Here is a 50,662-nt window from a genome sequence, read left to right on the forward strand (position 1 = left end):
GCCATTTCGATAGCACTATTGATTGTTTTTGCTTTTTTTAGTGTCATCGGAGAGGAATTTGGTAAAACAATTTCACAACAATCAGAAAAAGATGCTAAAGCTCAATCTATTATAAAAGAATTAACGATAGCAGCAAAACAAATAAACGATGTGGGTCCTAGATTGATTGATGATGATACTCGTCTAGACGGAGTTAGTGTAGGCCCAGGTTTGCGACTTACATATCATTACACATTGTTAAATTATGTCACAAATGATTCTACGTCTAAAATTATTAAATCAAACTTTTTCTCATTAGTTAAAGAAAGAGCTTGTTTAAACAGTGCGTTAAAGCAAACTATGCAGGAAGGAGTCGAATTTGTTTATTCATATTCTGACTCTTCTGGAAGCAGTGTTAAGTATCTGATAATCGACAAGAAAAAATGTGCGCCCTCTTCAATTTAACGTTAATGGGGGTAGTGCAAAATAATTATGCCATATATGGCATAGTAATTCTGGCCACACAATTGAAGGTTATTGAGGGTGAATACAAACTACTAAGCTTCAGATTATATCTATTTCAAACACTCTTTGGGGCATAAACGTGTTATGACCACTAACTCTTCAGTTCATTTATATTGGGTTTGTTAAAGAAAATCACTACTTCAATCTAACCCATTGCCTGCCGCTGGAATGTTCAGGATGAACGGTATGTCGCGAACAAATGGATGTGAAAGAGCGACCTTATATGCAGATACTACAGCGAGACGCTGGCTCTTGATTTAAAAGTAAGCATCCATGTAAGCTCTGCCAAAACAAATAACATCCATGTTAAACGGCCAGTTCGGCATCCATTTATCTCGCTCAGAGCGTTTCACACTGTGAAACTTCGCCTTGTTTGGGTAGCTCGCTGCTGTATCTACACTGGGATTATTACTTCTTCGATTTAGCTTCATTTGTGTATCCAGTAGGCTTGAGAACATCAAGAAAATTGTGTGAGCCCTGACATGGCCTTTCTCGCACATCCATGTGCTTTAAGGCATTTAGTGCATCCTGCATTTAAGATCCTGGCTAGCTTTCGAGGGGAAGGGACGCCCCATCGGAAGCGTTAGCGATTTTTAAAAATGGACGAAGCGGAATACAAAAGGAGTTAAAAGTTGGCTAGATCACCGTTGAAATTTCCCGCTTTTCAGAAAATTTATTAGGTGCAGCGGGGTGTTCCAAGAGGGTATTGCTGTTGATACCCTCTTGGTCTGGTGTGGGCGAAGCGCCACGACGTAAATCCAAACGAAGTTTGGAAATCCAGTGTGAAATCCATATGACTAAAACTGATATTAACTATGCAACAGGACTTTGATTTCTCCAAATGGCTAGTAAGCTTCAAAGCATTAATGATTTATAGATAAAATAAAAATGAACTGGAAAGTTAAAGCCCCCCAAGAATATAACAGATATAGAATCACTAAATGCTACTCAAATGGCTATATGACAAAAGCAGGTGACAAATGCAGGTGACAAATGCCAGTTATAAACACGGACTCCAGAAACCACCTCATCTAATAATGCTGAAAGCTAATTTACGGGTTTTTATCCACTGCTTTTGTTAGAATCCTTTTTTATTTTTAACAGCTGTATTTTTCAGTTGTGATATTGCCACTTTGTTTTGCTGCAAGTGCTGAAGTTTACCTATTTAAAGGCAGGTTATGACCGTTCTTCTAATGACACCACCGATGACTCAATTAAATACGCCTTATCCGGCTACTGCGTATTTAACTGGCTTTTTACGCTCTAGAGGCTATGAGGCGGTGCAACGCGATCCTGCAATTGAATTGTTTTTAGAAATGATGACAGCGCCAGCACTTGAGATTATTCGTCAGCATGTAGAAGAGAACTACCAACACTTTGAAGATGACGAGCTCCCTGATGTCATTTTTAATTTTCTTGCTGAATTTGACCGTTACCACTTAACCGTCGAAACTGCGATTCGGTTCTTACAAGGCAAAGACCCAAGCCTTGCCATGCGGATTAACTCGCGCCGTTTTTTACCTGAAGGCCCTGCATTTGATGCCATTGCACAAATGGAAGCGGTATCAGGTGATGTACTGCAAGCAGCCTTTGGTAACCTAGGCGTACAAGATAAAGCCAAATATTTAGCCACGCTGTTTATCAATGATTTATCGAGCGTAATCACTCAAGGGGTTGACCCATACTTCGAAGTAAGTCGTTATGGTGAGCAACTTGCCGCAGCCAACCCAAGCTTTGATAACCTCTACGATACCTTAATGGGCGAGCCAAGTTTTAGCTCTGAAATCTTGGAGCAATTAGTCGAGCATTACCTTGAAGAAACTCAGCCGAGTGTGATTGCACTCACCGTCCCTTTTCCAGGCAATATGCTCGGCGCTTTGCGTATTGCGCAAACCTGCAAAAGTATCAACCCAGAAATCCCTATCGTTATCGGTGGCGGTTTTATTAATACAGAACTACGAGCGCTGAAAGATCCCCGCGTATTTGAGTTTATTGATTTTATCTGTCTGGATGACGGCGAGCGCCCTTTAATCACCTTGCTGGAATACTTCCAAGGTGAGCGTGAAATTGATGATTTAGTGCGTACTTATTTTCTGGCAGAAGATGAAAGTGGCCAACCTTATGTTCACTTTAATGAAAATACCGAGCTTCACGATATTCCACAAACTGATGTGGGCGCACCAATATACGATGGGCTGCCGTTAGGTGATTACCTGTCGTTATGCGAAATGCTTAACCCAATGCACCGAATTTGGAGTGATGGCCGCTGGAACAAGCTCACCATAGCCCATGGTTGTTATTGGCGTAAATGTAGCTTTTGCGATGTCAGCCTAGATTATATTGACCGATACGATGCTGCAGGCGCCGATGTATTGGTCGATAGAATCGAACAGATCATAGAAGAAACTGGTGAAACAGGTTTTCATTTTGTCGATGAAGCCTTACCGCCAAAAGTGTTATTTTCATTAGCTAAACGATTAATTGAACGTAATGTAGTGATTAGTTGGTGGGGTAACATCCGTTTTGAAAGAACCTTTAGCCAAGCACGCTGCCAGTTACTCGCAGATTCAGGCTGCATAGCTGTCAGCGGTGGCCTTGAAGTCGCATCCGACCGTTTATTAAAACTGATGAAAAAAGGCGTCAGCGTTGAGCGTGTAGCTCACGTGACTAAAGCATTCAGTGACGCTGGTATTTTGGTTCATGCTTACTTGATGTATGGCTTCCCAACTCAAACTGAGCAAGAAACCATTGATTCCCTTGAAATGGTACGTCAAATGATGGAGCAAGGTTGTTTTCAGTCAGCTTACTGGCACCGTTTTGTTGCCACGGTTCACAGCCCGATTGGTATGAACCCTGAACAATTTGGTATTACCCTAGCTGAACGACCAGATATTTTATTCGCAGAAAATGATGTCGACTTTACTGACCCAACCGGCACAGATCATCCCATGCTAGGCGAAGGACTTCGTAAAGCAATCTACAACTACATGCACGGTATTGGATTCGACCAACCAATGAGTTTTTGGTTTGATCAAAAAGTCAGCCCAACTCAAATGAAAAAAGATTTGATACTCACAGCAATCAATAACTTTATTGCCAGTAACGAAGAGTAATTAAGTCTTCAAGATAATAAACAGAGCAATTATTTGCTCTGTTTTTTTATGTCCTGTTTTTACTCAGCTTAAATTGAACTTGATTGCTCCTTGTCGGACTAGAACTGGCACGTCCTACTTTAAAACGACGAGGGATTTTGCTTTTATTCTGAATCATTTCTATAAATTTCAGACACAAAAAAGCCCCAATTTTCGTTGAGGCTTTTTCGCATCATACTTACGTATAGCTCTTTAAAGTAAAGAATGATGGTACCAGAGGCCAAACTTGAACTGGCACGCCCTACCTTAAAACGACGAGGGATTTCATCTTTCTACAATTACTCAATTTTTAGACATAAAAAAGCCCCGACTAATGTCTAGGCTTATTTATGATGGTACCCGAGGCCAGACTTGAACTAGCACGCCCTACTTTAAAACGACGAGGGGTTTTGATTTTAACTCAACAACTCAAATATCAAACTCAAATTACAGATACAAAAAAAACCCAACTTTCGTTGAGGCTTTTTTGCACCATACTTACGTATAGCTCTTTAAAGTAAAGAATGATGGTACCCGAGGCCAGACTTGAACTGGCACGCCCTACTTTAAAACGACGAGGGATTTTATCTTTCTACAATTACTCAATTTTTAGACATAAAAAAGCCCCGACTAATGTCGAGGCTTTTTTATGATGGTACCCGAGGCCAGACTTGAACTAGCACGCCCTACTTTAAAACGACGAGGGGTTTTGCTTTTATTCTTTGAATCATTTCAACAAATTTCAGACACAAAAAAGCCCCAACTTTCGTTGAGGCTTTTTCGCACCATACTTACGTATGTAAATGATGGTACCCGAGGCCAGACTTGAACTGGCACGCCTATTAAGCGAGGGATTTTAAATCCCTTGTGTCTACCGATTCCACCACTCGGGCAAACTCTGGTAACTCGTCGTAACGCGTTACAAAATTTGATATTCAACGAAGCAATCGGTTGCCGCCGCTGATGTGGTGCATACTTTACTGATTTTTCAGATTGAATCAATAAAAAAATGAAACTTATTGTTCGAATGCCCATTTTACAAGCAAATAGCACGAAAACACGGCATTAAAGCACCATTTAACGCCAAGCCTTTAAAACTAATCCTTTAATGCGTCGTTAACTCGACATTTAAGCTCAGGTAATAATTGCTGAGCAAACCATGGATTTTTCGCTAACCAAATATTATTTCTTGGGCTGGGGTGTGGTAAAGGCATTATTGAACGAGGATAGTCTGACCAATTTTTAACGGTTTCAGTTAAAGACTGCTTAGCAGTGTCTAAATGATAGTCTTGAGCATACTTGCCAATAACAATGGTGAGCTTTATTTGATCAAGCTCGGCGAGCAATAACGCACGCCACGTTTTGGCGCATTGTTTAAGCGGAGGTAAGTCACCGCTTTTACCCTTTCCCGGATAACAAAAGCCCATTGGCAGAATAGCCACTTGCTTAGGATCGTAAAACACTGCCTTATCAATCCCTAACCACTCTCTTAAACGTTCGCCACTGGCATCGTCGAAGGGGACACCAGACTGATGTACCGCAAGACCAGGTGCTTGTCCTGCTATTAAAATTTTGGCAGTTGAATGAAGCTGCACAACAGGGTTAACCCCGTGCGCTAATTCAGGCTTACACAACTCACATTGCTTTACCTGTTCAATCAGAAGATTTAATTCCGCTTGGCTCATTCTACTAACTTACCTTTTGATTTTTTATATACCATTATGTAGCAGCTGAAATATTAAACTCTAGTTTGTTCTATCTTCCTGGCTCTTCTGTTCTCAGAAGTTAAATTCTAGCTTAACTTGCTTAACTGCTGACAAATTTCATCAAAACTCGGTCGTAAATCAGATTGATGCTGTAAACATTGCTGAGATAGTTCTGAAAGCACGGTGAATTCAGTCGTGTTGGCTTTATTACCCAATGCAATTTGTTGCTGCAATAAGTCATCCAGCATATTGCCAAACGCTCTAACTTCAATCCATTGCATAAAATTAGCTTGCTGTGGGGATAATTTACTTAAATCAGTCGCTGCGCCAAAGTCACCAAACAGCATATTAGCTTGCGCATCAATCATCGTGTTGTGGGCGTAAATATCTCCATGACTCACTTTATGTTGATGAAGGTGCGATAAAGCCCCCGCCATGCTCAACATCACTTTGACTAAATGCGCCATAGAAATGTCCATATCATCTGCAAAGGTATCTCTGGTGCAGGTGACAAGTGAAGGTGGCAAACCTAAGTTATAAAATCGCGGTGGAATAAGCTCCATCACCAAACCTAAATGATCTGGTTCTGAAATCTGCGCCAGTACTTTAATTAAGTTTGGGTGATGGCCTGCACTTAAGCAGCAATGTAATTCATCTTTAGGGTAACCATCAGAAGTCACTGCGCCTCTAAACATCTTCAGCGCAACGATATTGCTGATACCTGCTTGTGACTCAAACTCCTTATTCCAGTGAGCTTGATAAATTACCCCTGATGCGCCTTGACCTAGTTGGTCACCAAGTTCAAAATCAGCCATGTTCGCTTGACGAAACGAGTCATGACTAACGTGATTATCAGTCACTGGATTACCACTAAATGCCAACCAAGCCAACTTAGGTAAAGATAATAACCAATCTGGTACTTGGGTTAATTCATTGGCTGAAATGCGCAGTAACTCGAGCTCAGTACAGTTCGCCATGCTATTTGGTAAAGCAGTAATTTTGTTACCCGCAAGCGCGCATTTTTTTAATCGGTGCAAATCTCCTATTGAGTCAGGTAACTTGGATATTTGGTTATCGGTTAAAATTAGCCAACGGGTATCAACTGGCAAACTGTTTTCTGCAACTGTGGTAATTTGGTTCGCTTTAAAGCCAATCATTTCAAGTTTAGGACACTTGGCAATCACTGCAGGAAGTTCAGTAAAGCAATTGAATGACAGAAATAAAATTTTCAACTCAGTTAATTGTGCAAACTCATCTGGTAATTGGCTTAAACGATTATTGGATAAATCCAGCACCTCTAAGGTGTCTGCAAACGCTAACACTTCATGCGGGAATTCAACTAATTGTTCAGCAATTTGGATACGTTGTAATTTCTGACTATTTAATTCGCCTGATTTTAATTGCGCCAAAGTGTGCAAATGACCTTCCTAAATATTTATTCGATTAAAATTGCGCACATCATAAGGGATCACTCCCAACAAGTTAAGACTGCAAAGTCAGAGTTCAGTAGAATCAATCAACCCATTGTCATTTCAGTTCAAACTAGCGCAAAATAATAGGACGATATTTGGTTGGTATTATTTAATTAGTTTTATTTGATAAGTAATAGAAGGTTACTCAATGAGTGAATTAACACCTATAAGTTTTTTTGGTCGCTTTGAAAAAGACATTTTATCTGGGGCTAAAACCATTACTTTACGAGATGAATCAGAATCTCACTTCAAAGTCGGTGAAACCTTGTCAGTGTCGACTTTTGAAGATGACCGTTGGTTTTGCAACATTAAGGTATTAGCGGTGACTAAAGTGGCTTTTCATCAATTAACTGAGGAGCATGCTGAACAAGAGAACATGGAGCTTTCATTTCTTAAGTCACTCATTCAGGAGGTTTACCCCGGAGTTGAACAGTTATTCGAAATTAAATATCAGCTGGTTACTTAACTGATATTTTTTAAATAAGTTAATCAATTCAAAAGAAAAATGGGTGAAGTGGTTAGATATTTAAGTTATAACTGACGACTAATGATTAACGGAAAGGATGACCGACATTGCATTACTTAAGCTTATTTTTGTTATGGCCTGTATATTTACTTCAAGCTATTTGGGTCAAAAAAACCACACTTAAGCTGCCTGAACCCAATGGACTTCGGGAAGGCGTCGTAAAACTAAACGACACTGAAAACTCATCTTTCAATTCTGAAGCTAATGATGGTTCGGATGCAAATTCAACGACATTATCTTTATTGATTGTTGGCGATTCAGCGGCTGCAGGTGTTGGGGTAGAAACTCAGCAACAGGCGCTATCAGGCCAATTAGTCACTTCCTTGTCCTCAATGATGTGTCAAACAACACAATCCTCGGCTCTAGGTGATTACAAACTCAAATGGCAATTAATCGCAAAGAGTGGTTATAGCACCCAAAACTGTCTCAACAAATTCAATTATATTCTAACTCAACCCCATCAAATTTCTGCCGATGTGGTGGTTATTTCATTAGGTGTGAATGATGTTTTAAGCCCTATTTCGGCTAAGACTTGGATTAGTCAGCAACAGCAATTGTGCGAGTTACTTTTTACATCATTGGCTTGCCAACAAATAATCATCACCAGCGTACCGCCTATGTCAGCCTTTCCTGCTTTACCACAACCATTCAGATGGTTTCTTGGCGCGAGATCTAATGAATTTAATCATGCATTAACTCAATGGATTAAAAGCTGTGCTTTACCGTGTGAGCAATTAGACATGCGCCAGTCACTCGCTAGCGCGACGATGGCCAAAGATGGATTTCACCCCAGTGAAAGTATTTATCAACACTGGGGGAAGCAAGCTGCGATACTTATCAGTAATAAAATCAATGCTGAAAACTTTAAACATCAACACCTTGCCTAAAACCTTTAAGCTAAACCAGCGTGAGTACTATTTTACCGACAAACTGTTTTTGCTGAAAAATATCTTGAGCTGTTGCGATATCTTCTAGGGCAAAAGTTTTTGCGACCAAAGGCTTAATTTTGCCACTTTCAATGCAAGTAACTAAGTTTTGAAATACCTGCGGCGCTAATACTGTACAACCAAAGAAGCTCAGGTCTTTTAAATATAAGGTTCTTACATCAAGATCGACTAACGCACCACCAATGGCCCCTGAAACCGCATAACGGCCCCCTGGTTTAAGTACCTCGAGTAACTGCGGCCATTGCTTACCTGCCACTAAATCTATCACTACGTTGACACTGTTATTACCTAACACTTCCACTAAATCAACATCTCTAGCTAAGACTTTATCGGCGCCTAAGCTAAGTAAATGCTCATTTTTACTTGGACTAGTGATTGCAATGACTTTTGCCCCACGCGCTTTTACTAGCTGAATTGCTGCAGAGCCCACACCGCCTGAAGCCCCAGTTATTAATACAGTATCTGTTGAGCCAACATTCGCACGAGTAAGCATGTTCTCTGCGGTAGAGTATGAACACGGAAATGAAGCAAGCTCAGCATCTGTTAGCGAGCTATTAATTGCACAGGCATACTGAGAGGCTACTTTGGTGTATTGAGCAAAGCCGCCATCGCATTCGGAGCCGAAATACCAAGGCGAAGTAAGCTGCTGGCCATTATGTTCCCTAAGGCACGGCTCGATCAATACCCGCTCGCCAATTCGATTCTGGCTAACTTTATTACCAACCGCGACGATAACGCCGCATACATCCGCGCCTTGGATACGGGGAAAAACAAATGTATTTCCCGACCAACTAGTGTCATCACTTTCAGCATCACCGCTTTTAACATCAGATTTGGAATACCACCCCGTGCGGGTATTGATATCGGTATTATTTACGCCAGCAGCGAGTACTCGAATTAGCACTTCATTATCTGTTAGTGTCGGCACTGCAATATGTTGGTTTAACTGCAACATTTCAGGTCCACCATGACCAATTAATTGAACCCCTGTCATTGTTGCTGGGATTGCTTGGTTTAGGCTTGGTGCTTCTAAGGACGGCATACTGGTGACTCCATAATGATAGATATGATTTGTTTGGCAGAAAGGATTGATTCTTGTCCTTGTAATGGCCAAGTGGCTGAAGCGCCTTCATGTAGTAGAAATAACGCAGATGCGAGATCAGGCCGGCAACTCACTTGTGCTAAGCGCTGACGCACCTCTTCTTTATGGCCTGCAACGACATTAATGACATCCTGATTATCAGGAAAAGCAGTTATCGCATTCATTGACATGCACCCGTTCGGGGCAAATTGCTGCATCCATTTTTCTAACTGAGTGAAAATATGTAGAACTGACTCCGTTCCATTCGTTAAAGAATCATCAGCCAAAAAAGAAAGGTATCTTTGATGACGGTATTCAAGCGCTGCGACAATCATCGCCTCTTTAGAAGGGTAATGTTTATAAAGGGTACGCAAGCTCACATTACATGCCGTTTTTAACTGCGCCACACTGGGCTCTGCAAACCCATACTGGCTAAAGGCCTTCTCTAAACTTGCAGCAATTTGGACTTTTAAAGGTAGTGGACAATCAGTCGTGTTTGGATCCATTTCCATCAATCTTACCTAGTAGAGTATTCATTCTACCCACAATGGTAGAATGAACACTCTACCCTGTCAATATCTCTAATGGATTTCAAGTAATGCTAGATACATCATTCCGAAATCAATACTTGTCATTTTTATATTAAATCCCAATAACACTAAATTTTTTATTCAAAAATGCTGTTATAGATTAATAAATTAGCTTAAATCCAATTAAAAGAGAGTAAACGAAATATAAGTTTTTACTTAGATACACGCACATTTGAGCTGCGTTTGTTGAAAGAGTAAATATGTTGTGATTTGAGTCATATTTAATTTGTATTATTATACGTCAAATGTATTATTTAGCGTTATATTGGTGCTAAGCCATTACGAACATCGCAGATGATGTTCTAAGCGATAATCCAGATAAAGTCATTCAAAGAAAGTAATACGAAATAATTCATAAAAGCCATAAGTAGGAATGTCGTTACAATGAAAAAATTAACAGTACTACCTTTAACCTTAATCGTATCGGGTTTATTAACAGCATGTGCAGCGACAACCGAACCAAGGGTAAATCCATATCCCGCAGCAACGGGGGAACGTGAAGCGCCAGCAGATTATTCTCAATTTTCTAATATTTTATCTGCGTCAAAGCTGCAAATTTCAACCCCAAATTCAAGACCTGGCAGTAAATATGAATTAGCCACTGACAGCGATTTTAGCGGCATCGTTAACGAACACTTTTATGTAGATAAAGGCTCTAAAGCGCTAGTCATGAACATGGAAGGTTATAAATTACGTAATGAGTTAAGAGTTCTTGAAAACTTCAAATCAGATAGTCCCAATACTTTTTATCATCTTTCTGCTGAACTAAAGCCAATCAACCCGCGTGAATCAGTGAAAGATAGTCCTTCTAAAAATGACGCTATGACATTTTTACAAGTGCACAATAAAGGTACCTTTGATGATGGCAAGCATGGAGTAGGTTACATCCCTCACCCACTATTACGTTTAGTGTATGAAGCTGACCGCAAAGGGGTTAAAGATCATTACTGGGCGATCATTAAAAACAATGCAGTAAACTGCAGTAAAGACAGCGGTAACCGCGACACATCAGATTGTAAAAATGCCTATGTTCGCTTTGATCTCGGTGCATATGACCCAAATGCCCCAACTAAATTCGATATCATTGTTGGTGATTCAAAACTAGTGATTAACAGAGATGGTGAGAATCAAGTAGAGCATGACATCACGTACTGGAAAGAGATGCTCAATTATTTTAAAGCAGGTGTATACAACCAGTTTGAAAATGGCAAAAGTGAAGCTCACTTCTATCAATTAGATTATAAGATTGAACAAAAATAATTTAAGGCTTTTGTAGAACTCCACTTTAATCAATGGGAGTTAGCTAACAAATCAAGAAAATCAGCTAACTCTCACTGAACATATATTTATAAAGCTCAAGTTTCGAGCGCTAAACATATTCAAATTGCAGACACAAAAAGCCACAACTTTCGTTGAGGCTTTTTGCACCATACACTTAATACAATAAGTCGTATGTAAGCTCTTCATGGAAGAATAATGGTACCCGAGGCCAGACTTGAACTGGCACGCCTGATTTTAAAACGACGAGGGATTTTACTTTTCTTAAAATAAAAATTTCAGGCACAAAAAAGCCCCAACTTTCGTTGAGGCTTTTTCGCACCATACACTTAATACAATAAGTCGTATGTAAGCTCTTCATAGAAGAATAATGGTACCCGAGGCCAGACTTGAACTGGCACGCCTATTAAGCGAGGGATTTTAAATCCCTTGTGTCTACCGATTCCACCACTCGGGCAAAAGTGTTGTCTTAACTGCTTAACGTAATTGTTAGCAACTAAACAAAAATTGTGGAGGCGCGACCCGGAGTCGAACCGAGGTCGACGGATTTGCAATCCGCAGCATAGCCATTCTGCCATCGCGCCGTATAGAGAATGATTGGAGCGACATATCGGGTTCGAACCGATGACCTATACCTTGGCAAGGTATCGCTCTACCAACTGAGCTAATGTCGCATTTTTAGCTTAATTAATTCACTTAACAAGGTATCGTCTGATACAAAGCTAACTGAGCTAATCTCGCAATCATTTGCCTATCTTCGCAGATTAGGCCTCGATGTCATCAAGTTGCAACCTTTCGGTTATACGCTGAAGCATCGCTGTCTACGGGGGTGCATTCTACCGATTTCAGTGTCGGTGTCAATTGCTGTTTTCAACAAAAATGACTGAGTGCGCACTAAATAAACTTATTGAACTTTTATTGCACTACTCAGCGGTTAAGTCTTTCCAAGCTGCTGAAATATAACTCATCATCGACCAGAAAGTCAGCACAGCAGCGACATAGAATAGTCCATAAGCGACATTAGTCAAAAATTCATTCGGCTGCCAAATCAAACCAACAATCGCCACCATTTGCGCTGCGGTTTTATATTTACCAATCCAAGACACTGCAACGACACCACGCTTACCAATTTCAGCCATCCACTCTCGCAGCGCTGAAATAACAATTTCACGGCCGATCATGAACAGTGCAGCTAAGGTGAGATAAATATTATCGTTTTGCTGAACCAACAACACCAACGCCGTTGTCACCATAATTTTATCCGCTACCGGATCTAAAAAGGCACCAAAACGAGTCGACTGTTTGAGTTTTCTTGCTGCATAACCATCTAACGCGTCCGTTACCGCCGCTAACCAGAAGATAAATGCGGACGCAAAAGGCGCCCAAGCGTAAGGGAGATAAAAAACTACGACAAAAACCGGCAACAGTAACAACCGGAATAATGTTAGCGCTATAGGTAAATTAAAAGGCATTGAAGAAACCAAATAGTCAGAAACAGCGCCAATCTTGCCTTAATTTTATCCCCCTCGCAATGCATCATGGATTGTTTGTGCCATTTCTAGGCTAATTCCGGGTACTTTTGTTAATTCAGCAACACTAGCGCCCTTCACTTCCTGTATTCCGCCCAAATGTTGTAACAATAGTTTGCGACGCTTTGGCCCAACACCCTGGATCGATTCTAATGTCGAAGTATTGCGAGTTTTCTGACGTTTATTACGGTGGCCAGTAATAGCAAATCTGTGTGATTCATCTCGAATGTGCAATATTAAGTGGAATGCTGGCGAGTCACTGGCAAGCTCAAAAGTTTGTTCTGTACCGCCAAATACAAACGTTTCGAGCCCTGCTTTACGGCCTTCACCTTTAGTTACGCCAATTAACAATGGTGGTCTATCTAAGTTCACGCACTTTTCATCAACAATCTTTTGTGCAATTCGCAACTGGCCAATACCGCCATCAATAAACACAATATCCGGCACTTTGCCGTTGTTATCAATTTTTTCGAATCGACGCTTTAGTGCTTGCTCCATTGCAGCGTAATCATCGCCGCCGGTAATGCCATTAATGTTATAACGGCGATAGTCTGCTTTATGAGGGCCTTCACGGTTAAACACCACGCAAGAAGCTACGGTGCTTTCTCCCATCGTATGACTGATATCAAAACATTCCATACGGGTGATCTGATGGCCAAACTCCAACGCTTCTTCCAATAACTGAAATCGCTGCTCAACGGTATTCTTGTGAGATAAACGCGTATTCACTGCATTCGTTGCATTTGTTATTGCTAATCGTAAGAAGTTAGCGCGCTCCCCTCGTACATGGGTTTTAATTTCAAATTTACGCTCTAACGCCGCTGAAATAGTTTCTTCTAAAACTTTTTTCTCATCAAAATTCTCGCTAATGATGACTTCTTTAGGAATTGTTCTTTGAATATCAGCGTTTAAATAAAACTGACCTATGAAAGACACCAGCACTTCTTCTAAGTCGGTTTCCGGTGGTACTGTCGGATAATAACTACGGCTGCCAAAAATTTTACCGTCGCGAATAAACAATAAATGAAAACACACAATGCCTGATGCGTAATGCACGCCAATCACGTCCATATCACCTTTATGGTTTGATACTTCTTGCTGTTCGGCGACGCGTCTTAATGCAGTAATTTGATCACGATATTGCGCCGCGGACTCATATTCCATTTCATTGGCAGCAGTGTCCATTTTAGCCACCAGCTCGCTGATCACTTGTTGGTCTTTACCTCGTAAAAACAAACTCGCGAGTTTAACTTGGCCTGCATAATCTTCATCTGAGATACGCCCTACACAAGGCGCACTGCAGCGCTCAAGTTGATATTGTAAACAAGGCCGAGAGCGAGACTTATAATACAAATCATCACACTGACGAATAGGAAACAGCTTTTGCATGAGGTTTAGGCTTTCACGCACAGCGCCGCCATTAGGATAAGGCCCAAAGTAATGGCCTTTCTCTCTTTTCGGGCCGCGGTGATATGCCAACCTAGGATGCTTATGGCCACTTAATAAAATATACGGATAGGACTTATCATCACGTAACAATACATTGTACTTAGGCATGTATTGTTTGATGTAATCGTTTTCAAGCAGTAATGCATCGGTTTCGCTATGGGTTAGCGTCACATCAACATTAGCAATACGGGCAACAAGCGCTTGAGTTTTAACGTTAGGCAGATTCGCTCTGAAATACGAAGAAAGACGCTTTTTGAGATCTTTTGCTTTACCGACATAAATCACTTCACCTTTGTCATCGTACATACGATAAACACCTGGAGAAGATGAAACGGTTTTTAAAAATAATTTTGAATTAAAGCTTGAAGGCATCAACTATCCTAAAGTAGGCGTCGATACCTTGGTATGAACACCTAATGTCTAAAAAGAACTGGCATCGAGCATTTTGTAGCGAATAGCTAGGCGGGTCAACTCAACATCTCCACCAATATCTAATTTGGCAAATAAACGATAGCGATAACTGTTGACTGTTTTAGGGCTTAAATTTAGCTTTTCAGATATGTCATTAACCTTTTCACCATTGGTGATCATCAACATGATCTGCAACTCTCGCTCGGATAGACTGCTAAACGGATTTTCATCAGAGTGACTAAACTGACTCAATGCCATTTGCTGAGCTATTTCAGGCGATAAGTAACGTTGTCCTCGCGACACTTGTTGAATGGCACGCAGCACTTCAGGCGACGTCGAGCCCTTGGTTAAATAACCTGACGCACCAGCTTGCATCACTTTAGTAGGAAATGGATCTTCTGTTTGAACCGTGAGTACGATAATTTTCGCTTCCGGTTGATAGCGTAGAATTTTACGGGTGGCTTCTAATCCGCCCATACCTGGCATATTCATGTCCATCAGAATCACATCCGCTTCACTTTGACGAGACCACTGCACTGCAGTTTCGCCGTCAGGAGCTTCACCAACCACTTTTATTCCTCGTTCATCTTCTAATAAACGACGAATGCCAGTTCTCACTAATTCATGATCATCAACTAAATATACTGAAATCAACTTCTATCCACCTTAAAAACAGATTCGTCCTGAATTTTATTCTTATCCGTACATGGGTAATTTAGCTCATTGAGCGACTGACGGAAAGCGAAATAAGCGCTTAAGCTTGTAGGAATAGCTTAGTTAATAAGTTCTTCTCATGAAATTGACTCGTAAATTCAACTCGTACTAAAAATCACATCTGTAATTTTCACTACTTTATGCTAAACAGGCTAATTTTTTTTATATTATCAGCACAAACCTCTAAAATTAACGGCTAACCCCCAAGATAAAAAATAACCTAATTAATTTATCTAAATCTTCATACTAAACGCCAAAAATTACTCAAATGTCTAAAAATTGACAAACCTGAAGTAAAAATTCTCATTATAGAAATATTGCCACTGATTTAATCCCATAAAAAACCGCAACTGAATAGTCAGTTGCGGTTTTCATTTTTTACTCTATAAGCTAAGCAAATTCGCTTTAAAAAACTAATTCAAAGAAGTTTTTAAGCGGTGCGCTTACTCTTCATTTTCAACAAAATCGTCAGAAAAATCAGTTTCCCAGTACTTATAACCTTGAACCGTCGCCTGTGCTGCAGCCCCCATTAGGTTAACTTGGTAGGTTTTTACACCACTGACATCGACAGATTGGTTAGCTGACGCTTGGTCACCGCTTTCTTCATATTTTGCACTGGCTTCAGCCTGCGCTTGACCTTCATAACCAGACTCTTTAAAGCGAGTCATCGCATCGTTATCCATAAAGGCTTGTACAAAGGCCATTTGCTTCCAACCAATACCCGCACCCACACCGCCAGTTGCGAAACGGTAATAAGAATTTTGACCGTTTGAGGTTAGTACACAGACCCCGCCACCGGTTGACAGTGCAAACAAGTAGCTGTTACTACCAGTACAAACTACATAACCCACTGACTGAGCGACCGCAGTTTTTGCGCCGCTATGTTCAGCGTAAATCTCTTGTAACGCTGACTGTGTTTCTTTACGCGCATTGGCTTTTTTAGACTCTGGGTTATCACCTGTCGCACAACCTGTTAATAAAGCAGGCACCATAACAGCAGCTAAAAGTAATTTTTTACTGATAAAAGTCTTAGACATGTAATTTTCCTCTGTCGAAAATAGGTTTAAATTGCCGTTATTGGCAAGTTACACAGATAAATAAGGGCACTCATATAGAGTGAATAATCCGTTCAGAAATAAGCCACGTAGATGACTACTGTGTTACTTAACCGCTTCTGAATAAGCCTTACATCGTTTAGCATTTTTCACTCATTGGCTTAGCGCTTAACTCGATATAGGCTTATTATAATCGAGCGCTAAAACATTTGTTACCATTTCACGCCATATGTGATATTAAACACCCTCACTTAAGCATTTACTCATTGAGTTCAACATAAAACCCATAAAAACATTACTCAACATCTTTAAATTTAGCTTTTATTTCTAAAATTTCATCTAGTTTATCAACAAATAACGGCACTAACTTAGGGTCAAAGTGACTCCCTGCTTCTCGCTTAATAAGCGATATAGCATCGTCTACTGTCCACGCCTTTTTATATGGGCGCTCGCTGGTTAACGCATCAAATACATCTGCGATGGCGACAATACGACCATTTAATGGGATATTCTCACCACTTAACCCATGGGGATAGCCACTGCCATCCCACTTTTCGTGATGAGTCAGCGCGACTTCTTGAGCAATGGTCATTAGTTCTGAATCCTTGTCACCAAGGATTTCAGCGCCGATTACGCAATGCTTTTTCATTTCCTCAAACTCTTCAAACTCGAGCTTTCCGGGTTTCTTTAAAATGGCATCAGATATTCCGATTTTGCCTACATCATGCATAGGGGCTGCATTCATTAGCACTTCAGCAGCAGGTTCATTCATCCCCGCTGCAAGAGCTAGCACGTGAGTGTAGTAACTCATGCGAATGACATGCATCCCTGTTTCATTATCTTTATATTCGGCTGCGCGGCCTAAGCGGCGAATAACATTTAATTGATTTTGAGCAATTTCCGCCGTCTTTTGCTGTACTTTAATCGCAAGTATTCTGTTTTGATCTGTTAATGCTAGTTGAGTATGTACGCGACGTTGTACGATAGGCGGATTAAATGGCTTAGTAATATAATCGGCAGCGCCGAGCTCTAACCCTTTTATTTCATCATCAGCAGAAATTTTAGCGGTCACAAATATCACTGGAATATGGCGAGTTCTTTCATCTTGTTTGAGTTGTTTGCACACTTCAAAACCATCAATGCCCGGCATCATGATATCTAGCAAGATTAAGTCTAAGTTGATACTACGAGCAATTTTAAGTGCTAACTCACCATTTTTAGCAATCTTAATCTGATAATCTGACTTTAATACACCCGCTAACACATCAATGTTTTCAGGGGTATCGTCCACTACTAATATAGTCTGCTTTTCCATCTACACTCCTTGTTCAATCCGTTAATACGTCGTTATTCAGTCCATTAACGATAATTGCTCAATCATCTGTTTAGCGATTTCCATCGCCGTATCTAACTCATAATCATTCAACTGCTTTTCTAGTAATTTATAATTGTGTACTAACGGCTCTACATTTAAACAATCGCCGTGACTGTCGAGATATTCAGTCGCTTCCATATCAAAGCTTTCAAGCATGGTAATTAAAACTTCTAAGGTTTTGATTGCTAATGACTTGTCTAATGATAGTTGAACTTTATCAATTTGCGCCGCAGGAATTGAAGTGGATATTTCTTCACATACTTTAGACAGCTCAAGTTCAATGTCAGCTAACGTGCTCACGTCACTTTCAGACAACCCTTGCTCCAAATGTAAGGCCTGTTCAGCTAACTTAATTGCGCCGATGCTGCCAGCAACACCTTTTAATGTATGTACGAGCCGAGCTGCTAAAGGTTCATCATTTACTGCTATTGCCTTCGAAAATGCGCCAATAAAACCTTTTTGACCAGTAACGAATTTAGCTAATAACTTTTGATATAAACGTACATCACCTTGTGTTCGTATCAAGCCTTGAGCAGTATCAACATGCTTCATTTCTATAATATTTGAGTCTAATTTCTCTGTACCATTTTGCTCAATGAATTCTATTTCAGTCGGATTTACTGGGGTTATCCATTTCGCCATCGTTATGAACATCGCTTCTACATCAATAGGCTTAGGTATATGATCATTCATTCCTGCATCAAGCGCTTTTTCGCGATCTCCAGCCATAGCATTGGCTGTCATCGCAAGAATAGGCAAAGCTTGGTTTTGTGGCATTTCACGTATTTTTCTGGTTGAGGAATAGCCGTCCATCACTGGCATTTGGCAATCCATTAACACGCCATCAAAATCTTGTTCAGCTACCAGTTCAAGGGCTTGTTGACCATTAACCGCGATGGTGGTTTCGATTTGCTTATTGTTAAGTAACTCTTGAATGAGCTCTTGGTTTAAATCGTTATCTTCTGCAATCAATATATTGGCGCCCGCTAAATGCTTTAGAGCCTTCGACAGTTCACTGCCTTCATCAGTATGTCTAGATTGATATTCTTCATCCGACATAACATAAGAAAGCGCTTTAATGAGACTAGATTGAGTTTGTGGCTTTGTTAAAATGCTATCAAAATGCACATCAGCTGCACTGAGTAATAAGTCCTCTTTGCCATACGCTGTAATCATGATGAGTTTAGGTTTAATTTCTGGTGTGAGTTCGCCAATAAATCGAGCGACATCAATCCCACTGACTTCAGGCATCTGCCAATCGACTATAGCGACATCAGTTTGTTCACCACTGTCGAGCCAGGCAATAGCAGCTTTACCGCTATCTAGCACTTTGACCTTCATCCCTACATTAACCAACAAGTTAGATAATATCTCTCTCGCAGCCTGATTATCATCAACTAATAAAACCGACTTACCATCAAGATAAGAAAGGTCTTGCTCCATTGGAGAGCTCGAAGAAATAGGATTTAAGTCAAAAGGAATATTGAGATTAAAAATACTGCCAACACCTGACTCGCTACTTAACGTGATCTCAGCATTCATCAATTCCGCAAGGTTTTTGCAAATAGCTAAGCCTAGACCTGTACCACCATACTTTCGAGTCGTTGATGCATCAGCTTGTGAAAACGCATTAAACAGTCGCGACTGCTGCTCAGGCGTCATACCAATACCTGAGTCGGCTACAGAAAAGATAATATTGGCTTGATTTGGGGTAAGTTCAACTAATTTAGCTGAGATGATAATGTTGCCATGCTCGGTAAACTTAACGGCATTGTTCGCTAAATTGATGAGCACTTGCCCTACTCGCAATGGATCACCTAACAAGTTTTTAGGAATGTTTTCATCAATATCAAATAACAACTCCAAACCTTTATCAGCCACTTTAATGCCAATAAGGTTACTAACATTATTTAATAATTCATCAATGCTTAAATCAATGTTTTCGATGTCTAATTTACCAGCCTCAATTTTAGAAAAATCGAGAATATCGTTAATGATCCCTAATAAAGATTGAGCTGAACCATTGGTCTTTTCAATGTAATTACGCTGCTGACGGCTTAAATCAGTTTCTAGCGCTAAATGTGACATGCCGATAATGGCATTCATTGGAGTGCGAATTTCATGGCTCATATTCGCCAGAAAATCACTTTTGGCTTTGTTGGCGTCATCAGCTTCGGCAATGGCGGCTGCGAGCTCTCTTTCTAACTCTTTTGCTGCATTAACATTAATATGCACGCCACTTATCCGTTCAGGGCTGCCATCTTCGTGATATTGATAAGTTTGCCCAATACTTAAGATCCAGTCGTAACTGCCATCTTTACGGAGCATCCTAAACTCTTGACGAATAATTTGCTCGACATCGCCTTCGGCTACAGGCTGTTTTAAACTAAGAATATCAGTATGATCATCTGGGTGAATCAAGCCGGAAAAAGTTTCAGCTCCCGAAGTCAGTTCTGCCCATTTATCTTCATTTGCACAAATATCAAGCCGCTCATAACCTAACATTTGGCTGTACATACGATTGACGACAACACGATTTTCGTGAGGGTAAAAATCCCACATTCCCATTTGGGCACTTTTAGCGGCAACTTCAAGTTTTTCTTCTGAGTCTAATAAAAGGTTTTCAGCAAGCTTTTGTTCAGTAATATCAAATAAAGTGCCATCGAAAAAACCTTTCCGATTATTTTCAGACGTTTCAAACTTTGCCATAACTTGAACATACCTGAGTTCACCAGAACGATTAAGGATTCGCATATCAACAACCACTTTTTTGTTGTTTAATGCTGCCTGTCTGACTGTTTCAAAGAACATTTCTCCGTCGCCATCAATAGCTAAATGAACAAAGCGCCGCTTAGGGTCTGTGCCAATAAAGTCTGCAACAGGGTAGCCCGTGATATGCTCAAAATTAGGACTAATATAAGAAACGGTAAAATCATTACTGACTAAATCGACGTAATTGCACCGAAATACTGCCCCTTGAATATTTTCGACTAAGGTTTGATACTGTTGCTGATTCTTTTGCATCTCTGCTCGAACAGTCTCCTGCTCATCAATATCAAGCAGTGCTAGTCGAATTTCATTCAAGCTAGTATCGTCATTAAATTCAGTTCTTACAGTAAGAGACACGGCAAGGTTTTGACCTGATTCTGTATTTAAAATAAGCCTAGCATCAGAGGTATCTACACCTTTCAGAGCCGATTTAAAAACTCTCTGACCTTCTCCATCATCGGTATTAAGCACATCTGCCCAGGTTAATTCAGTGAACTCTTTGCGCTCATGACCCGTGATTAATGCGAACTGTTTGTTGTGCTTAGTAAACTTACCATTGACGTCTAAAGTTGCGTAAGCCACTGCTGAGTTTTCGTATAAATCCCATAAACGGTTTTCTCGTTCTTGAATATCTCTAGTTCGAATTGAAATGGTTTTTTCTAACTTCTCATTACTGATTTGTAATCGACGTAAAATATGACGACTAAGCCAGAGGCTTGCTACAGTCAATAACAGGCATGACAACGCAATGACGCTGATGAGAATAATGATGATGGTTTTAAAGTACGAATAATTACTGCTTGCTTCGTCAATAGACATTTCTGTGACGATACCAAAACCGTAGCGCTCATCCCACTTCCAAGCACCTATAACATCCACACCTAAATAGTTTCGATAAGATTCATAACTGCTACCGTTCCGCTTAGCGCTAACTTGCTTGGCTGAGTAAGTCAGACCAAGCTCATTATGATTAACACTTGCAGGGGTCTGTGCAGTTAACTCATGAATTGGGTCAGTGACTTTCAGGTTGAGTACTGACATTTGTCCTTCTTCTAGTAACCCAAAAGAAATTAAATGCTTTTCATAGCGGCTATGGGACAGCATCCGGCCTTGCTCATCAACAAAGTATGATTCACCAGTATCTCCAACTGCACCACTCTTGGTTAATTTCGCAAATTCTAGATAAGGGTCAATTCGAAGTGAAAGCACAGCGGTAATTTCGCCATTATCTTGAGTAATAGGACTGAGTACAAACATGGTTGGGGTATCAGCACGCTCTATTCCATAAGGGTTAGATAAAGCAATATCAGATCGCATCGGAGGTGTGATGACAATTTCACCTTTGACAGCTCTAGCAAATAATTTGGGATGTTCACGTTTAACAATATTAGTGACGCCAAGATTATTGTCACGACTTGAGGCAATATTCTTCCCATCTAACGTGATAATGAAAAAACCTAACGAACCAAACGATTCGCTATACCTTTTATAAGCATCTCTAGACCAGGCTAAATGATCACTTTCAAGGAGTTCTTCCTTATCTGGACCGATTTTTGTTAAATAAATAGCGCGTTGTAGTAACAATGGATTGGTTGCAACAGCGCCCACTCTATCTTCCCAGCCTCTAACCCATGAAGACAAGGCAGCATCGGTGGTCAAAGCGACAGAGTTTAACGCTAAGCCACTTTTTTCTAAATCATGTTTATAAGCAACATTCAAACCTATCGCAGCGATGAGTGAAAGTAGCACTAAAAAACAACACACTATTAAGCCAGTGAAAGTCCGATTAGTGCCACTTTCAAAAAATGTTGAGAGGTCATTATTAGCTTGCTTTCTTAGACGTAAAAACAGCCACAATAGTAAAAACAACAATCCAATTGCTATCGAGGATAAAGTTATATTCATTTCCATCCAATTCCATTACATCAGTTATTACAGTGATAGACCAATCAGCTATTTATATGATTTTCTAACCTATTTTCCAGACCCCTTACTCAACTAGATTAGTCCATCCAAAAACAATAGCTTATAAATCTTGCATAGCATGTGGCAGTGAAATCGAAACGCTTGTTGTGTCATTTTCATCACTGATTTCTAAAGCAACGTTTCCATTTTGTGCTTCTGCAAGTAACTTAGCTGAGTAAGTACCAATACCCGTACCATTATCTTTACCAGCTGAAGTGTATTTGTTCCAAAAAGTGTCGCGGATATGTTCTTCTACAACGCCAAGATTCTGAATAGTGATAATCAATGCAGGCTTATCTAAATCGGTATTTGAAATGCTATCAATTCTCTTCAAAGAAATTGATACGCGCGTCTTATTTGGCGCTGCTTCACAGGCATTTTTAAGCAGATTAAATAACATCGAATAGCTAAGACTTTCGTCACCCAGTGCTAGGTAGTCTTCGTCACCATCCTCTTCACAATCGAGGTAAATCAATAGATGTTTTACTTGGAAAGTTTTCTTTAAAACCGCAATAATTTTTTCCAGTAAATTGAACATGGAAAATGGCTTTGGTATTAAGGTAAATCGACCGGTTTCAATTTTATATAACTCACTAGACATATTGATCATATTCAACAATTGAAAAGACATATCTTCCGCGATGTGAGTATTTTCTAGGTTACTTTTGGAAATGTGAGGATCTTGGCTTATCTGTTCAAGTAACGCCATTAACCCAGCAATAGGTCCTTTTAAATCATGCTGCAATACTTGCTGAACTTCTTGTTTTAACTTTTCCGTAGTCACCATGTTGTCAAAATCAGACTGCAGACGCTTATGCATTTGCACATAAGTCATCAAGTTTCGAACTCTCAGCTTTAATAATTCAGGTTGGATAGGTTTACTAATATAATCGACTGCGCCACTATCTAACCCCTGAAGTTGGTATTTATCTTCAGTTAATGCTGTAACAAATATCACAGGAATATTTGCAGATTGAGGATGCTCTCTTAGACGTTTTAGTACTTCAAAACCATCCATACCTGGCATCATGATATCTAATAGAATTAAATCGGGAGGCGAATCTGATTGGGCTATTTCCAGCGCTTTTTGACCTTGTTTAGCCAGCTTGACTTGATATTCGTCTTTTAATAATCCACCAATTAAAGTGAGATTATCGGTAGTATCATCAACGACCAATACTGAAGAGCGAGGAGCATCTTTATCATCTATCGTATTAGATGAATTGGGAGAACTTAGAGTATCGGCGACTAACGCGGGGTCGTCTTGCTGGAAAGACTGAGCTTTGTTACTAATATGACCACTCAAGCATTGTGCAACACGTTGTTGTAAAGTCACTGTATTAAATGGCTTAATAACAATATCTGTGACGCCGCTTGTGATTGCAGTGCTCACCCTCTCTCTTGCCGCCTCAGCAGTTATCATTAGAAAAGGAATGTGTCGCCACTTTGTCGATTGACGGACTTCATTTAATAGCTCAATGCCCGACATCACAGGCATATTCCAATCAGAAATAATCAGATCAATGGTATAGTTTTGAAGTACTTTTAACGCTTTTGCACCATTTTCTGCCTGATGAACATGACCAATGCCAAAGCGACGCAATTGATCTGAACTGATTTTACGGATGGCGTCCATATCATCAACAATCAAAACACTTTTCTTCGTTAAATCCATGCGACCTCATCCGTTAGAGTCAATGACTCTACTTCGCGAAAAAGTAGAGTTTAATTAGCCTTTTAGCTAATTTTCAGTTTGTGACATTTTTGCCCCAACTAAACTGGCAACAATAATCGCCATATAAAACTGACCACAAATAGCCTCTGCAAAAGCAAAAAATCTCGCGATGGGCATATTGGGAGAAATCTCACCGTAACCCACAGTGGTTAGCGTGATATAGCTGTAGTAAATTGCAGTAGATAAATTATCAGGCCATTTCTGTACTTCGATTCCATTAAAGGCCGCACCGAATATTTCGATTAATAACAAATAGGTGAACGCCCAAATAAGCCCTAAAAGCAAAAATATACAAATAGAGCCAATAATCTGGTTAGTCGAAATTTTGCCAGAAAATAATACTTGTTTCGCTGCGCGTGAGGTTGCTGCAATCAGAAAAGAAAGAATGGTTAATAAGGCAACAATATCCAGATTAAGTAATTCAAATACTGAGCCGATACTGGCAAAAACAAGTGTAGTGAACATCAAGCCAAAGCTTGAACGTATCCAGCGTTTATTTTGACCTAAGCCAATAACCGAAATAGACAAACTCATTACGGTAGTGCCTACCACAATCATTTGCCCAGCATCAAAAAACTGTTCAACTAATGCCGCACTTAACAACACCAATACTAAAGACCCCAGTAAATAACTAAAGTTGTCTTCCTGCGACATCACTTTACCCATCAGACTTTATCCTTCTGTCTTTTCAACTTCAGGTAACACTGAATCGGTATCCACTTCGGCAGTTTCAACAACTAGCCATGCCGAAAATAGTTTGTAGCTTAATGCCAGTACCACGGCGCCGACAAACAACCCAACGATGCCAGACAAAATCATGCCGCCGATTGCACCTAGCAATATCACCAACATAGGAATATCTACGCCACGTCCCATTAGCATAGGCTTTAAGAATGCATCACTGGCACTCACTAAAATGCTCCAAATCATAAAGATAATTGCTGTCGTAGATGATTCCACGCTGAATACATAAGCAATGATAGGTGCCAAGATTAATATTGGCGGTAATTGAATAATGGCTAGAATAAGCACCAGTAGCATCCAAATACCTGTACCGGGTACCCCAGCTAACCCTAAGCCAATACCCGCCAAAATAGACTGAATAAATGCGACGCCAATAACTCCTTGCACCACACTTCGAACGGTAGCAACAGCAAGTGCGGAGAACTCTTCACCATGCTTACCCGCAAGCCTTACTGAGACTTTATGGAACATTTGGTTTGAACCTTCAGCTTTACCCATAAACACGCCAGCAATAATGATTGATATTAAAAACTGCAAGACTGTCATACCAAAGCTACCAAATGCACCAGCTGCTTTGGTTGAAAATGTTTTTATTTCATCGGCATAAGTTCTAACCAACTTCTCTAAATCGGACGAAGCTGAAGACCAAACGTTATACAGTTTATCGCCAACTAAAGGGAGTTCAGCAACCGACTCTTTAGGTGCGGGGATCACTAAAGTGCCATCGTGAACTTCAGCGACAAAATCTTGGGTGCCAGATACTATAGCGCCTGAAAATAATACAGTCGGGACAATTAACAAGGCCAATGAAAGTAAGGTGATCAGCAAGCTCGATTTAACCATAGTCAGTTTAAGCTTACGGCTAATGAGTTTTACGACGGGGTATAAAGCTATTGCAATAATACCACCCCATAAAATGGGCATAATGAAAGGTTGAATGATTTTAAAACACCAAATCACCATCGCGAAAATTAACGCTATTTTAATCGCAGCATCCACTGCTGCATGAGTAAACTCCGCAGAGTTCGAAATAGGTTTATCACTCATATAATGTCTGTCCCTGATTTAATGTCATTCCATTTAAAAATAATATTAACAAACCAAGTTGTCAGTTATGGGTCGCTAACTCTTTTAAACAAAAGTAATTTTGATACGTTTATTAATAAAAATATAGCGCAACTTTGCCAATAAAACACCCGCTACAACATAAAAACATTTCATTAATCAATGAAATATCAATTAAAGAACATTTAAAACTGTTAACCAACGATTTTACAATATAAAACTGAGACTTAAGACAGAGGCAATAGCGTATTTACTGCAAATGTTGTATCAAATTCATTTTGGTTGGTTATTTTGACGAAACACTCGAGGTGAGAAACCAGACATGCGCTTAAATGCTCTGGAGAAATGCGCAACATCAGCATAACCCAAGGAAGCTGATATCTGAGTAACAGCAATATCCTTGTTTAACAAAAGAGTCTTAGCTTGCTGAAAGAAAATTCCTTCTACCATTTGGCTGTAACTCACCCCTTCTTCAGAAAGCCTACGCTGCAATGTACGTACACTTAACCCTAAAAGATCTGCTGCAGCGGTTATAGGTAATCGTCCTGAAGACATATAAGGTAATAATGCAAACTGAAGGCTGGCAATAAAACCTTTAGGGCTTTCTACTATGGTTTTTAATGTGGAATCCCACCCCTCTTTAAGCTTTACAGGACCATCTAAAACCGCATCAGAGATACTTAATGCAGTCACATTACGTGCGTAAAACACTTGTGACTCATTAAGCTTTAACACGTTTAAGTAATGCGCTTCGTTTGAAGACTGCAGGGCAATATCAATTGGTTGCCAATGGGTTTGTGTCACAGCTCGAACTAACTCAACCATCATGGTTAAAGCAAATTGCTCAGAAAGGTCAATTTCAATGGGGTCTTCTTTTTGACGAAAACGAGCAAACCACACCTTTTTTAAGGCCGTTTTCAAATGTACTTGGGTTTGTTTAGACTCAAGGTTTACCACATGAGTAAAGTCAATCAATGCTTGTCTTACTGAGCCTTTTAAGGAGATTTTAGCTAAGTGTTGAGGAATGAATATTGATCTAGCGACTTGATATAACCACTCAGAAAAGCGTTGCCTACCCAGCTTTTCAGCCATTAACTTTAATAAATTTAATACCGCTTGTTCTGAAACGTAATCATACTCATTTGTCAGCAGACTCTCGGGTAAACCTGCTTGCTCAATAAGCGGATAAACATTGTTCTCAAAGTCTTTAAGTCTAGCGACAAACGGAGCTATGTATTCGGCACGCAAAAGTGGAATAAAAGCGCTTTGTTCTTTTTCAAAAACTTGTGATGGCATTTATTTCACCTCAAACTAACGGTCAACGAATCAAAAAACTAAATAGCCAAATCATTACATGGCAGTTCTTTTCTGTAAAAACTTCCAATTACGTGTCTCAAGAAAGAACGATGCTACTACCATGTATACTCCCACAAGAAATAATTGCGCAATTCGAATATAAAAATTGGTAGCCACATCAGCATCAGTTGAAGATGCTGTCGAGCCGACAACCACCAATAGCGCTGAAAATATTCCCGCAAAGATAGGCGCTTTTTCAGGGTTAGCATAAATTTTTTGGCTAAATAATAATGCACAGATCATTGCTAAACCCACGTAAAAAGTGAGCTCAGGGACAATCACTAATAAATTGTAAAAAACCACCGCCATTGCACCACCGATGCCATTAGTGATCAGCAAAAACAAGCTCACTTTTACACTCTTACTTCCCGCAGATTGTAACGACAAAATGGCGATAAAAATCATCGTCAATAGCGCACCAGTAATCTCAAATAAGTAGAAAAAAGTAATCACAGGAAAGGCAATAATCAATGCACGAACAGACTCATAAAGGCGCTCATCAGAGGTCAACCCTGCTGCGACATGGGTTTCTCGGTTAGGAGATAGATCAGGCAATAAAATATGCAATAAGGTAAAAATGACGACAGCTACAACACCTGAGAAGCTTAATCCCACCCCAACAAAAATAGCAGCACCCGGATGAAGTATGCCTAAATAGGGTAATACTAAGGTTGCTACAATCAAAATAGTGGCAAAGAAATTCCATTTAGGATTTGAAAAAAGGTAGTAAGCCCAGAGCATCAGCAGCGCAAGAAGTGGCAACAACACCATCGGATATTGCACAGGGCCAAAGCTTACCAGCCATGCAATTGCAATCGTCGCCACCATTGATAACAGCAACTCATAAACAGTTTGAATAGTCGGCTCGGTTCTATCGACTAAAAACTTAGCCACGAACACCGGAACAATAAACGCTAATTGCCAAGCAAATATCGCTGAAACTGCCACGGCCAGCCCGATACCTAGAGTAAAACGAATAACCCGACGGGTATAAATCGCTTCCTCAAGTTCGGGGGCTATGGCAACAGTTTGCTTATCTGACATAAGAGAACCAGCTTACTAAGCGAATCCAGAACTTACCAAATAAGTTCATAACTGAGCTCTCTTTGGTATAAACCATTACGTCAGCTTGGCCGCCTACTCGGCGCAAACCTTTCGCTTCATCTTCATCAAATACAATGGTCACAGGGAAACGTTGAGACTGCCTTAACCATCCTGTTTGACCAGTTGTTTGTGCAAGTTTGCCTGTTTGCTCGTTTTGGCCCCAGTCAACACCATAGTCGATGTAAGCGACTTTACCGGTAAATACCTTGCCAGGAGCATAATCCAACGCAAACTCCACTTTATCGCCAGGCTTCATGTTACCAATGCTGTTCTCTCTAAAGTTTGCTTCAATCCACACATCTTCAGACGAAATAAACGTCATAACAGGTTGCCCTGCATTAGCGTAAAACCCCTCTTTTAAACGAAAATTAGAGGCTACACCGTCAGTTGGTGCTTTAATTTCAGTTCTCGCCAAATTAAGCTCTGCTTGTTCAAGTGCTAATAATGCAGATTTAACGGCAGTGTTATTTTCACCTTCTGAGCCTAAGCGCTCTTCTGCTTTGGCTAAGTCAGCATTTGCCGCCGCAACACCGGCTTCTGCACTGGCTAATTCTGCGCGGGCATTATCCGCATCAGCCTGCGACATCACATTTTGCTCAACCATTGTAAAAATACGTTTTGATTGCACTTTAGCGTTGGTGTAGTTAGCTTCAGCATTAGCAACTTTAGCTTTTGCAGCGGTCACATTAGCTGTTAATGCTCCCATATTCTGCCCTGCTTGAGTCACATTTTGCTGTGCAGTAAACAGTGCTATTTCATAATCTTTTGGATTAATCCGTGCCAGTACTTCACCTTCTCTAATTAATGTATTTGCAGAGGCAGTAATCTCAATCACTTCACCAGAAACCTGAGGAGTAATTGGCACCACAAAACCACGTATACGACCTAAATCTGTAGAAGGAATATATCTGTCAGCAATAAGGTGAAAAACAAATAAAAAACACACCACGATTAAAATGATATTGGTGACTTTACGAATTTTTTGATTCTTTGCTTTATCTGCTGGGGTATCAGCAGTAGAAGCTTGTTCGACTTGGGCTTGAGCCTCTTCAGTTTGAGCAACAACCTCAGTTGAAGAAACTTCTTTATTCTTATCAGTCATAACCTTCCCTTGAATCGACGCTATATTTGAGCTGCTAAATTGAGTTGTTAACCCATTAGAATGTTAACAGTTAATTAGAGACTTGTTAGTGTAATTGCAGTATAGAATTAATTCGATATAGAACTCAAATATAACTATTAAATTAGTTAGTTATATTGGCTATCGGCGCTGAGTAGCTAAATTGACTAGAGAATAAGTGAGTTACATGAATCTTGGAGCGAAAGCTTGATAGAAATAGATGACATTTAACTCACTTCTTTGCGATGACTTTGAAAGGCTTTAGAAATACTATATGCAATGACCTTTGCAAAAAAATAAACAGCATCGTTTTAAACCTTCAATTCAATTCAATTCAATTCAATTCAATTCAATTCAATTCAATTAACAGAAAACTCCTTTAGCGCTGTCATGGCAAGTGCGGCTTTATCGGCCGGCACAAAGATATGGTCATGATAATATGCAGCAATAACATTGGCACTGATACCGTAATCTGTTAGTTTTTGAGCGATAGCCGCAGTTAATCCCACCGCCTCTAAACTAGAGTGAACCGTTAACGTAATTTGCTTAAAACGTCCCTCAAACGTTAAGTAGGATTGAATAGCTGCCTCTGAAGATAACACTAATGTTAACCCTTCTTGCTCCTGAAATAGGCACAAGGGATCTAAATGGGCATATTCAGCAATTCGCCCTTTTACATGGCAAAATACAAACTCACCAGTATGTAACTCTGGCGACATATTAGCTAATAATTGATTTAAATTTGTTATGCCTGTCATTTTCAATCCTTGGGGCTTTATTTCATACTTTATTTAACGCTTTAATTATTACTTTACTTAACTCATTTATTTAATCTTTTATTGAGAGTAGTGCCTAATCACAGACACCTTGCCATCGTCTATTTCAAGCACTTCAAACGCTGAGTTATCATGAAGAGTTAGTTGACCATTATCAGGGTGAGTCCCTTTTGCCACAGTATGGAACTCAATCATTATCACATTATGACCGTAGGCTTGATTAGTGAGTTTGGCTGAATACTCATCGTGTGATGCTAAGTAATAGCTCATTCCTTTACGAAGCGCAGCTTTACCGTCAGGCTGACGGCTATCGTCATCGCTCCAAGGTAAATGCTGGTAACCCACATCATCAGTTAAAAAAGATAAATAATGTTCTAAATCTTCTTTGGTCGCATCAGGTTTCTGTGAACCTTTCCATGCTTCAAAGTACTGCTGAGTAAAGCCTTCATAATCAAACTCAACTTTTGTAGGTTTATCTTCAGCAAGTGCTTTAAACGGTGCTAAAGCAAGGATTAATAGCGCCAACCACACCAGCAGTGATACGCGCAATGTCGAGATATTGCTTACAAAATTCCATTTCATCATGTTTCCCTTAATACTATTTACCGTTTAACCGTTACATCTAGTTTCACTAATTTAAGCTTGTAACTTACTGAATAAAATACTGAACTGCAACGGTTGTAAACCACCTAACTAAATTAAGAGAGTTATACTAAGAGAATTAAATATAGAGATAAGTCACAAGGGTATGATGGGGTAATCAAATCGTTTTTTGGTATTCAAATAACCAAAAAGCTTCGTTAATATCAGGTTGAATTTCGCCTACTTTTTTATAGCCGAGCTTTTGATAAAAGTGATGATTACGAAAAGCTTTATAGGGAGTAACAAGCGACCAATTAACGATTTGGGAATAGCGTTTTTCAAGTAGATTTATCGTTTCAGAACCTATTTTCTTATCCTGAAACTCAGGTGCAATAAAGAAGTACTTCACCTCAATTTCAGTCAGGCTTTTCAGCACCACTAAAATGCCACCCGCATTTTGACTTCCATATTTAATAATATAATAGTGACCAGACTCAATACTTTGCTGATGCCAAGGCGTGGATTCAATATGAGGAGGAAAACTTCCATACTGCTCAAAATCAGCTTGAAAGGCTTTAACGGCAAGCGACTTTAACAGCGCAGCTTGTTCAGTTTTGGCTAAAACTAATCGGGTTAGTATCATAATTAGCTTTTATTACTCGCATTACTAGTTGTAGTGATAACTCATCAAAACGCCAACAGATTAAAAGATAATCGCAAAAAGATTAAATGCTAAATAAGTTACGTTTACAAGTGAATTTCTAACTCTTTCTTAGACAGGAATGAGATTGTAACGCCCTAATAATGAGCAAATTAGCTTGTTATAAGCGCTTATTATCCACCACTAGTTCCAGAGTCACCACCTGTTGAATCATGACCAATATCAGAGTCAGCAATCCACATTTGATCTTTGGTGGCAGAATTAGACCAAAAAAACACTTTAGTTCGGTAAGTAACTAAAAGATAAAACAATGCTGTAAGAATTGGAACAATTATAAAGATAACTGAAAACTTAAAACGCTCTTTGCCATTATGCTTCTTATTTTTGTATACAGCTATTATCCCTATGAGCGAAAAGATAGGCCAGAGAACTAAAAAGGCAATTTGCTCAAGAGTCATGTTTAGGCCTTATAATGCCTCGTTAAGAAGCAAATAATATGTTGGCTAAAATTAGCGACGAAGGGGCAAAAGCCAACTGTTTTTTGCCCTTTAAAACGACTTGTTAGATGCTATGTTACGTATGAACCTAGCAACGGGCTTTTCAAAATATTTAAATGATACAAATGCTACTGAAACAGTTAGAACGAAAGATAATAATAATTTCAATTCAACACTTAAATTGAGCTTGTTTACAAAAATAATAATTGGCATGTGAAGCAAATATAATGAATAAGATACTTTTCCCAAGAAGTCACCGAATCTGTTAGCTAATAGTACATTGTTATCAGGAACTAAAAATACAATACAAAAAAATACGGAACTCATTACAAGTAATACTTCATAGCTTAACCACATTCTTGTCTTAGCATCAGACGTAACAGATGAGAGCTCTGGATACATAGCAGGTATTAAGAGTAACACGAAAATAAAGTAATGTTTTTTAAGGTATTTCGGCACCTCAAAAGACTTATAATGCATTCCAAAAATAACCCCAATAAAAAAATAAGGTAAACTTCTTAACGTATTAAATAAGTTGTAACGAACTCCGTTTATGTCTCCATATACTCGTGGAAAGTTTGCTAAAAATAGCAGGAGCATAACCGCTAATATTGAAAGGTAAATATAGCCTCTCCTATTCTTTGAAAATGACCAAAAAATCAGGAATACGAAGTAAAATTGTATTTCAGGGGGGATTGACCAAAGTACACTGTCACCATATAAAAATAGTAGATGACTAATCAGTGCATTCGTATCTGGAATGTAATAAAGACTATCATTGCCGATTAAGGACAAAACATAAGAGCTAAGTACAATAACCAAGAATAATGGAACGACTCTTGCGATTCGAGCTAATAAGTAGCGCTTGATATTAACGTTGCTGAATTTTTGGGTCAGGTATAAGTGAGACATTAAAAAACCACTCAGCAAGAAAAACAGCATTACACCGTATGCTCCAGAGCCTCCGCCTAACATTCCATTAAGCCAATTTGTAATATCGCTAAAATGAGTAATAAACACAATTAATGCAGCCAACCCACGCAATGTGTTTAATTTTCTAATCTCCAACTAAAACCCCGGACTTGAATAATGCAGACATCTAACGCCTAGCTCACCCGCCCATGCGGAGTGGCTGCATTTGTGTGATTATGAAGCGCAGCGGAATACACAAATTCAGCCACGCAGTATGGGTCAGGTGCAGCTACTTGTTAGCTACGATTACCAGAATTTCCACCAAGGCTTTTGAACACCAGCGTGAGATACGGTAAGGTACTGTGATTCACTTTTATTTCCTGAAATAGAAACAGCAGTAATTTTAACCTTAACTTTAAAGGCCTCTTGTTCTTCACTGCTTCCATCGAGCCAAATAAAGGTGAATTCACTTTTATCTTTTACATATTTGGAAGGCGTTACAGGATTGCCGATAAACAGCCTATCTTCGAAATCACCCTCCACAATTTCAAAGATGTAACCTTGAACTTGTTTTGGCAGGTTAGTTAGCCGAAAGGTGATTATTCCTGCATCGGAGGTCGATGCATAATTGCCATCATCAGTGCCTCTTCTGATAGAGTCGACGACAAAGTTTGGTTTTACTGCCTTAATCTCTACTTCGTACGTGGGTTCAAAGTCGTCAAGTAGTGGGATAAACGACCCCGCAAAAGATAAGCATGGAAAGAGTATAAGGATGAATAATAGGTTTTTCATTCGATCTTCCAGTTTAGGTGCAGCTAACGCCCTGCTAATAAGTGAACCATAGCTGGCGGGCGACTTGCGCAGCAAATGGCATGACAGCTATGGTGAATCTGGATTTAGCAGCTTGTTAAGAGGCAATTTATACCTCAAATTCTCAGGTTTTTTGGCATGTTTCCATAAAATAGTATCGAGATAATCTGGTTCGAACCAGTCATCCCAAAACTCAAGAGCATAGTACGCATTAAGAAACTGGTTCATAATTCCTGAACCGTGCATTTCTGCACCGATCCACCCATTATCTCTGCAATCTTCATGTGGAAATGAAATAGTAGATATAACTGGCTTCCTATTTCCTAGCACTTTCCAAATACGTTTAGTAAGAAGATCCTTAGTTGTAAATTGGCAAGCTATTAACTTCGTATCATTTAGCTCAAAAACTTCATCCATTGAAGGATAATGCTGAAACCTAACCTTAAAAAAAGCACATGTAATTGAGTTAAGAACTTCCGCCTCACGCCCAACAACTTGGCCAATAGAAAATGTCCCATCACTTAACTCAACACTAAAGATATTTCCTATATCCCAAGTTTTCTTAGCCACTTCCCTTTGCCTCTTAACAGCGTATTAGCGAGAATTCCGATAAACACCCTTGGGCATCTTACCGTTCTCCAATCACTTCCAGCTTTATTTGTTAATATTTTTAATAACTTAACAGTAAGATTTCTGTGAGGCAATAATCATTTTTACGGTGAAAACGAGAATGTAGATAATCGAGAATTTTTTGGGGGCGTTATGTAAACTTTCTCACAAATAAAATACTGACCTTTCAATAATATAAGTCTATTCGTTTGGTAAAACCAAGAATTTTGCTTTTACATAACGAGAAGCAAATACTGTCAATTGTTGCATTTTAATTATAACTGTATAAATACACAGCTATACGTGATATTTAATTAAAGAGAATGCTGACTTTAGATGACTAGTTAAACAGGTGCAGTGGCTAACAAGCTTCGGGGCATAAACGTGTTATAACCACTAACTTTTCACTTCATTTATATTGGGTTTGTTAAAGAAGATCACTACATTGCCTGCCGCTGGGATGTACAGGACGAACGAAATGTCGCGATCACATGGTCAATGATGTTCCATACATCATAAAGACATTTACCATATCCCTATGGTTCAGATGTGAAAGAGCGACCTTAATGTGCAGATACAACTGCGAGACGCTGGCTCTTGATTTAAAAGTAAGCATCCATGTAAGCTCTGCCAAAACATCTATGTTTTGGAAGCTCGCTGCTGCATCTACACTGGGATTATTACTTCTTCGATTTAGCTTCATTTGTGTATCCAGTAGGCTTGAGAACATCAAGAGAATCACGTGAATCCTGACATGGCCTTTCTCGCACATCCATGTGCTTTAAGGCATTTAGTGCATCCTGCACTTAAGATTCTGGCTAGTTTTCGAGGGGAAGGGACTCCCCCGTCGGAAGCGTTAGTGATTTTTGAAGATGTTCGAAGCGGAATACAAACGAAGTTTAAATCTGGATGATTCTCCGTTGGAAATTTTGCTGTTTAAATTTCGCCGGAGCGGCAAGGGATATCGAAAAGGGAAATGCTGTTGTTTCCCTTTCGTCTGGTGTGGGCGAAGCGCCACGACGTTAATCCAAACGAAGTTTGGAAATCCTGTGTGAAATCCATATGTCTAAAACTGATATTAATTAAGTACCACGACGTCGAGTTTTCAAAATAGTAAACATGGAATGGCGCATAAACGAGTTATGAACCCTACATTGACGCGCCACAAACCTTTTAACTCTCTGGCTGAACTAACTCGAATTCCAGAAAGCAAAAAGCCCGCTAATAAATTAGCGGGCTTTTCTAAATATGACGGAGAGATAGGGGCTTGAACCCTAAATGGATTGTGCTACAAACCTTTTAAATATCTTTCCAAATATCTCAAGTTTTAAAAAGCAAAAAGCTCGTTACTTTGCAGTAGCGGGCTTTTCTAAATATGGTTGATAGATAGGGATTTGAATCCTACATTGATGCGCTACAAACCTGTTAACTATCTAGTCAAACTCACTCAAATTCCAGAAAGCAAAAAGCCCGTTACTTTGCAGTAACGGGCTTTTCTAAATATGACTGAGAGATAGAGATTCGAACCCTAAATGGATTGTGCTACAAACCTTTTAAATATCTTTCCAAATATCTCAAATTTTAAAAAGCAAAAAGCCCGCTAATAAATTAGCGGGCTTTTCTAAATATGGCGGAGAGATAGGGATTTGAACCCTAGATGGGCTACAAACCCATGCCGGTTTTCAAGACCGGTGCATTCGACCACTCTGCCATCTCTCCGAACGAGCGAGATAATAGCGATCTCACTCGCTGGTGTAAAGTACAAATTGAAATAAATTATCTATTTGGCTATTTGAGCAGCAATCTAGGCTTTAACGCTTAAAATAAGCACTATTTATCCATTTTAACCGGGGTTAAACCTTTTGCCCTATCATCGACAGCATCATCTAATTCAAAGCCAGCTTGTTTCCAAGTCTCTGCTTCTTCTGGGTTAAACTTCTCTTTTGACCAAGCCGATGCAGAATCCACACTAAAACTTGCTTTACTCCATTGCTGAGATTGTTCAGCATTAAAACCACTCTTACTCCATGTTTGTGCTTTTGCAGCATCAAACCCTATTGCTTTCCAGTCTGCTATTTCCCTTTCAGACATTCCCTTCCATGTCGGCGCCGATGCACAGCCATATAAAAGACAAGCTACTACCATGACGATTAACTTTTTCATTTAATACTCCCTTAACAGTAAGTGTATGTAACTGGCTAAAAAATCATCAAATTAAATATAGTTAGCGATATTCACAGTTTCAAGGAAGCCCTTGATTATATTTATGACCATTTGAGCATATCCATCATTGAGAATGCTTGATTAAGACTGGTCAGCTCTATCTGAGCCTTTAACAAAAGCAAAATTTTAACGCTGGAGCCAAACGATATATCAATAAACGGCGCGCTTTAAGCTGCAAACAATAAACCGCTAGCAAAAAAGATAAGCAATAAAAAAGGCCGCCAATGGCGACCTTAATCGGTAAACACAATTCATAGCACACGGCTATAGCAGTTTAACCTCGTTGACGTGTCGACTTTGGACGCGCAACAGCTGTTTTATGCTTACGTACAGCACGGCGAATTTTAGCGCCTTTAACTTGTGCGCGAGCAACACTGTGCTTATCGGTGCCAAGTAATGTACGTGTTTCTGGCTCTAAACCGGCTAACTGACGCAAGTAGTTAACTTGTTCCATATCAAGCTCAGTCCAGCCACCACGCGGTAATGCTTTAGGTAATTCAACCATACCGTAGCGAACACGAATAAGACGGCTTACTTGTACTTCTTGTGATTCCCATAAGCGACGAACCTCACGGTTACGTCCTTCTTTAAGCGTGACATGCCACCACTTATTTAGACCTTCACCACCAGCAGGTTTTATAGTATCAAAACTTGCAGGGCCATCTTCAAGGGTTACGCCTTTACGCAAACGCTGAACAGCGGCCTCTGGCACTTCACCGAAAGTACGTACCGCATATTCGCGGTCGACTTCATTTGAAGGGTGCATTAAACGGTTAGCAAGCTCACCGTCTGATGTGAATAATAATAGACCCGAAGTATTGATATCCAAACGTCCAACCGCTACCCAACGTGAATCACGTATTTTTGGTAAACGTTCGAACACAGTGGTTCTGCCTTCTGGATCTTTACGACTACAAATTTCACCTTCTGGCTTATGGTAAGCCAATACGCGACAAATGATGTCTTCTTCAGTTTTGATAACGATGGCACGGCCATCGATGCGTATTTTGGCATCCGCTTCAACGCGATCACCTAAACTGGCAATTTCTCCGTCTACACTAATACGGCCTGCAGCAATCCATGCCTCCATCTCACGACGGGAGCCATGGCCTGCACGGGCCAAGACTTTCTGCAATTTTTCGCTCATCTAGTTCGACTCTTCTGTTTGTTGTGGTGCCAATGATACTTTCTCAAATAGCACCTGCAATGACTCTTCATCACTAAGCGAAGGCAAATCCGCTAAGGTTTTCAAGCCAAAATAGGATAAAAACTCTGTGGTCGTAGCATAGAGTGCTGGTCGCCCTGGCACTTCTTTATGACCGACGGTTTTTACCCAATGTCTATCAGCTAAACTCTTTATTATGTGGCTGCTGACGGCCACACCTCTTACATGTTCAATATCACCGCGCGTTACTGGTTGCTGATAAGCAATCACCGCTAAGGTTTCTAACGTCGCCCGTGAATATTTAGGGGATTTTTCTTGCCACAAAGGTTGTAAAAATTCACTTAACAACTCTTGGGTTTGAAAGCGATAACCACTAGCCACTTCAACCAGTTGTACCCCACGCTCTTGATAATCTTGTTGTAACTCATCTAAGCAAGCTTTAATCCTTGCTCGAGACACATCAAACTTCACTAAAACAGTGTCTTTAATCATTTTGATACTGAGTGGTTTTCCCATTACAAATAAACTGGCTTCGATTAATTGTTTTAATTGAATATCGTTTATTTGCATTATGTCCTTTCTCATATCTTGTGCCGTATCGATTAAAACGCTTTCACGTAAATCGGTGCTAACGGCTCATTTTGAACCAAATCAACTAATAGCTCTTTGACTAGTTCCATCAAAGCTAAAAAGCTCACTACCACACCTGCTTTGCCCTCACTAACATCAAATAAATCAGTAAAAGGGATAAAATGCTCAGTCGACAGTTTTGCTAAAATCTGACTCATTCGCTCGCGGGTTGATAACAACTCACGCTTCACATGATGATGTTCGTTCGCATCAATTCGTTTTAATACCTCAGAAAACGCCTGAGCAATATCAACTAATGATACTTCAGGAGGCATAATAACCGGCTTAATGTTTGGTGCGGCTTTAGCTTGTGCTAAATATACATCGCGCTCCAATCGTGGCAGCCCATCTAAATCGGCTGCAGCCTGCTTTATCACTTCATAGGCTTTTAACTGGCGAATTAACACCACGCGAGGATCTTCTTCCTCTTCATCTGCAGTCACTATTTTAGGTAACAACAGTCGAGATTTAATTTCTGCAAGTGTCGCTGCCATGACTAAATAATCAGCAGCAAGCTCAATTCGCGCTTCAGTTAAAATATCAATATAGACTAAATACTGAGTGGTAATTTTTTCAATTGGCAAGTCAACAACATCCAGTTTTTGCTTGCGAATTAAATATAATAATAAATCTAACGGCCCTTCAAATGTCTCTAAAAACACTTCAAGCGCTTCTGGCGGAATAAACAAATCGGTCGGCATTGCATCAACGGCTTCACCGCGAACTATCGCTAGGGGTAAACTTTTTTGGATACCCTGCATTGGTTTATTCCTTAATTTAATGACTTAATATCAGTTGGTTAAAACAAGTAGCAACACATAACAAATGGTAAACTGATTTGCCTTACACTTTGATTAATACGTCAAAACTATAGCTAGAAATTACCGAACGCGCGATTATACGCACTATTGCTTAGGGTTGAAACAACTATCCCACAAACTTGCAGACCAAAAGTTATACTGCGCCCCAAACTGCCCTTTAATTTGCTCAAAAAACTTATTCAAACGGGCTGATATCACCTGCGCCTTCACGCACAATAACCATGTCGCCATCGGACATATCAATCACTGTAGTTTGGTTTTCAGCTAGGTAACCGCCATGAATAATAGCATCAACACTGTGCTCTAAAATATCTCGAATATGCTCAGGATCAGACTCAGCAAACTCTTCATCTGGCATCACTAAACTGGTCGACATAATCGGCGCTTCTAAGGCTTCTAACAGCGCTAACGCAATCAAGTTATCAGGCACGCGAATACCAATAGTTTTCTTTTTATCGCACTGTAATCTGCGTGGCACTTCTTTGCTGGCTTTAAAAATAAAAGTGTAAGGGCCAGGGGTGCAACTTTTCAGTAAACGGAAAGCTTGATTATCAACGCGAGCAAAGTTCGCCAGCTCAGACAAGTCACGGCACATCAGTGAAAAGTTATTATCATTTTCGATTTTACGAATACGCACCATACGGGTCATGGCATCTTTTTCGCCAATCATACAACCTAATGCATAACCTGAGTCAGTAGGATAAACAATCACCCCACCCTGCTTTAAAATGTTTACCGCTTGGCTAATTAATCTTGCTTGCGGGTTTTCGTCATGTATATAAAAGAATTGGCTCATGTTCGCTCCGTCCAAGATTCTGATTGCCAAACCCACTGTACGCCAGCAGGTTGGAATAAATTTTTGCCTAACTCAATCCAATTACTCGGGAAATGAAAATCACTGCCAATGGAACCCTTTAAGTTATTCATATGGCTTAAAGCGACTAAGTTAGCGCGATCATCAATACTTTGTTGGCCTAGCACGACTTCCATCGCATCACCGCCCGCTTCTTTGTATTCTCGCACCAAACGCTTTAACCATTTAGCCGACAATTTATAACCGCTTGGGTGCGCTAAAACAGCAACGCCGCCAGTTTGGTGAATAATGTCGATAGCTGTAGCCATATCACTCCAATTATTGGGCACATAACCTGTTTTCCCACGAGCTAAGTAACGCTTGAAGACACTCGGCATATCCTTAGCATAACCGTTTTCAGCTAACCAACGCGCATAATGCCCTCGGCTGATTGCCGCGCCATCGGCGTATTTTTTAGCGCCTTCATAAGCGCCTTCAATACCTGCTTTTGCGAGACGTACTCCAATTTCTTGAGCGCGTTCTTCACGTAACTCACGTTGACGACTTAAAAAATCAAGTAACTCTGGCGCTTGTTTATCCATGTTCAAACCAACAATATGGATATCAAAATTTTGCCAACGAGTTGAAATTTCAACACCGTCGATTAATTTAAGCGGCTTTTCATGTTGTTGATTAAATTGATGTGCTTCTGCAAGACCTGCCACGGTATCGTGATCAGTAATAGCTAGCATTTCAACGCCCTTTTCAATGGCGCGTTCAACAAGTTCAGAAGGAGTAAGTACGCCGTCAGATGCGGTCGTATGGCTGTGAAGATCGGCCAAGAGAGAGTCTGTTATCATAACGTTATTGTACTTTAATCTTTGTTGAAAAGCTTAACCCTGACGTGATTATTTGCTACATATTCAGCAAATTGATGGCGCTTTCACCTTGATGAGCAAAAAAATACCAAATTTGAGAAATATTCAATTGACTTTAAACCTCAGCTAAGGTCTTCTATAAGGCATACGTTAGCCAAACGCATTTTGCTAACTTTTTAGATATACAACCTAAACTCAAGAGTTTCGATTTAAATGACAAATTTTAACGCATTAAACATCAATTGGTGGTGGCACTTCCCAAATTAACGGGTGGTGTGAAGCGTTGTAGTTATTTAAATAACTACAAGATTTTACTAGAAAGCCCGCAGAGATGTGGGCTTTCTTGCTATTTACGGCTTGCACTCTCCGATAAAACTAACGCAAACCGAGCACGGCACTGGCACCAAATAAGAGTATCGAGTATGAAGAATCAACATATTAGAGAGGCGCAATAAGTATTATGGAACATCAGTTCGCCCATGTAGTGACCCAGAAGCAACCCTTAGCATATCACGCTGATCCATTGAGCCTTTATCAGCATGTGACCGCCAATGCGCCACATACTATGTTGCTAGAATCCGCTGAGATTGAAAGCAAAGATCACCTAAAAAGCATTGTGTTAACCCACGCCGCCATGATGGTTCGTTGTGACGGTTACAAACTGACATTCAGCGCCCTCACCGATAACGGTGCAAGTTTACTTGCACCAATCAGTGACTTCTTCAAAACAAGTGAGCAGCAACAGCAAGACAAGGTGTTAACCATTAACCTTGCTAAAGCTCAAGAATTACAGGATGAAGATGCCCGTTTAAAGTCGACATCTCCTCTTGATGGTTTAAGAATGTTTGTTCAGCACATTCAAACTGACCAAAAAGATGCCTTTGAAGATTTGTTTCTAGGTGGCGTACTGGCGTATGACTTAATTGATACTGTAGAGCCACTACCAGAAGTGCCTAATGCTGATAACGATTGTCCTGATTACTTATTCTACCTCGCCGAAACGCTCATATTAGTAGACCACCAACAGCAACACGCTGAAATCATCACCCATCAGTTTTCAACTGACACACAACTAACCGAGACACTTGCAAAGCGTGCTATTGATGTTAATCAGCAATGCCAAACACTGACTCCTGTTCAACCTTTAGTGACAGTCGATGCTGAAACTCAAGTTAACATCAGTGACGAAACGTTTAAGCAAACCGTGGGGGATTTAAAAGAGCACATTGTCGCAGGCGATATTTTCCAAGTTGTTCCTTCAAGAAGTTTTAGTCTGCCATGCCCCAATACTCTGGGCGCATACCGAGCACTTCGGTTAACCAATCCAAGCCCGTACATGTTTTACTTTCGCGGCCCTGACTTCACTTTATTTGGCGCCTCTCCTGAAAGTGCTCTTAAATATGATGCAGCAAGCAATCAAGTTGAAGTATACCCAATTGCAGGTACACGTCAGCGCGGTAAAACTGCCGAAGGCAGCATTGATTTTGACTTAGATAGCCGTATTGAGCTTGAGCTTCGACTTGATAAAAAAGAGTTGTCTGAACACTTAATGTTGGTTGATTTAGCCCGTAACGATATTGCCCGTATTAGCCAAAGCGGCAGCCGTAAAGTGGCAGAATTGCTCAAAGTTGACCGCTACTCACACGTGATGCATCTCGTTAGCCGTGTTACTGGTCAATTACGTGAAGACTTAGATGCCCTGCATGCTTATCAAGCTTGCATGAACATGGGCACTTTAGTCGGCGCGCCAAAAGTGCGTGCGTCACAGTTGGTTCGAGAAGCCGAGCAAGCTCGCCGTGGCAGTTATGGCGGCGCAGTCGGTTACGTAAATGGTCTAGGCGACATGGATACCTGTATCGTGATTCGCTCAGCCTTTGTTAAAAATGATGTGGCCTTTATTCAAGCAGGCGCTGGAGTGGTATTTGATTCAGACCCACAAGCTGAAGCCGACGAAACCCGTCAAAAAGCCCAAGCGGTGATTTCTGCCATCAAAATGGGAGGTGGATTATAATGACGACTTCTCAGAGCACCAATAACATGAAACTGTATTTATTAGATAACTTTGACTCATTCACCTACAACTTAGTGGATCAATTTCGCAGTTTAGGCTTCGAAGTGCTGATTTACCGTAATGATGTTAGCGCTGATTACTTAGCTGAAAAACTTATCGCAGAATCAGGACAAGCAGCCTTAGTGTTGTCTCCAGGACCAGGCGCACCACATGAAGCTGGTTGCATGATGGAGCTTATCGGCAAAGTCGCGGGCAAAGTGCCCATGCTGGGTATTTGTTTAGGCCATCAAGCCATGGTTGAGTATTACGGTGGTAAAGTTGAACGTGCTCCCTTTGTGGTTCACGGTAAAGCTAGCCCAACTACGCACAACGGCGAAGGTGTGTTTGCAAACCTACCTTCTCCACTACCAGTAGCGCGCTATCACAGCTTAGTGGCTACCATAGTGCCTGATTGTTTAGACGTGATTGCCACAACCGAAGACATGCCAATGGCGGTGATTCATCCACAAGATAAAGCGGTTGGATTCCAATTTCATCCAGAGTCTATTTTAACCACTTTAGGTAGCACGCTATTAACCCAAACCTTGACTTACCTCACGCACGCTAATGAAAGCAGCCAATCCACTAACCAAAAGGGAGCCTTATAATGTCTCAGCTTCAACCACTATTAGACTCACTTTATCAAGGCAATGCATTAACCCGCAGCCAAAGTGCTGAATTATTTACCGCAATCGTTGAAGGTGAAATGGACCCTATTGCCATGGCTGGCATGTTAGTGGCACTAAAAATGCGCGGCGAAACCATTGAAGAAATCACAGGAGCAGCAGATGCACTTCGTAAAGCCGCTAAACCATTTCCACGCAGCCCTAAATCATTAGCAACAGGTGTGGTAGATATTGTAGGTACAGGCGGTGATGGTCATAACACCATTAATATCTCTACCACAGCATCATTTGTTGCAGCAGCTGCTGGCGCAAAAGTGGCCAAACACGGCAACCGCGGCGTATCGAGTAAATCAGGTGCATCAGATGTGTTATCACACTGCGGTATTGGTTTAACCATGGCACCAGAAGTAGCTAGTCAGTGTATTGAAGACTTCGGTTTATGCTTTTTATTCGCGCCACATTATCATGCAGGTGTGCGCCACGCAGTGCCTGTAAGACAAGCACTTAAAACCCGTACTATCTTTAACATATTAGGCCCGCTGATTAATCCCGCTAAACCTGAAGCCATGTTACTTGGCGTATATTCACCTAAATTAATTGCGCCAATCGTTAACGTATTAAACGCTTTAGGTGTTAAACGTGCCATGGTCGTATACGGCAGCGGACTCGATGAGGTCGCCCTACATGGCGAAACCCAAGTTGCAGAGCTTAACGACGGCAACATTCGTTTTTATAAGCTAACGCCACAAGAGTTAGGCGTTGAGCCTGCTGAAATTTCAGCCCTTGAAGGCGGTGAGCCAAGTGATAACGCCCTTATTACTCAAGCTATTTTAAAAGGCGAAGGTAAACCTGCCCATCGTGACGCGGTTGCGATTAATGCGGGTTGTGCACTATATGTCAGCGGGGTTTGTGACACTGTACAGCAAGGTACTCAACTTGCCCTTGAAACAATCAATAGCGGCAAAGCCTTTTCGGTATTAACTCAACTGGCTGAAGCAAGCCAGCAAGAGGAAGCATAGTAATGTCTACAGTAATGCCTAACGTTGCTAATAAAACGGCTAAAGAATCAAACGTATTAACTAAAATTGTTGATACCAAAGTAGCGCATATAGCCTCGTTAAAGCTGCGTTATCCAGAATCAAGCTTACAACCCAAAATATCAGACCGCAGTTTATTTGATGCCCTTAAAGCGCCAAATGCGGGTTATATTTTTGAATGTAAAAAAGCCAGCCCATCTAAAGGGCTTATTCGTCCAGTATTTGACGTTGAAGCAATTGCCGATATTTATGGTAAATACGCTGCAGGCATCTCGGTATTAACTGACGAGCAATTCTTCCAAGGCGATATTGATTACATTCCACTAGTACGCGCTCGTGTCAGCCAACCTATTTTATGTAAAGACTTCTTTGTCGATACATATCAAATCAAACTGGCAGCCCATCAAGGTGCTGACGCGGTACTATTAATGCTGTCAGTACTTGATGATGCGCAATACAAGTTATTGGCTGAAGAAGCGGCCAAATACAATTTAGATGCGCTAACCGAAGTCAGTAACCAAGAAGAACTGGAACGCGCCATTGATCTTAATGCGCGTATTGTGGGTATTAACAACCGCAACTTACGTGACTTAAGTACCGATTTAGCCACCACTGAAGCTTTAGCGCCGCAAATTCCAACTGACAGAGTCATTATCAGTGAGTCAGGCATTTATAATAATCAGCAGGTTAAGCGCTTAAATCCGTTAGTAGATGGTTACCTTGTGGGCAGCTCTATCATGGCGCAAGACGATATCGACCTTGCTTGTCGTCAACTGATTTTTGGCAATAACAAAGTCTGCGGGTTAACTCGCCTTGAAGATATTAAAGCAGTAGCTGAAGCTGGCGCAGTTTTTGGAGGATTAATCTTCCACCTAAAATCATCACGAAGTGTCACTGTTGAACAAGCGGCTTCATTAGTCAATCAAAGCGAACGAAATAACATTGCTTTGAACTTTGTCGGCGTATTCGTCAACAAAGCCAATGAAGACATTGTTGCAACCGTAAAAGCGGTCGGTTTGTCAGTAGTGCAATTGCATGGCAGCGAAACCAGTGACGATGTCTCTGAGCTTAAACTCTTGCTTGCCGATGCTAAACTTGATTGCCAAATCTGGAAAGCCGTCAGCGTAGACAGCGAGAGCCAAACGTTAGGTAACAAACCAGAAGGTGCAGACCGATTCTTATTTGACAGTAAAACTAACACAGGCTTTGGCGGCACGGGCGAAACCTTCAACTGGCAAGCGTTACTCGAAAATTCTGCGATAACTAACACAGAACGAGAAAACAGCATGCTTGCAGGTGGCCTAACACCTGAAAATGCATTCGAAGCCAACCAGCAAGGTTTTTACGGTTTAGATCTCAACTCAGGCGTTGAATCACAGCCCGGCATTAAAGATGCACACAAGGTTGCCCAAGCATTCACGGCAATCAGAAAGAATTAGACCCGAATTTTATACAGCATTACGAAATAGCCTACATGGGTATTTCAGACAATTTTGATAAGGAAGACCCAATGACAAAGCTCAAGCTTGACCCTTATTTTGGCGAATATGGCGGCATGTACGTACCGCAAATTCTTGTTCCAGCGCTAAAGCAATTAGAAACCGCTTTTGTAGAAGCTCAAGAAGATGAAGAGTTTCAAAAAGAATTTACTGAGTTACTGAAAAACTATGCCGGTCGCCCTACCGCATTAACCTTAACCCGTAACTTAAGCCCTAACCCTATGGTCAAAATCTATCTAAAACGTGAAGATTTACTCCATGGCGGCGCGCACAAAACTAACCAAGTACTGGGTCAGGCGCTATTGGCAAAACGTATGGGTAAAAAAGAAATCATTGCTGAAACAGGTGCAGGCCAACATGGCGTAGCTACGGCGTTAGCCTGTGCACTATTAGACCTTAAATGTAAGGTTTACATGGGCGCGAAAGACGTTGAACGTCAATCACCAAACGTATTTAGAATGAAACTGATGGGCGCAGAAGTGATCCCTGTTACATCAGGTTCAGCCACCTTAAAAGATGCCTGTAACGAAGCCATGCGTGACTGGTCAGCAAGTTATGACAAAGCGCATTACCTGCTTGGCACCGCAGCGGGGCCACATCCATTTCCGACAATCGTGCGTGAATTCCAACGTATGATTGGTGAAGAAACTAAAAAACAAATTCTTGAAAAAGAAGGTCGCTTGCCAGATGCAGTTATCGCATGTGTTGGCGGTGGTTCAAACGCTATTGGTATGTTCGCTGACTTCATCGATGAAAAAGACGTTGAACTTATCGGTGTTGAACCTGCTGGTAAAGGCATTGATACGCCAATGCACGGCGCACCGCTTAAGCACGGTAAAACGGGCATATTCTTTGGTATGAAAGCGCCATTAATGCAAGACAGCGATGGCCAAATTGAAGAGTCATATTCTGTTTCAGCCGGTCTTGATTTCCCATCAGTTGGCCCACAACATGCGCATCTTAATGCGACAGGACGCGCCCGCTATGAGTCGGCAACCGATGATGAAGCACTAGAGTGTTTCCAGCTGCTTGCGCGCACAGAAGGGATTATCCCAGCGCTTGAATCAGCCCATGCCATTGCTTATGCAGTCCGTATGGCTAAAGAAGCCACTAAAGAAACTATTCTAGTGGTTAACTTATCGGGCCGTGGTGATAAAGATATCTTCACCGTCTCTGACATTTTAGAACAAAAAGCTTCTGCTGAAGCTGCGAAGTAAGGACTTATCATGACTAATCGTTATCAAGCAGCTTTTGACCAATTAGCGCAAAAACAGCAAGGTGCGTTTGTGCCGTTCGTGACCCTTGGCGACCCAAGCGTTGGGGTGTCACTTAAGATCATCAAAACCTTAGTGGATAATGGCGCTGATGCATTAGAGCTAGGCTTTCCATTTTCAGATCCATTAGCTGATGGGCCGGTGATTCAAGGCGCTAACTTACGCGCATTAGATTCAGGTACTAACGTTGCAGATTGTTTCTCACTGCTGACACAGGTCCGTGAGTTATACCCTGACATGCCAATTGGATTACTGTTATACGCTAACCTCGTATTCGCCAATGGCATTGATGCTTTTTACGCTAAAGCTAAGCAAGCTGGCGTAGATTCAGTATTGATTGCTGATGTACCAGTAGAAGAGTCGGCACCATTCAGTGAAGCGGCTCATAAGCATGGCGTTGCTCCTATTTTTATCGCGCCGCCAAATGCGGATACCGACACCATAAAAATGGTCAGTAAAAACGGTCAAGGTTATACCTACTTGCTATCTCGTGCTGGGGTGACAGGCACAGAGTCAAAAGCAGGCGCACCTATTGGTGAAGTCCTTGCTAAACTTGCAGAGTTTAATGCACCACCGCCATTATTAGGTTTCGGTATTGCCGAGCCTAAACAAGTGAGCGAAGCCATTAAAGCGGGTGCCGCAGGCGCCATTTCAGGCTCCGCAGTGGTCAAAATCATCGAACGTAATAAAGACGATGAAAAAGCCTTATTAAGCGAGCTAGCTGAATTTACTCGTAATATGAAAGCGGCGACACACAAATAAACGGTCTTAAATAACAGACTTTAAATAACAGACATGAGTCATAAATTTATGGCTTAATGTTACAGATATTAAGCTTGATTTAAGACTTAAAATGCCACTCCTTCGAGTGGCATTTTTGTTTTATCAATTATGAAGTTTTATTAACCCTTAAACAGCATAAATCAGCCAATCTCACCCTCGTTACCCTTCATATCAACCCTGCCGCCATGCTAGACTCTGAGCCTACTATTACCATAATGATTAATACCCAACTCAAGCTTACAAAAAATCGATGACGGCTATTAATCAATAAACTGACTTATCTATTTAGGCTATCGCATCATATGAAACAATTGCTTGATTTTCTTCCGTTGGTAATCTTTTTTGCCATCTATAAATTTTATGACATTTACACTGCAACAGGCGCGCTTATCGCAGCTACCGCAGTGCAGCTTATTGTCACTTATATCCTATATAAACAAGTCGAAAAAATGCATTTAATCACCTTTGCGATGGTGACATTTTTCGGTACCTTAACCTTGATATTCCACGATGACGCCTTCATCAAATGGAAGGTCACCATTGTTTATGCCTTCTTCGCCATCGCATTAATGGTGAGCCAGTTAATCAATAAACCTATCCTTAAAAGCATGCTCGGCAAAGAAATGAAATGCCCCGACAATATCTGGGCACACGTCACTTGGTACTGGGTCAGCTTCTTTGTTGCCTGTGGTATTGCTAACATCTATGTTGCCTTTAGCTTGCCGCTAGAAACTTGGGTTAACTTTAAAGTATTCGGTTTAACCGCCCTTACCCTAGTCAATACTGTTATTACCGTTATGTACCTATACAAACATATGGAACATGATGAATCGGAACAAATAAAATAATTCAAGGAACCTATCTATGTGGTACATGATTTCGTCACAAGATGTTGAAAACAGTTTAGAAAAACGCATGAGTGCCCGCCCAGCTCACCTTGCACGCTTAGAAGCATTAGCCGCTGAAGGTCGCTTATTAGTCGCAGGCCCGCACCCTGCTATCGACAGTGAAAACCCAGCAGAAGCCGGTTTTACAGGTTCATTAGTGGTTGCAGAGTTTGAGTCATTAGTTGCCGCACAAGCATGGGCAGACCAAGACCCATACATCGATGCTGGCGTATACGCGAGCGTCATTGTTAAGCCATTTAAGCGAGTACTTGTCTAATGAAAATTGTCTCATTTAACATCAATGGTATTCGCGCCCGCTTACATCAATTGCAAGCGCTTATCGACAGCCACCAGCCTGACGTTATCGGTTTGCAAGAAACCAAAGTCCACGATGAAGCTTTCCCTGTCGCTGACGTTGAAGCCATGGGTTATCACGTACATTATCACGGCGGCAAAGCCCATTACGGCGTGGCAATGTTGTCAAAAGCTGAACCGATTGAAGTCATTAAAGGGTTTAAAGATGATGCAGAAGATGCCCAGCGCCGAATGATCATGGGTAAATTCAAACAGGCTAACGGCCGCATTATTACCGTAATGAATGGCTATTTCCCACAAGGCGAAAACATCAGTCACGAAACCAAATACCCAGCTAAGCGTAAGTTCTACCGAGACTTGATGCAGCATTTAGCTGATAACCACACCCCAGATGAAGACATTGCCATTATTGGTGATATCAACATCTCACCAGTGGATTTAGATATCGGTATTGGTGACGTTAACGCTAAACGCTGGCTTAAAACCGGTAAATGTAGTTTCCAACCAGAAGAACGTGAATGGCTGCAGCGCCTCAAAGATTGGGGCTTAGTTGACAGCTTCCGTGAGTTACACCCAGAGCGCACTGAACGTTACTCGTGGTTTGATTACCGCAGTAAAGGCTTTGTCGATAACCGCGGACTTCGCATTGATGTGGTCATGGTGACTCAGTCGTTATTACCACGCTTAACTGAATCTGATGTTGATTACGATTTACGTGGCATTGAAAAGCCATCAGATCATGCGCCGATTTGGAGCACCTTTTCAGACTAGTGACTTTCTAAGCACTGAAAAAGTTGAATACTAAAAAGCCTAACTTTATTAAGTTAGGCTTTTTTATCTTATGAGGTAATGGTATCACCTCTAACTAGGTGACCAGAATAACAGTACCTGTATATAGCTAACGCCCCAATGAGGGGCTAAAAATTGTTTGCTAAAATGTATAGCGAAGCGAAACCGAGCAAACTGTTTTTAGTGATCTTCACCCGATAAAATAGACACCGTCCATTTTCAAAATAATTTCTGCTCAAATTCAACAGGTGTTTTATATCCTAAGCTCGAATGCAGGCGCTGTCTATTGTAGAAATAGTTTAAATAACCTTTGAGCTTAGAATGTAATTTAGTGCTCGTTTCAAATGTGTTTCCTCTGATTACATCCGCTTTCAATGAATGAAAAAAAGACTCGACCTCTGCATTATCTGTACAACAAC

At 40.7% G+C, this 50,662-nt stretch carries 45 protein-coding genes and 5 tRNA genes; 14 read left to right on the forward strand and 36 right to left on the reverse strand.

All coding sequences use genetic code 11. The features are described 5' to 3' along the window. Positions 1-444 (forward strand): hypothetical protein (locus K5Q58_RS15870; RefSeq protein ID WP_220754884.1); only part of this gene is annotated, 444 nt, incomplete at its 5' end. Positions 445-761: 317 nt separating this feature from the next. Here the strand turns inward: K5Q58_RS15870 and K5Q58_RS15875 are convergent. Further along, entirely contained in the window at positions 762-935 is a 174-nt protein-coding gene (locus K5Q58_RS15875) for a hypothetical protein (protein ID WP_220754885.1), read from the reverse strand. Between the two features lie 747 nt (positions 936-1,682). Here K5Q58_RS15875 and K5Q58_RS15880 point away from each other — a divergent pair. Beyond that, the gene (locus K5Q58_RS15880) at positions 1,683-3,617 is read left to right on the forward strand and encodes a radical SAM protein (protein ID WP_220754886.1); all 1,935 of its coding nucleotides are present in this window, start codon (positions 1,683-1,685) and stop codon (positions 3,615-3,617) included. 825 nt (positions 3,618-4,442) lie between these two features. On the opposite strand, the gene K5Q58_RS15885 is transcribed toward K5Q58_RS15880, so the two are convergent. From K5Q58_RS15885 to K5Q58_RS15895, 3 genes are all read right to left on the reverse strand, one after another. Further along, positions 4,443-4,528 (reverse strand) — tRNA-Leu (locus tag K5Q58_RS15885). Between the two features lie 204 nt (positions 4,529-4,732). After that, positions 4,733-5,320, reverse strand: a complete 588-nt coding sequence (locus K5Q58_RS15890) for a uracil-DNA glycosylase family protein (RefSeq protein ID WP_220754887.1) — start codon at positions 5,318-5,320, stop codon at positions 4,733-4,735. Positions 5,321-5,427: 107 nt separating this feature from the next. Then, the gene (locus tag K5Q58_RS15895; protein ID WP_220754888.1) at positions 5,428-6,759 is read right to left on the reverse strand and encodes a leucine-rich repeat-containing protein kinase family protein; all 1,332 of its coding nucleotides are present in this window, start codon (positions 6,757-6,759) and stop codon (positions 5,428-5,430) included. A gap of 202 nt (positions 6,760-6,961) precedes the next feature. Between K5Q58_RS15895 and yqfB the strand changes: the two genes are divergently transcribed. Together yqfB and K5Q58_RS15905 are read left to right on the forward strand one after the other, a co-directional pair. Beyond that, complete coding sequence (yqfB, locus tag K5Q58_RS15900; protein WP_220754889.1) at positions 6,962-7,279, forward strand: N(4)-acetylcytidine aminohydrolase; 318 nt, start codon at positions 6,962-6,964, stop codon at positions 7,277-7,279. A gap of 107 nt (positions 7,280-7,386) precedes the next feature. After that, positions 7,387-8,226 (forward strand): SGNH/GDSL hydrolase family protein, encoded by an 840-nt coding sequence (locus K5Q58_RS15905; protein WP_220754890.1) that lies wholly within the window; start codon positions 7,387-7,389, stop codon positions 8,224-8,226. Between the two features lie 10 nt (positions 8,227-8,236). On the opposite strand, the gene K5Q58_RS15910 is transcribed toward K5Q58_RS15905, so the two are convergent. Then, positions 8,237-9,328, reverse strand: coding sequence for an alcohol dehydrogenase family protein (locus K5Q58_RS15910; RefSeq protein ID WP_220754891.1), 1,092 nt, complete (start codon positions 9,326-9,328; stop codon positions 8,237-8,239). Then, positions 9,316-9,879 carry a TetR/AcrR family transcriptional regulator gene (locus K5Q58_RS15915; RefSeq protein WP_259651370.1) on the reverse strand — a complete coding sequence of 188 codons (564 nt, stop codon included), beginning with the start codon at positions 9,877-9,879 and terminating at the stop codon, positions 9,316-9,318. The genes K5Q58_RS15910 and K5Q58_RS15915 overlap by 13 nt, the downstream gene beginning before the upstream one ends. A 462-nt stretch (positions 9,880-10,341) precedes the next feature. Between K5Q58_RS15915 and K5Q58_RS15920 the strand changes: the two genes are divergently transcribed. After that, the gene (locus K5Q58_RS15920; protein ID WP_220754892.1) at positions 10,342-11,217 is read left to right on the forward strand and encodes a polysaccharide lyase family 7 protein; all 876 of its coding nucleotides are present in this window, start codon (positions 10,342-10,344) and stop codon (positions 11,215-11,217) included. A 389-nt stretch (positions 11,218-11,606) separates the two neighbouring features. Here K5Q58_RS15920 and K5Q58_RS15925 read toward each other — a convergent pair. The 29 genes from K5Q58_RS15925 to K5Q58_RS16065 all read right to left on the reverse strand — a co-directional run bounded on the left by K5Q58_RS15925 (position 11,607) and on the right by K5Q58_RS16065 (position 40,965). Next, positions 11,607-11,692: transfer RNA gene (locus tag K5Q58_RS15925), tRNA-Leu, on the reverse strand. A 53-nt stretch (positions 11,693-11,745) separates the two neighbouring features. After that, positions 11,746-11,819 (reverse strand) — tRNA-Cys (locus tag K5Q58_RS15930). A gap of 14 nt (positions 11,820-11,833) precedes the next feature. Next, positions 11,834-11,909, reverse strand: a tRNA-Gly gene (locus tag K5Q58_RS15935). Between the two features lie 249 nt (positions 11,910-12,158). Continuing rightward, the gene (gene pgsA / locus K5Q58_RS15940; RefSeq protein ID WP_220754893.1) at positions 12,159-12,707 is read right to left on the reverse strand and encodes a CDP-diacylglycerol--glycerol-3-phosphate 3-phosphatidyltransferase; all 549 of its coding nucleotides are present in this window, start codon (positions 12,705-12,707) and stop codon (positions 12,159-12,161) included. A 45-nt stretch (positions 12,708-12,752) separates the two neighbouring features. Beyond that, a complete protein-coding gene (gene uvrC / locus K5Q58_RS15945; RefSeq protein ID WP_220754894.1) occupies positions 12,753-14,585 on the reverse strand; it encodes an excinuclease ABC subunit UvrC in 1,833 nt (610 codons plus the stop codon). Positions 14,586-14,633: 48 nt separating this feature from the next. Further along, the gene (gene uvrY / locus K5Q58_RS15950) at positions 14,634-15,278 is read right to left on the reverse strand and encodes a UvrY/SirA/GacA family response regulator transcription factor (protein ID WP_102527121.1); all 645 of its coding nucleotides are present in this window, start codon (positions 15,276-15,278) and stop codon (positions 14,634-14,636) included. 503 nt (positions 15,279-15,781) lie between these two features. Next, positions 15,782-16,375: a hypothetical protein gene (locus K5Q58_RS15955; protein ID WP_220754895.1), complete on the reverse strand. Its 594-nt coding sequence runs from the start codon at positions 16,373-16,375 to the stop codon at positions 15,782-15,784. Between the two features lie 313 nt (positions 16,376-16,688). Further along, on the reverse strand, positions 16,689-17,708 hold the full coding sequence (locus K5Q58_RS15960) for an HD-GYP domain-containing protein (RefSeq protein WP_220754896.1): 1,020 nt from the start codon (positions 17,706-17,708) through the stop codon (positions 16,689-16,691). 36 nt (positions 17,709-17,744) lie between these two features. After that, positions 17,745-22,448 (reverse strand): response regulator, encoded by a 4,704-nt coding sequence (locus K5Q58_RS15965; RefSeq protein ID WP_220754897.1) that lies wholly within the window; start codon positions 22,446-22,448, stop codon positions 17,745-17,747. Positions 22,449-22,563: 115 nt separating this feature from the next. Further along, a complete protein-coding gene (locus K5Q58_RS15970; protein ID WP_220754898.1) occupies positions 22,564-24,177 on the reverse strand; it encodes a hybrid sensor histidine kinase/response regulator in 1,614 nt (537 codons plus the stop codon). A 66-nt stretch (positions 24,178-24,243) separates the two neighbouring features. Next, on the reverse strand, positions 24,244-24,903 hold the full coding sequence (locus K5Q58_RS15975; protein ID WP_220754899.1) for a potassium channel family protein: 660 nt from the start codon (positions 24,901-24,903) through the stop codon (positions 24,244-24,246). 6 nt (positions 24,904-24,909) lie between these two features. Next, positions 24,910-26,028 carry an AI-2E family transporter gene (locus tag K5Q58_RS15980; protein WP_220754900.1) on the reverse strand — a complete coding sequence of 373 codons (1,119 nt, stop codon included), beginning with the start codon at positions 26,026-26,028 and terminating at the stop codon, positions 24,910-24,912. A 291-nt stretch (positions 26,029-26,319) separates the two neighbouring features. After that, positions 26,320-27,342 carry an AraC family transcriptional regulator gene (locus K5Q58_RS15985; RefSeq protein WP_220754901.1) on the reverse strand — a complete coding sequence of 341 codons (1,023 nt, stop codon included), beginning with the start codon at positions 27,340-27,342 and terminating at the stop codon, positions 26,320-26,322. A gap of 54 nt (positions 27,343-27,396) precedes the next feature. Further along, a complete protein-coding gene (locus K5Q58_RS15990) occupies positions 27,397-28,446 on the reverse strand; it encodes a DUF2955 domain-containing protein (protein WP_220754902.1) in 1,050 nt (349 codons plus the stop codon). Then, positions 28,436-29,608 carry an HlyD family secretion protein gene (locus tag K5Q58_RS15995; RefSeq protein WP_220754903.1) on the reverse strand — a complete coding sequence of 391 codons (1,173 nt, stop codon included), beginning with the start codon at positions 29,606-29,608 and terminating at the stop codon, positions 28,436-28,438. The genes K5Q58_RS15990 and K5Q58_RS15995 overlap by 11 nt, the downstream gene beginning before the upstream one ends. Before the next feature lie 377 nt (positions 29,609-29,985). Continuing rightward, the gene (locus K5Q58_RS16000; protein WP_220754904.1) at positions 29,986-30,384 is read right to left on the reverse strand and encodes an ACT domain-containing protein; all 399 of its coding nucleotides are present in this window, start codon (positions 30,382-30,384) and stop codon (positions 29,986-29,988) included. Positions 30,385-30,462: 78 nt separating this feature from the next. Further along, positions 30,463-30,984, reverse strand: a complete 522-nt coding sequence (locus K5Q58_RS16005; protein ID WP_220754905.1) for a nuclear transport factor 2 family protein — start codon at positions 30,982-30,984, stop codon at positions 30,463-30,465. Positions 30,985-31,162: 178 nt separating this feature from the next. After that, positions 31,163-31,627 carry a GNAT family N-acetyltransferase gene (locus tag K5Q58_RS16010; protein WP_220754906.1) on the reverse strand — a complete coding sequence of 155 codons (465 nt, stop codon included), beginning with the start codon at positions 31,625-31,627 and terminating at the stop codon, positions 31,163-31,165. A gap of 191 nt (positions 31,628-31,818) precedes the next feature. Next, complete coding sequence (locus tag K5Q58_RS16015; RefSeq protein WP_220754907.1) at positions 31,819-32,103, reverse strand: hypothetical protein; 285 nt, start codon at positions 32,101-32,103, stop codon at positions 31,819-31,821. Between the two features lie 90 nt (positions 32,104-32,193). Beyond that, positions 32,194-33,210 (reverse strand): acyltransferase, encoded by a 1,017-nt coding sequence (locus K5Q58_RS16020; protein WP_220754908.1) that lies wholly within the window; start codon positions 33,208-33,210, stop codon positions 32,194-32,196. A gap of 150 nt (positions 33,211-33,360) precedes the next feature. Continuing rightward, positions 33,361-33,846: a hypothetical protein gene (locus K5Q58_RS16025; RefSeq protein WP_220754909.1), complete on the reverse strand. Its 486-nt coding sequence runs from the start codon at positions 33,844-33,846 to the stop codon at positions 33,361-33,363. 87 nt (positions 33,847-33,933) lie between these two features. Beyond that, positions 33,934-34,434: an Imm26 family immunity protein gene (locus tag K5Q58_RS16030; protein WP_220754910.1), complete on the reverse strand. Its 501-nt coding sequence runs from the start codon at positions 34,432-34,434 to the stop codon at positions 33,934-33,936. Between the two features lie 1,667 nt (positions 34,435-36,101). Continuing rightward, positions 36,102-36,192: transfer RNA gene (locus K5Q58_RS16035), tRNA-Ser, on the reverse strand. 111 nt (positions 36,193-36,303) lie between these two features. Then, positions 36,304-36,636 (reverse strand): hypothetical protein, encoded by a 333-nt coding sequence (locus K5Q58_RS16040; protein WP_220754911.1) that lies wholly within the window; start codon positions 36,634-36,636, stop codon positions 36,304-36,306. A gap of 334 nt (positions 36,637-36,970) precedes the next feature. Beyond that, positions 36,971-37,843 (reverse strand): 23S rRNA pseudouridine(2605) synthase RluB, encoded by an 873-nt coding sequence (gene rluB, locus K5Q58_RS16045; protein ID WP_220754912.1) that lies wholly within the window; start codon positions 37,841-37,843, stop codon positions 36,971-36,973. Next, positions 37,844-38,431, reverse strand: a complete 588-nt coding sequence (scpB, locus tag K5Q58_RS16050) for an SMC-Scp complex subunit ScpB (protein ID WP_220754926.1) — start codon at positions 38,429-38,431, stop codon at positions 37,844-37,846. A gap of 32 nt (positions 38,432-38,463) precedes the next feature. Beyond that, complete coding sequence (locus tag K5Q58_RS16055; RefSeq protein ID WP_220754913.1) at positions 38,464-39,252, reverse strand: ScpA family protein; 789 nt, start codon at positions 39,250-39,252, stop codon at positions 38,464-38,466. A gap of 235 nt (positions 39,253-39,487) precedes the next feature. After that, positions 39,488-40,108, reverse strand: coding sequence for an L-threonylcarbamoyladenylate synthase (locus K5Q58_RS16060; RefSeq protein WP_220754914.1), 621 nt, complete (start codon positions 40,106-40,108; stop codon positions 39,488-39,490). Further along, positions 40,105-40,965, reverse strand: coding sequence for a PHP domain-containing protein (locus tag K5Q58_RS16065; protein WP_220754915.1), 861 nt, complete (start codon positions 40,963-40,965; stop codon positions 40,105-40,107). Before K5Q58_RS16065 ends, K5Q58_RS16060 begins: the two co-directional genes overlap by 4 nt. Before the next feature lie 478 nt (positions 40,966-41,443). Here K5Q58_RS16065 and K5Q58_RS16070 point away from each other — a divergent pair, with 478 nt between their 5' ends. The 9 genes from K5Q58_RS16070 (at position 41,444) to xthA (ending at position 50,225) form a co-directional block, all read left to right on the forward strand. Next, a complete protein-coding gene (locus tag K5Q58_RS16070) occupies positions 41,444-42,994 on the forward strand; it encodes an anthranilate synthase component 1 (protein WP_220754916.1) in 1,551 nt (516 codons plus the stop codon). A gap of 26 nt (positions 42,995-43,020) precedes the next feature. Further along, positions 43,021-43,641, forward strand: a complete 621-nt coding sequence (locus K5Q58_RS16075) for an aminodeoxychorismate/anthranilate synthase component II (protein WP_220754927.1) — start codon at positions 43,021-43,023, stop codon at positions 43,639-43,641. Then, entirely contained in the window at positions 43,641-44,678 is a 1,038-nt protein-coding gene (gene trpD, locus K5Q58_RS16080) for an anthranilate phosphoribosyltransferase (protein ID WP_220754917.1), read from the forward strand. Before K5Q58_RS16075 ends, trpD begins: the two co-directional genes overlap by 1 nt. A gap of 2 nt (positions 44,679-44,680) precedes the next feature. Beyond that, positions 44,681-46,135: a bifunctional indole-3-glycerol-phosphate synthase TrpC/phosphoribosylanthranilate isomerase TrpF gene (gene trpCF, locus K5Q58_RS16085; RefSeq protein ID WP_220754918.1), complete on the forward strand. Its 1,455-nt coding sequence runs from the start codon at positions 44,681-44,683 to the stop codon at positions 46,133-46,135. Between the two features lie 71 nt (positions 46,136-46,206). Further along, the gene (trpB, locus tag K5Q58_RS16090; RefSeq protein ID WP_220754919.1) at positions 46,207-47,412 is read left to right on the forward strand and encodes a tryptophan synthase subunit beta; all 1,206 of its coding nucleotides are present in this window, start codon (positions 46,207-46,209) and stop codon (positions 47,410-47,412) included. Positions 47,413-47,421: 9 nt separating this feature from the next. Beyond that, a complete protein-coding gene (trpA, locus tag K5Q58_RS16095) occupies positions 47,422-48,231 on the forward strand; it encodes a tryptophan synthase subunit alpha (protein ID WP_220754920.1) in 810 nt (269 codons plus the stop codon). 323 nt (positions 48,232-48,554) lie between these two features. Then, a complete protein-coding gene (locus tag K5Q58_RS16100) occupies positions 48,555-49,100 on the forward strand; it encodes a septation protein A (RefSeq protein ID WP_220754921.1) in 546 nt (181 codons plus the stop codon). Positions 49,101-49,116: 16 nt separating this feature from the next. Next, positions 49,117-49,416 (forward strand): YciI family protein, encoded by a 300-nt coding sequence (locus tag K5Q58_RS16105; protein WP_220754922.1) that lies wholly within the window; start codon positions 49,117-49,119, stop codon positions 49,414-49,416. Then, positions 49,416-50,225, forward strand: coding sequence for an exodeoxyribonuclease III (xthA, locus tag K5Q58_RS16110; RefSeq protein ID WP_220754923.1), 810 nt, complete (start codon positions 49,416-49,418; stop codon positions 50,223-50,225). The genes K5Q58_RS16105 and xthA overlap by 1 nt, the downstream gene beginning before the upstream one ends. A 237-nt stretch (positions 50,226-50,462) precedes the next feature. Here the strand turns inward: xthA and K5Q58_RS16115 are convergent. Then, the coding region (locus K5Q58_RS16115) for an IS3 family transposase (protein ID WP_220754924.1) at positions 50,463-50,662 on the reverse strand (200 nt) is incomplete at its 5' end.

The organism is Shewanella sp. KT0246, from assembly GCF_019654955.1.
In the GTDB taxonomy this organism is placed as follows: domain Bacteria; phylum Pseudomonadota; class Gammaproteobacteria; order Enterobacterales; family Shewanellaceae; genus Shewanella; species Shewanella goraebulensis.

Excerpts from the sequence above, each read along its gene's own strand:
- K5Q58_RS15880 (WP_220754886.1), top strand. The coding sequence starts at position 1,683 with ATGACCGTTCTTCTAATGACACCACCGATGACTCAATTAAATACGCCT.
- trpCF (WP_220754918.1), top strand. The coding sequence starts at position 44,681 with ATGTCTACAGTAATGCCTAACGTTGCTAATAAAACGGCTAAAGAATCA.
- K5Q58_RS16010 (WP_220754906.1), bottom strand. The coding sequence starts at position 31,627 with ATGATACTAACCCGATTAGTTTTAGCCAAAACTGAACAAGCTGCGCTG.
- K5Q58_RS16105 (WP_220754922.1), top strand. The coding sequence starts at position 49,117 with ATGTGGTACATGATTTCGTCACAAGATGTTGAAAACAGTTTAGAAAAA.
- trpA (WP_220754920.1), top strand. The coding sequence starts at position 47,422 with ATGACTAATCGTTATCAAGCAGCTTTTGACCAATTAGCGCAAAAACAG.
- K5Q58_RS15955 (WP_220754895.1), bottom strand. The coding sequence starts at position 16,375 with ATGTCTAAGACTTTTATCAGTAAAAAATTACTTTTAGCTGCTGTTATG.
- trpB (WP_220754919.1), top strand. The coding sequence starts at position 46,207 with ATGACAAAGCTCAAGCTTGACCCTTATTTTGGCGAATATGGCGGCATG.
- K5Q58_RS15985 (WP_220754901.1), bottom strand. The coding sequence starts at position 27,342 with ATGCCATCACAAGTTTTTGAAAAAGAACAAAGCGCTTTTATTCCACTT.
- K5Q58_RS16055 (WP_220754913.1), bottom strand. The coding sequence starts at position 39,252 with ATGCAGGGTATCCAAAAAAGTTTACCCCTAGCGATAGTTCGCGGTGAA.
- K5Q58_RS16040 (WP_220754911.1), bottom strand. The coding sequence starts at position 36,636 with ATGAAAAAGTTAATCGTCATGGTAGTAGCTTGTCTTTTATATGGCTGT.
- K5Q58_RS15970 (WP_220754898.1), bottom strand. The coding sequence starts at position 24,177 with ATGGATTTAACGAAGAAAAGTGTTTTGATTGTTGATGATATGGACGCC.
- K5Q58_RS15975 (WP_220754899.1), bottom strand. The coding sequence starts at position 24,903 with ATGGGTAAAGTGATGTCGCAGGAAGACAACTTTAGTTATTTACTGGGG.
- K5Q58_RS16025 (WP_220754909.1), bottom strand. The coding sequence starts at position 33,846 with ATGAAAAACCTATTATTCATCCTTATACTCTTTCCATGCTTATCTTTT.
- xthA (WP_220754923.1), top strand. The coding sequence starts at position 49,416 with ATGAAAATTGTCTCATTTAACATCAATGGTATTCGCGCCCGCTTACAT.
- K5Q58_RS15920 (WP_220754892.1), top strand. The coding sequence starts at position 10,342 with ATGAAAAAATTAACAGTACTACCTTTAACCTTAATCGTATCGGGTTTA.
- K5Q58_RS15990 (WP_220754902.1), bottom strand. The coding sequence starts at position 28,446 with ATGTCAGATAAGCAAACTGTTGCCATAGCCCCCGAACTTGAGGAAGCG.
- K5Q58_RS15995 (WP_220754903.1), bottom strand. The coding sequence starts at position 29,608 with ATGACTGATAAGAATAAAGAAGTTTCTTCAACTGAGGTTGTTGCTCAA.
- K5Q58_RS15980 (WP_220754900.1), bottom strand. The coding sequence starts at position 26,028 with ATGAGTGATAAACCTATTTCGAACTCTGCGGAGTTTACTCATGCAGCA.
- K5Q58_RS15875 (WP_220754885.1), bottom strand. The coding sequence starts at position 935 with ATGAAGCTAAATCGAAGAAGTAATAATCCCAGTGTAGATACAGCAGCG.
- K5Q58_RS15960 (WP_220754896.1), bottom strand. The coding sequence starts at position 17,708 with ATGGAAAAGCAGACTATATTAGTAGTGGACGATACCCCTGAAAACATT.
- pgsA (WP_220754893.1), bottom strand. The coding sequence starts at position 12,707 with ATGCCTTTTAATTTACCTATAGCGCTAACATTATTCCGGTTGTTACTG.
- rluB (WP_220754912.1), bottom strand. The coding sequence starts at position 37,843 with ATGAGCGAAAAATTGCAGAAAGTCTTGGCCCGTGCAGGCCATGGCTCC.
- K5Q58_RS16005 (WP_220754905.1), bottom strand. The coding sequence starts at position 30,984 with ATGAAATGGAATTTTGTAAGCAATATCTCGACATTGCGCGTATCACTG.
- K5Q58_RS16015 (WP_220754907.1), bottom strand. The coding sequence starts at position 32,103 with ATGACTCTTGAGCAAATTGCCTTTTTAGTTCTCTGGCCTATCTTTTCG.
- K5Q58_RS15965 (WP_220754897.1), bottom strand. The coding sequence starts at position 22,448 with ATGGAAATGAATATAACTTTATCCTCGATAGCAATTGGATTGTTGTTT.
- yqfB (WP_220754889.1), top strand. The coding sequence starts at position 6,962 with ATGAGTGAATTAACACCTATAAGTTTTTTTGGTCGCTTTGAAAAAGAC.
- K5Q58_RS16060 (WP_220754914.1), bottom strand. The coding sequence starts at position 40,108 with ATGAGCCAATTCTTTTATATACATGACGAAAACCCGCAAGCAAGATTA.
- K5Q58_RS15910 (WP_220754891.1), bottom strand. The coding sequence starts at position 9,328 with ATGCCGTCCTTAGAAGCACCAAGCCTAAACCAAGCAATCCCAGCAACA.
- K5Q58_RS16070 (WP_220754916.1), top strand. The coding sequence starts at position 41,444 with ATGGAACATCAGTTCGCCCATGTAGTGACCCAGAAGCAACCCTTAGCA.
- K5Q58_RS16065 (WP_220754915.1), bottom strand. The coding sequence starts at position 40,965 with ATGATAACAGACTCTCTCTTGGCCGATCTTCACAGCCATACGACCGCA.
- scpB (WP_220754926.1), bottom strand. The coding sequence starts at position 38,431 with ATGCAAATAAACGATATTCAATTAAAACAATTAATCGAAGCCAGTTTA.
- K5Q58_RS16100 (WP_220754921.1), top strand. The coding sequence starts at position 48,555 with ATGAAACAATTGCTTGATTTTCTTCCGTTGGTAATCTTTTTTGCCATC.
- K5Q58_RS15915 (WP_259651370.1), bottom strand. The coding sequence starts at position 9,879 with ATGGAAATGGATCCAAACACGACTGATTGTCCACTACCTTTAAAAGTC.
- K5Q58_RS16075 (WP_220754927.1), top strand. The coding sequence starts at position 43,021 with ATGAAACTGTATTTATTAGATAACTTTGACTCATTCACCTACAACTTA.
- uvrC (WP_220754894.1), bottom strand. The coding sequence starts at position 14,585 with ATGCCTTCAAGCTTTAATTCAAAATTATTTTTAAAAACCGTTTCATCT.
- trpD (WP_220754917.1), top strand. The coding sequence starts at position 43,641 with ATGTCTCAGCTTCAACCACTATTAGACTCACTTTATCAAGGCAATGCA.
- K5Q58_RS15890 (WP_220754887.1), bottom strand. The coding sequence starts at position 5,320 with ATGAGCCAAGCGGAATTAAATCTTCTGATTGAACAGGTAAAGCAATGT.
- K5Q58_RS16000 (WP_220754904.1), bottom strand. The coding sequence starts at position 30,384 with ATGACAGGCATAACAAATTTAAATCAATTATTAGCTAATATGTCGCCA.